The 57,671-nt window shown below is 32.4% G+C and carries 55 protein-coding genes (2 of these 55 cut by a window edge); 30 read left to right on the top strand and 25 right to left on the bottom strand.

Features of this window, described 5'->3' with window-relative positions:
* Positions 1 to 312, top strand: partial view of an N-acetylglucosamine kinase gene (locus OS188_RS08745; protein WP_267148452.1) — the final stretch only. Its footprint begins 561 nt before the window's first position; 312 of the gene's 873 nt are visible here — the last part of the coding sequence; its start codon lies off the left edge, out of view; the stop codon is at positions 310 to 312.
* Positions 303 to 668 (top strand): methylglyoxal synthase, encoded by a 366-nt coding sequence (locus OS188_RS08750; protein WP_267148453.1) that lies wholly within the window; start codon positions 303 to 305, stop codon positions 666 to 668. Before OS188_RS08745 ends, OS188_RS08750 begins: the two co-directional genes overlap by 10 nt.
* Here the strand turns inward: OS188_RS08750 and OS188_RS08755 are convergent, their stop codons facing one another.
* A complete protein-coding gene (locus tag OS188_RS08755) occupies positions 669 to 1,709 on the bottom strand; it encodes a GMP reductase (protein ID WP_267148560.1) in 1,041 nt (346 codons plus the stop codon).
* Positions 1,710 to 1,904: 195 nt separating this feature from the next.
* On the opposite strand from OS188_RS08755, the gene OS188_RS08760 reads away from it, so the two are divergent.
* Both OS188_RS08760 and OS188_RS08765 read left to right on the top strand, forming a co-directional pair.
* A complete protein-coding gene (locus tag OS188_RS08760; RefSeq protein WP_267148454.1) occupies positions 1,905 to 4,280 on the top strand; it encodes a S9 family peptidase in 2,376 nt (791 codons plus the stop codon).
* A 14-nt stretch (positions 4,281 to 4,294) separates the two neighbouring features.
* Complete coding sequence (locus OS188_RS08765) at positions 4,295 to 4,843, top strand: class I SAM-dependent methyltransferase (RefSeq protein ID WP_267148455.1); 549 nt, start codon at positions 4,295 to 4,297, stop codon at positions 4,841 to 4,843.
* Positions 4,844 to 4,845: 2 nt separating this feature from the next.
* On the opposite strand, the gene OS188_RS08770 is transcribed toward OS188_RS08765, so the two are convergent.
* Positions 4,846 to 5,226: a Rid family detoxifying hydrolase gene (locus OS188_RS08770; RefSeq protein ID WP_267148456.1), complete on the bottom strand. Its 381-nt coding sequence runs from the start codon at positions 5,224 to 5,226 to the stop codon at positions 4,846 to 4,848.
* 46 nt (positions 5,227 to 5,272) lie between these two features.
* Positions 5,273 to 8,026, bottom strand: a complete 2,754-nt coding sequence (locus OS188_RS08775; RefSeq protein WP_267148457.1) for a putative LPS assembly protein LptD — start codon at positions 8,024 to 8,026, stop codon at positions 5,273 to 5,275.
* A gap of 197 nt (positions 8,027 to 8,223) precedes the next feature.
* Between OS188_RS08775 and OS188_RS08780 the strand changes: the two genes are divergently transcribed.
* The 6 genes from OS188_RS08780 to OS188_RS08805 all read left to right on the top strand — a co-directional run bounded on the left by OS188_RS08780 (position 8,224) and on the right by OS188_RS08805 (position 13,586).
* A complete protein-coding gene (locus OS188_RS08780) occupies positions 8,224 to 9,342 on the top strand; it encodes an N-acetylmuramoyl-L-alanine amidase family protein (protein WP_267148458.1) in 1,119 nt (372 codons plus the stop codon).
* A 55-nt stretch (positions 9,343 to 9,397) separates the two neighbouring features.
* Positions 9,398 to 10,345, top strand: a complete 948-nt coding sequence (locus tag OS188_RS08785) for an MlaD family protein (protein WP_267148459.1) — start codon at positions 9,398 to 9,400, stop codon at positions 10,343 to 10,345.
* Between the two features lie 16 nt (positions 10,346 to 10,361).
* The gene (locus tag OS188_RS08790) at positions 10,362 to 11,669 is read left to right on the top strand and encodes a 4Fe-4S dicluster domain-containing protein (RefSeq protein ID WP_267148460.1); all 1,308 of its coding nucleotides are present in this window, start codon (positions 10,362 to 10,364) and stop codon (positions 11,667 to 11,669) included.
* 139 nt (positions 11,670 to 11,808) lie between these two features.
* Positions 11,809 to 12,249, top strand: a complete 441-nt coding sequence (locus OS188_RS08795; protein ID WP_267148461.1) for an LNS2 domain-containing protein — start codon at positions 11,809 to 11,811, stop codon at positions 12,247 to 12,249.
* A gap of 60 nt (positions 12,250 to 12,309) precedes the next feature.
* Positions 12,310 to 13,101 carry a (Fe-S)-binding protein gene (locus OS188_RS08800; RefSeq protein WP_267148462.1) on the top strand — a complete coding sequence of 264 codons (792 nt, stop codon included), beginning with the start codon at positions 12,310 to 12,312 and terminating at the stop codon, positions 13,099 to 13,101.
* A complete protein-coding gene (locus tag OS188_RS08805; protein ID WP_267148463.1) occupies positions 13,101 to 13,586 on the top strand; it encodes an ABC transporter ATPase in 486 nt (161 codons plus the stop codon). Before OS188_RS08800 ends, OS188_RS08805 begins: the two co-directional genes overlap by 1 nt.
* A 59-nt stretch (positions 13,587 to 13,645) precedes the next feature.
* Here the strand turns inward: OS188_RS08805 and OS188_RS08810 are convergent, their stop codons facing one another.
* Positions 13,646 to 14,050, bottom strand: coding sequence for a helix-turn-helix domain-containing protein (locus tag OS188_RS08810; RefSeq protein WP_267148464.1), 405 nt, complete (start codon positions 14,048 to 14,050; stop codon positions 13,646 to 13,648).
* A 300-nt stretch (positions 14,051 to 14,350) separates the two neighbouring features.
* Here OS188_RS08810 and OS188_RS08815 point away from each other — a divergent pair, with 300 nt between their 5' ends.
* The 3 genes from OS188_RS08815 to OS188_RS08825 all read left to right on the top strand — a co-directional run bounded on the left by OS188_RS08815 (position 14,351) and on the right by OS188_RS08825 (position 16,883).
* Positions 14,351 to 15,511, top strand: coding sequence for a M14 family zinc carboxypeptidase (locus OS188_RS08815; protein ID WP_267148465.1), 1,161 nt, complete (start codon positions 14,351 to 14,353; stop codon positions 15,509 to 15,511).
* A gap of 71 nt (positions 15,512 to 15,582) precedes the next feature.
* Complete coding sequence (locus tag OS188_RS08820) at positions 15,583 to 16,062, top strand: Lrp/AsnC family transcriptional regulator (protein WP_267148466.1); 480 nt, start codon at positions 15,583 to 15,585, stop codon at positions 16,060 to 16,062.
* Positions 16,063 to 16,205: 143 nt separating this feature from the next.
* A complete protein-coding gene (locus tag OS188_RS08825; protein ID WP_267148467.1) occupies positions 16,206 to 16,883 on the top strand; it encodes a DUF2461 domain-containing protein in 678 nt (225 codons plus the stop codon).
* 142 nt (positions 16,884 to 17,025) lie between these two features.
* Here OS188_RS08825 and OS188_RS08830 read toward each other — a convergent pair whose 3' ends face one another.
* Positions 17,026 to 17,427: a glyoxalase gene (locus tag OS188_RS08830; protein WP_267148468.1), complete on the bottom strand. Its 402-nt coding sequence runs from the start codon at positions 17,425 to 17,427 to the stop codon at positions 17,026 to 17,028.
* A 188-nt stretch (positions 17,428 to 17,615) separates the two neighbouring features.
* On the opposite strand from OS188_RS08830, the gene OS188_RS08835 reads away from it, so the two are divergent.
* Complete coding sequence (locus tag OS188_RS08835; RefSeq protein ID WP_267148469.1) at positions 17,616 to 18,002, top strand: acyl-CoA thioesterase; 387 nt, start codon at positions 17,616 to 17,618, stop codon at positions 18,000 to 18,002.
* Positions 18,003 to 18,004: 2 nt separating this feature from the next.
* Here the strand turns inward: OS188_RS08835 and OS188_RS08840 are convergent, their stop codons facing one another.
* Both OS188_RS08840 and OS188_RS08845 read right to left on the bottom strand, forming a co-directional pair.
* Positions 18,005 to 19,243 carry a mechanosensitive ion channel family protein gene (locus OS188_RS08840; protein ID WP_267148470.1) on the bottom strand — a complete coding sequence of 413 codons (1,239 nt, stop codon included), beginning with the start codon at positions 19,241 to 19,243 and terminating at the stop codon, positions 18,005 to 18,007.
* The gene (locus OS188_RS08845; RefSeq protein ID WP_267148471.1) at positions 19,243 to 19,533 is read right to left on the bottom strand and encodes a DUF3817 domain-containing protein; all 291 of its coding nucleotides are present in this window, start codon (positions 19,531 to 19,533) and stop codon (positions 19,243 to 19,245) included. Before OS188_RS08845 ends, OS188_RS08840 begins: the two co-directional genes overlap by 1 nt.
* A gap of 291 nt (positions 19,534 to 19,824) precedes the next feature.
* Here OS188_RS08845 and OS188_RS08850 point away from each other — a divergent pair, with 291 nt between their 5' ends.
* Both OS188_RS08850 and OS188_RS08855 read left to right on the top strand, forming a co-directional pair.
* Positions 19,825 to 21,105, top strand: a complete 1,281-nt coding sequence (locus OS188_RS08850) for a T9SS type A sorting domain-containing protein (protein WP_267148472.1) — start codon at positions 19,825 to 19,827, stop codon at positions 21,103 to 21,105.
* A 275-nt stretch (positions 21,106 to 21,380) separates the two neighbouring features.
* The gene (locus tag OS188_RS08855; RefSeq protein ID WP_267148473.1) at positions 21,381 to 21,839 is read left to right on the top strand and encodes a cold-shock protein; all 459 of its coding nucleotides are present in this window, start codon (positions 21,381 to 21,383) and stop codon (positions 21,837 to 21,839) included.
* A gap of 87 nt (positions 21,840 to 21,926) precedes the next feature.
* Here OS188_RS08855 and OS188_RS08860 read toward each other — a convergent pair whose 3' ends face one another.
* Positions 21,927 to 22,721, bottom strand: coding sequence for a TerC family protein (locus tag OS188_RS08860; RefSeq protein ID WP_267148474.1), 795 nt, complete (start codon positions 22,719 to 22,721; stop codon positions 21,927 to 21,929).
* A gap of 1 nt (position 22,722) precedes the next feature.
* Positions 22,723 to 23,094 carry a DNA topoisomerase IV gene (locus OS188_RS08865; RefSeq protein WP_267148475.1) on the bottom strand — a complete coding sequence of 124 codons (372 nt, stop codon included), beginning with the start codon at positions 23,092 to 23,094 and terminating at the stop codon, positions 22,723 to 22,725.
* Between the two features lie 244 nt (positions 23,095 to 23,338).
* Here OS188_RS08865 and OS188_RS08870 point away from each other — a divergent pair, with 244 nt between their 5' ends.
* Genes OS188_RS08870 through OS188_RS08880 form a run of 3 tightly spaced genes read left to right on the top strand, consistent with a single transcriptional unit; the run spans position 23,339 to position 28,887 of the window.
* Positions 23,339 to 26,254, top strand: a complete 2,916-nt coding sequence (locus tag OS188_RS08870) for a serine hydrolase domain-containing protein (RefSeq protein WP_267148476.1) — start codon at positions 23,339 to 23,341, stop codon at positions 26,252 to 26,254.
* 38 nt (positions 26,255 to 26,292) lie between these two features.
* A complete protein-coding gene (bshA, locus tag OS188_RS08875; protein ID WP_267148477.1) occupies positions 26,293 to 27,432 on the top strand; it encodes an N-acetyl-alpha-D-glucosaminyl L-malate synthase BshA in 1,140 nt (379 codons plus the stop codon).
* 51 nt (positions 27,433 to 27,483) lie between these two features.
* Entirely contained in the window at positions 27,484 to 28,887 is a 1,404-nt protein-coding gene (locus OS188_RS08880) for a Gfo/Idh/MocA family protein (RefSeq protein WP_267148478.1), read from the top strand.
* Here OS188_RS08880 and OS188_RS08885 read toward each other — a convergent pair.
* The 3 genes from OS188_RS08885 to OS188_RS08895 form a co-directional block, all read right to left on the bottom strand.
* Complete coding sequence (locus OS188_RS08885; protein WP_267148479.1) at positions 28,882 to 29,961, bottom strand: phosphotransferase enzyme family protein; 1,080 nt, start codon at positions 29,959 to 29,961, stop codon at positions 28,882 to 28,884. The genes OS188_RS08880 and OS188_RS08885 overlap by 6 nt on opposite strands.
* A 3-nt stretch (positions 29,962 to 29,964) precedes the next feature.
* Positions 29,965 to 30,804: a sugar phosphate nucleotidyltransferase gene (locus tag OS188_RS08890; RefSeq protein ID WP_267148480.1), complete on the bottom strand. Its 840-nt coding sequence runs from the start codon at positions 30,802 to 30,804 to the stop codon at positions 29,965 to 29,967.
* 66 nt (positions 30,805 to 30,870) lie between these two features.
* Positions 30,871 to 31,362: a hypothetical protein gene (locus tag OS188_RS08895; protein WP_267148481.1), complete on the bottom strand. Its 492-nt coding sequence runs from the start codon at positions 31,360 to 31,362 to the stop codon at positions 30,871 to 30,873.
* Between the two features lie 73 nt (positions 31,363 to 31,435).
* Here OS188_RS08895 and OS188_RS08900 point away from each other — a divergent pair, with 73 nt between their 5' ends.
* The 4 genes from OS188_RS08900 to OS188_RS08915 all read left to right on the top strand — a co-directional run bounded on the left by OS188_RS08900 (position 31,436) and on the right by OS188_RS08915 (position 37,906).
* On the top strand, positions 31,436 to 34,393 hold the full coding sequence (locus tag OS188_RS08900) for an FAD-binding and (Fe-S)-binding domain-containing protein (protein ID WP_267148482.1): 2,958 nt from the start codon (positions 31,436 to 31,438) through the stop codon (positions 34,391 to 34,393).
* A 71-nt stretch (positions 34,394 to 34,464) separates the two neighbouring features.
* A complete protein-coding gene (gene aroC / locus OS188_RS08905) occupies positions 34,465 to 35,526 on the top strand; it encodes a chorismate synthase (RefSeq protein WP_267148483.1) in 1,062 nt (353 codons plus the stop codon).
* Positions 35,527 to 35,584: 58 nt separating this feature from the next.
* On the top strand, positions 35,585 to 37,030 hold the full coding sequence (locus OS188_RS08910) for a dicarboxylate/amino acid:cation symporter (protein WP_267148484.1): 1,446 nt from the start codon (positions 35,585 to 35,587) through the stop codon (positions 37,028 to 37,030).
* Between the two features lie 39 nt (positions 37,031 to 37,069).
* Complete coding sequence (locus tag OS188_RS08915) at positions 37,070 to 37,906, top strand: sulfurtransferase (RefSeq protein WP_267148485.1); 837 nt, start codon at positions 37,070 to 37,072, stop codon at positions 37,904 to 37,906.
* 356 nt (positions 37,907 to 38,262) lie between these two features.
* Here the strand turns inward: OS188_RS08915 and OS188_RS08920 are convergent, their stop codons facing one another.
* From OS188_RS08920 to OS188_RS08940, 5 genes are all read right to left on the bottom strand, one after another.
* Positions 38,263 to 39,174, bottom strand: coding sequence for an EamA family transporter (locus OS188_RS08920; protein ID WP_267148486.1), 912 nt, complete (start codon positions 39,172 to 39,174; stop codon positions 38,263 to 38,265).
* A gap of 185 nt (positions 39,175 to 39,359) precedes the next feature.
* A complete protein-coding gene (locus OS188_RS08925) occupies positions 39,360 to 40,034 on the bottom strand; it encodes a hypothetical protein (protein WP_267148487.1) in 675 nt (224 codons plus the stop codon).
* A 44-nt stretch (positions 40,035 to 40,078) separates the two neighbouring features.
* Positions 40,079 to 40,789: a DUF3575 domain-containing protein gene (locus tag OS188_RS08930; RefSeq protein WP_267148488.1), complete on the bottom strand. Its 711-nt coding sequence runs from the start codon at positions 40,787 to 40,789 to the stop codon at positions 40,079 to 40,081.
* Between the two features lie 74 nt (positions 40,790 to 40,863).
* A complete protein-coding gene (locus OS188_RS08935; RefSeq protein WP_267148489.1) occupies positions 40,864 to 41,280 on the bottom strand; it encodes a thiol-disulfide oxidoreductase DCC family protein in 417 nt (138 codons plus the stop codon).
* Between the two features lies 1 nt (position 41,281).
* The gene (locus OS188_RS08940; protein WP_267148490.1) at positions 41,282 to 43,453 is read right to left on the bottom strand and encodes an endonuclease MutS2; all 2,172 of its coding nucleotides are present in this window, start codon (positions 43,451 to 43,453) and stop codon (positions 41,282 to 41,284) included.
* 144 nt (positions 43,454 to 43,597) lie between these two features.
* Between OS188_RS08940 and OS188_RS08945 the strand changes: the two genes are divergently transcribed.
* Entirely contained in the window at positions 43,598 to 44,560 is a 963-nt protein-coding gene (locus OS188_RS08945; RefSeq protein WP_267148491.1) for an alpha/beta fold hydrolase, read from the top strand.
* A 44-nt stretch (positions 44,561 to 44,604) separates the two neighbouring features.
* Positions 44,605 to 45,102, top strand: a complete 498-nt coding sequence (locus tag OS188_RS08950; protein WP_267148492.1) for a hypothetical protein — start codon at positions 44,605 to 44,607, stop codon at positions 45,100 to 45,102.
* A gap of 17 nt (positions 45,103 to 45,119) precedes the next feature.
* Here OS188_RS08950 and OS188_RS08955 read toward each other — a convergent pair whose 3' ends face one another.
* Positions 45,120 to 46,613, bottom strand: coding sequence for a YfcC family protein (locus tag OS188_RS08955; RefSeq protein ID WP_267148493.1), 1,494 nt, complete (start codon positions 46,611 to 46,613; stop codon positions 45,120 to 45,122).
* Between the two features lie 72 nt (positions 46,614 to 46,685).
* On the opposite strand from OS188_RS08955, the gene OS188_RS08960 reads away from it, so the two are divergent.
* Complete coding sequence (locus OS188_RS08960) at positions 46,686 to 47,351, top strand: uracil-DNA glycosylase (RefSeq protein ID WP_267148561.1); 666 nt, start codon at positions 46,686 to 46,688, stop codon at positions 47,349 to 47,351.
* A gap of 298 nt (positions 47,352 to 47,649) precedes the next feature.
* Here the strand turns inward: OS188_RS08960 and OS188_RS08965 are convergent, their stop codons facing one another.
* The 5 genes from OS188_RS08965 to OS188_RS08985 form a co-directional block, all read right to left on the bottom strand.
* Positions 47,650 to 48,504 (bottom strand): substrate-binding domain-containing protein, encoded by an 855-nt coding sequence (locus tag OS188_RS08965; protein ID WP_267148494.1) that lies wholly within the window; start codon positions 48,502 to 48,504, stop codon positions 47,650 to 47,652.
* A 45-nt stretch (positions 48,505 to 48,549) separates the two neighbouring features.
* The gene (locus tag OS188_RS08970; protein WP_267148495.1) at positions 48,550 to 49,416 is read right to left on the bottom strand and encodes a nucleoside phosphorylase; all 867 of its coding nucleotides are present in this window, start codon (positions 49,414 to 49,416) and stop codon (positions 48,550 to 48,552) included.
* The gene (locus OS188_RS08975) at positions 49,406 to 50,347 is read right to left on the bottom strand and encodes a DUF1835 domain-containing protein (RefSeq protein ID WP_267148496.1); all 942 of its coding nucleotides are present in this window, start codon (positions 50,345 to 50,347) and stop codon (positions 49,406 to 49,408) included. Before OS188_RS08975 ends, OS188_RS08970 begins: the two co-directional genes overlap by 11 nt.
* The gene (locus OS188_RS08980; protein WP_267148497.1) at positions 50,347 to 50,679 is read right to left on the bottom strand and encodes a translation initiation factor; all 333 of its coding nucleotides are present in this window, start codon (positions 50,677 to 50,679) and stop codon (positions 50,347 to 50,349) included. Before OS188_RS08980 ends, OS188_RS08975 begins: the two co-directional genes overlap by 1 nt.
* A 73-nt stretch (positions 50,680 to 50,752) precedes the next feature.
* Complete coding sequence (locus tag OS188_RS08985) at positions 50,753 to 51,703, bottom strand: isopenicillin N synthase family dioxygenase (RefSeq protein WP_267148498.1); 951 nt, start codon at positions 51,701 to 51,703, stop codon at positions 50,753 to 50,755.
* A 134-nt stretch (positions 51,704 to 51,837) separates the two neighbouring features.
* Here OS188_RS08985 and OS188_RS08990 point away from each other — a divergent pair, with 134 nt between their 5' ends.
* Entirely contained in the window at positions 51,838 to 53,835 is a 1,998-nt protein-coding gene (locus tag OS188_RS08990) for an alpha-ketoacid dehydrogenase subunit alpha/beta (RefSeq protein WP_267148562.1), read from the top strand.
* 45 nt (positions 53,836 to 53,880) lie between these two features.
* On the opposite strand, the gene OS188_RS08995 is transcribed toward OS188_RS08990, so the two are convergent.
* Positions 53,881 to 55,194 (bottom strand): dipeptidase, encoded by a 1,314-nt coding sequence (locus tag OS188_RS08995; RefSeq protein WP_267148499.1) that lies wholly within the window; start codon positions 55,192 to 55,194, stop codon positions 53,881 to 53,883.
* Positions 55,195 to 55,290: 96 nt separating this feature from the next.
* On the opposite strand from OS188_RS08995, the gene OS188_RS09000 reads away from it, so the two are divergent.
* Positions 55,291 to 55,713, top strand: a complete 423-nt coding sequence (locus OS188_RS09000; RefSeq protein WP_267148500.1) for a 3D domain-containing protein — start codon at positions 55,291 to 55,293, stop codon at positions 55,711 to 55,713.
* 268 nt (positions 55,714 to 55,981) lie between these two features.
* Complete coding sequence (locus OS188_RS09005; RefSeq protein ID WP_267148501.1) at positions 55,982 to 56,671, top strand: hypothetical protein; 690 nt, start codon at positions 55,982 to 55,984, stop codon at positions 56,669 to 56,671.
* Here the strand turns inward: OS188_RS09005 and OS188_RS09010 are convergent.
* Positions 56,661 to 57,239: a pseudouridine synthase gene (locus OS188_RS09010; protein WP_267148563.1), complete on the bottom strand. Its 579-nt coding sequence runs from the start codon at positions 57,237 to 57,239 to the stop codon at positions 56,661 to 56,663. The two genes, OS188_RS09005 and OS188_RS09010, sit on opposite strands and share 11 nt — an antisense overlap.
* 153 nt (positions 57,240 to 57,392) lie before the next feature.
* Here OS188_RS09010 and OS188_RS09015 point away from each other — a divergent pair, with 153 nt between their 5' ends.
* Positions 57,393 to 57,671: the 5' portion of a DEAD/DEAH box helicase gene (locus tag OS188_RS09015; protein WP_267148502.1), read on the top strand. 1,281 nt of this gene lie beyond the right edge of the window; only the first 279 of its 1,560 coding nucleotides appear in the window; the start codon lies at positions 57,393 to 57,395; the stop codon falls past the right edge of the window.

The following is a 57,671-nucleotide window of genomic DNA, read 5'->3' on the forward strand; positions in this document are numbered from 1 at the left end:
CTTTACAAACAAGCTAATCCCAACGCTTATCTGGCCACTTTTGCTGAATTCATATTTACACACAAAGACTCCGATTATATAAAAAACCTCATTATTGAAGGTCTTCGTTTGTTTTCTAAAAATATGATTTTACAGTATTCTGAAGAAATTAAAACAATTCCTGTTCACTTTGTAGGTTCCATTGCTCATTTTTCAAAAGAAGAAGTTTTAGAAGTCGCAGAAGAGTTTCATTTTAAAGTTGGAAATATTATTAGACGTCCTATTGAAGGACTCGTTAAATATCATATAAATCATTTAGATTCATGGAAATAGCAATTATTGCACACGATGGTAAAAAAGCCGAGATGGTTCAGTTTTTAAATGAACATAAAGAAACATTTCTTCAAAAAAACATTTCTTTAGTTTCTACAGGAACTACTGGTAAAAAAGTTAAGAAAGCCGGTTTTCAAGTGTTAAGATTACTTTCTGGACCTTTGGGTGGCGATGCGCAAATAGCAGCTCGCGTAGCCGAAGGAAAATGTAATATGGTTTTATTTTTTAGAGATCCTTTAGAAAAGCACCCTCACGAACCAGATGTTCTTATGCTCATGCGTTTATGCGATGTACACGACGTGCCACTAGCTACAAATCCCGCTACTGCAGAGTTGTTAATGAAAGGGTTATTGTAACTATTCCGTATAAACTCTATTTTCCTGTTCTGCCACACGAATAAAAGTAGTCCTTTTAGTCAGCTCTTTTAAACGTAGCGCACCTACATAGGTACATGTACTTCGTAAACCGCCTAGAATATCCTGAAGTGTTCCTTCAACCTCACCTTTATATGGAACTTCCACTGTTTTCCCTTCGCTGGCACGGTATTCTGCTACGCCACCCACATATTTATCCATAGCAGTGGTAGAACTCATCCCATAAAATTGTTTATATGTTTTTCCGTCACGCTCTTTGGTTTCTCCACCACTTTCGTCATGTCCTGAAAACATCCCACCAAGCATGACAAAATCGGCACCAGCTCCAAAAGCCTTTGCTACATCGCCAGGAGTAGAGCAGCCTCCATCGCTAATTATCTGTCCGCCTAACCCATGAGCAGCATCGGCACATTCAATAATAGCAGATAATTGCGGATATCCAACACCTGTTTTAACACGAGTCGTACAAACAGAACCAGGACCTATGCCAACCTTTACAATATCAGCACCAGATAATAGAAGTTCTTCAACCATTTCGCCAGTTACCACATTTCCAGCAATAATGGTTTTGTCTGGATACTGTTTTCTTGTTCGTCTTACAAAATCCACAAAATGTTCGGAGTAGCCATTAGCAACATCTATACAAATAAATTTTAATTGAGAATCTAATTTAAATATACCAGCCAATTTGCTTAGATCTTCTTTTCCTGTTCCCGTACTAACAGCAATATATTCTCCAATATTTTTAGGCGCCTTTTTTAGGAACTTTTCCCATTCAGCAAGCGAATAATGTTTATGTATAGCAGTAAATAATTTATTTTTGGCTAAAGCCAATGCCATTTCAAAAGTGCCCACAGTATCCATATTAGCAGCCATTATAGGAATGCCATTCCAGCTGTTTTCACTGTTTAAGAACTTAAAATTTCGCTCTAAACTAACTTGAGACCGACTCTTGAGTGTGGAGCGTTTTGGTCTAATCATTACATCTTTAAAACCTAATTTGATGTCTTGTTCTATACGCATTTTAAAAGAATATTGGGTTACAATCAAAAGTACGAGTTCTTTTAGTTATCTTAAAGTCAAATTCATCTTTTAATCTTTGTTCTTATTAACAATTGTTTATAGGTATATTGGAACGAATAAGCTATTCCGGTTTTGAATTTTTGTCCTAGAAAGCCTAACTTCGTACGTTTATTACTTCTATTGAATCTATTTATTATGAAATTGAAAACAACTCTCTTATTTTCAAGTATTTACTTGATGTGTTTTTTCGTAACAGCTCAAGAAATCAACCTTTCAGAATTACACATAAAAGATATTATGCAAGGTGAAGACTTTGTTGGTCATTTACCTTCTAATGTTAGTTGGTCGAATAATAGCGATACCATTTATTTTAAGTGGAATCCAGAAAATGCGTTAAGTGATTCTCTTTATGGGTATGATCTAAAAAATGATAAAATTTCTAAAATTGATTTTGAAACGGAGTTTGCTTTACCAGCTTCAAATGCGGTTTTTAATAGAGACAAAACTAAAAAAATATACAGCAAGAATGGCGATGTTTTTATAGTAGATGTTGTTACAAATACCATAACTCAAATAACGAATACAACGGCTTATGAAAGATCTGTTCATTTTACAGATTCTTATCAGCAAGTAGCTTATGTAAAAAATAAAAACTTATTTACATGGGATATAGAAACAGGAACCACCACACAGGTCACCAGCTTTTTAAAGAAAGAGAAAAAGGAGAAATCTAATAGTGAAAAAGATGACTGGCTTAACCAGGATCAACTAGAACTTTTTGATGTTTTAAGAGAGCGTAAAGAAAAATTGGATACGCGTGATAGCCTAATGAAGCGATTCAATTCCAAGAAACCTTTAGAAATTTATTTGGGCGATAAATCGATTTTAAATCAAAGAATGAGTTCAGATGGAAATTTTGTAACCTATCTAACTGCAAAACGTCCAAAAAACAAGAAAACTATCATGCCACATTATGTGACAGAATCTGGGTATACCGAAAATGAAAACACACGTTCTAAAGTAGGTGATGAGCAGCCGGAATATACCTTGTATATCTACAACCTTATTGATAAGAAAGTCTATCCTGTTGTTTTAGATAATTTAGAAGGCTTAGATTATATACCAGAATACACCAAAGAGTATCCAGATAAAGTTTATAAAAACGACAATCGGATTGGATATATTTCAGGACCTACTTGGAGTCCGGATGGCTCATATGGTGTTTTAGATATTATTGCAAACGATTATAAAGACCGTTGGCTGGTATTATTAAATCCAGAAAATGGAACTGTAGAAAACTTAGACCATCAGCATAATGAAGCTTGGATTGCTGGTCCTGGAATTGGTGGTTATGGAGGTGGAGACTTAGGATGGATGCCAGATAATAAAAGCATTTGGTTTCAGTCTGAAAAAACAGGTTATTCGCATATATATGCCATGGATGTCACTTCAAAAAAAGTAAAAACACTTACAAAAGGAAGTTTTGAAATTTATAACCCTCAAATTTCTAAAGATGAAAAACGCTGGTATTTTACGGCTAATATGAATCATCCTGGAGATAGACAGTTTTATAGTATGCCTATAAAAGGAGGGAAGTTTACAGCTTTGACTAATAGGATAGGAAATAATAACGTAACACTTTCTCCAGATGAAAAACAGATGGCTATTTTGTATTCCTATTCAAATAAGCCTACGGAATTATATATAAAAGAAAATCCATTGTTTACTTCAACAGAAAGTACGCCAAAACAAATCACCCATTCTACAACCAAGACTTTTGAGAGTTATGCATGGAAAGATCCAGAAATAATCACTTTTAAAGCCGATGATGGCGCTGAAGTTTTTGCCAGATTATATCAGCCAAAAACAGAGGTAAAAAATAAAGCAGCCGTTATTTTTGTTCATGGTGCAGGTTATTTACAAAACGCTCATAAATGGTGGAGTTCTTATTATAGAGAATATATGTTTCACAATTTTTTAGTAGATAATGGCTATACGGTTTTAGATATAGATTATCGTGGAAGCGCTGGTTATGGCGGAGAATGGAGAACAGGAATTTACAGGCATATGGGAGGAAAAGATTTGTCTGATCAAGTAGATGGAGCCAAGCATTTAATAAGTAAATACGGTATCGATACAGATAAAGTTGGTATTTATGGTGGTTCTTATGGAGGATTTATAACACTTATGGCCATGTTTAATGAAGCTGAAACATTTCAGGCTGGTGCTGCTATTCGTTCGGTGGGAGATTGGGCTGCCTATAATCATGGCTATACAGCAAGAATTTTAAATACACCAGTAACTGATAGTTTAGCTTACAGAAGAAGTTCGCCTATATATTTTGCCGATGGTTTAGAAGGCGATTTACTGATTTTACACGGTATGATAGACGATAATGTGCATTTTCAAGACATGGTTCGTTTATCCCAACGTTTAATTGAATTGGGAAAAGAAAATTGGGAAATGGCCATCTATCCAATCGAAAGACATGGTTTTGTAGAGCCAAGTAGTTGGACAGATGAATATAAAAGAATATACAAGTTGTTCCAGGAAAGTTTATTAGGTAAATAATTGTAGCTAACTAAATGAAGGCCTTAGATAGATTTTTACAAAACGAACGCATAAAGAAAGCTAAAAAGTTTATTAGAACAAACGATGCTGTTTTAGATATTGGAAGTGTAGATGGTGTGATGTTCGAGAAATGGAAAAAGGATATTTCTTATAGTTATGGCATTGATCCTATTTTAGAAAAGGAAATTAAAACGGAGACTTGTACACTTTTACCTGGGAAATTCCCTGAAGATCTTCCTGAAAATTTGAGTTTTGATATTATTACTATGCTTGCCGTTTTAGAACATATTCCAAAGGAAGTTCAAGCAGGAATGGCTGAAAATTTCTATAATATATTAAAAACTAAAGGCCGGGTGATTATAACAGTACCTTCTCCTCAAGTAGATTTTATTCTGGAAATCTTGTTGAAATTAAGATTAATTGATGGTATGAGCCTAGAAGAACATTATGGTTTTAAACCTAGCGACACAGAAAAAATCTTTGCTAAAGGCTTTAAACTTATAAAGAAAAAGAAGTTTCAATTAGGACTGAATAATCTTTATGTTTTTGAAAAAATAGATTAAACCTATTTAGAAGCCATCATACTAATTTCCACATTTACAAATTTAGGTAAGTTAGCAACTTCAACAGTTTCACGTGCTGGTGCAGTTTCTTCATTAAAATAAGTAGCATAAACCTCGTTTATTTTAGAGAAGTTATGCATATCGCTAACAAAAATAGAAGCTTTAAAAACATTTTCAAAAGTCATGTCGGCAGCTTTTAATACGGCTTTTAGGTTTTCCATGACCTGGTTTGTTTCAGATTTAATATCTTCCAAAACCAATTCCATAGTTTCTGGATTTAAAGCTATTTGTCCAGAGGTATATAAAATATCGTTTACTAATACAGCTTGATTATATGGTCCAATTGGAGCAGGAGCGTGGGGAGTATTAATTATTTTTTTCATAATAAATGGTTTTTATTAGCAAATGGAAATGATGAAATTAAGGTATTTATAGTTGCTTATCTTGTTGTCTTCGTTTGTCGTATTTAATATCCTTAAGCAGGTTAGATTTAATTCCTATAAAGAAATTCCATTGAGAGTTATTTCCAAAAGGAATCCAATTTAGGCTCATTCGCCAACTTAATAAATCTCTTTCAAATCTCAAAGAAGTATAGGTGAAGCCTTTATTTTTAAAGTCGTATCCGGAAGATGCACCAACTTTCCAGCGTGGTGATAATTCTACATCTCCAGAAAACATTAAGGAATGCGAAGAAATATCATCTTCACGTCTCGCATTTGCATAGTTAACTGCATAGGCAAAGCGTATACTCCATGGAATAACACTAGTATATAAGTCGCTTGGTGTATTTTCCTCTTCATCGTCGTCCTCTTCATAAAAACTCTGATTTGCAAAATCTTGAGAACGTCCAAATAAATCGTCAGCACGACCACCACTTCTAATATTTTCAGCATAGCTTTCTTCAGTTTCGCCACCGGTAAATGTGGTGTTAGAAATAGAATAATTCATAGTAACATTGGCGCTAGTTAATCTGAATAAACTTCCTCCATTATCAATATTCCAACGGTCAATCATATTATTGTTGTTGTCTAAAGCGTAAGGATTTAAAACTGCTCCAAAATTAACAGACATTTTCCCTTTTAATAATTGAGTGCTTCCAGAAATGGTAACATTATTCCAGTTTAAAGAATCTGCAGCAATATCATAACCTGTATTAATATTTAGGTTGTCTAATAGTTTTATTTTTCTAGGTTCGGTTGCCGTAGAATCTTTATCGCGAACCTTCATTTCAATATTATTTCCTAAAGCAAATCCAACCATATTAGAGTGTCTGTTGTTTGGAGAACCAAAAACAGATTTCTCAAATTTAGAATATTCAACTTGCTCTTTAGTTAAACCATCTGCACTTACCACTTCGTAAGTGTCGTAATATTGGTCGAAAGACGGGTTGATACTATAACTTATAGATGGTCTCATTACGTGTCTAAGAGCTTTAATCTTCTTGTCTTCACCTTCTTTTTCAAAATTAAACATTCCGTAAAGAGTGGTTCCTAAGTTAGCATTAAAATCATAGGTTCTATAAGATGCAAATCCGTTGTTTTCCTCTGTAACTACGTCGTTTATTGATTCATCATAGTATTTATCTACCGTTTTAAAAGTCCATGTTTCATTGTAGTTAGTAGTTGCACTTAAACTCAAATGTTTTAAAATTTTGAAATTGGTAGTAAGCGGAATACTTTGATTAATTCCGTTTTGTGCTTGGTCCCACATTTCTTTCTTAAAAAATAAGGAGTCGGTAGTTTGAATTCTATTTTCAGCTCTTACGTTATATTGAAAGTTAATGTTTTGGAGAATCCCTTTTTTAGACCCTGTTTTTGGTTCAAAAGGGTAAATTCTGCTCACACTTGCTTGAAGTGTCGGTAACGTCATATTAATAGACTCTGTATTCGTGTTTTGAGAATGTGTTGCAGCCACACTCATATTTACCTGTGGTTGTCCTTGAAAAGTTTTAGAATAGGACACGGAAGATTGCATTGTGTTATTTAACTGACTTGGTGCATTAACCTGATTTATGGATTCCTTATAATATTTACTACTTCCTAAGTTAACAGAAGCTGTAAACCTTGAGCTAGGACTGGATTTGGTATCCTGACTATGGGTCCAACGTATGTTATAGATATTTTGTTTTGAGTAATCTGGAAAACCACGTTCACTTTCAATAAGGTTCTCGTACCTAAAACCTATATCTCCATAAAACTTATAACGCAAGGCATAATCACTTTCAAAACGTAAACCATAGCTACCATTTGTGTAGTAATCTCCTAAAACGGCTAAGTCTATATAATCGCTAATAGCAAAATAGTATCCTCCATTTTGTAAAAAGTACCCGCGACTGCTTTGCTCTCCAAAACTAGGGATTAACACACCTGAGGTTTGTTTTTTAGTTAGAGGAAAAAATCCAAAGGGTAAACCAATAGGAGTGGGGACATCTGCAATTACCATATTAGTAAGGCCCACAACAATTTTTTTCCCTGGTACTAACTTTATTTTATTGGCTTGAAAATAATATTCCGGATTTTCTATGTCTTTGGAAGTTGTAAATCGGCCTTTATATAAAAATATAACAGAATCGTTTTCCTTTTTGGTAATAGGCGCATAAATCTGCATCCCTTGTTGTTCAGTCTTCGATTTGAAAATTAAGGCTTTTTCGGTTTTAAAGTTAAATCTAATTGAATCCGGTTCTACTAGATTATCGCCTTGTTTAAACGATGGACGCTGGGTGTAAACTCCAGCCGAATCTTTTATTCGCCCAGCATATACCTCATTCTTACTGTAATCTATAACAATTATTCCTGCCTTTAATTCCATGTCTTGAAAATAGACTTCAGCTTCGTTATACAAATAGAGCTTTTGCTCTTTACTATTAAAAGATGTGTAGTCTTTAGCTTTGTATGTAACTGTAGATGCTAATAGTTCTGGTTTAGGCTTAATAGAATCGTTTAGGGTAGAATCTTGTTCAATAGTTGAAACCTCTATTTTTTCTAACGAATTGATTTCAACGTTAATAGTATCCTTGGTTTTTTCAGACGAGATATTCTTCCCAGGTTTTGGAATATCTTGAGCGAAGCCAAAAGTGTTGATAAACACTGTAAAACTTAAGGCAAAAAGTATGTAAAAGTTGTTTGTATGCAACGCTTTTAAATGTATTTTTGTAAAAGTATGGCTCGGTTTTTGAATTGCCAAAATTACATATATTTTTTGTGATTAGTTTAATATTCACAAAAATTCGAAAATTAAATTATACTTAATAATAGAGAGTAATAAACTTGCTCTTTAGTTGTTATTATTTATATGAAGTACCCATGGTTAGTCCTTAATCACTTATAAAAATATTATATGGTTATTTTATATAATAAATAAAAAACAATACAGATCATTACATGAAAACCAAAACAATTATACGTTTCTTATTTGTCTTAGGATTTTTATTCCACATTAGTGGTAATACTTTGTTTGCTCAGGCTAACTCTAACAAGTTTGTTGTAGTGCTAGATGCGGGTCACGGTGGAAAAGATCCAGGAAAACCTTCTAAAGATGGTTTTACGGAAAAGGAAATTGCTTTAAAAATTGCATTGGCGGTAGGAAAGGAATTAGAAAAAAATCCTAATATAAAAGTGATTTATACACGAACAAAAGATGTTTTTGTGGATTTATTTAAAAGAGGAAAAATAGCCAACGAGGCAAAAGCCGATTTATTTGTATCCATCCATTGCAACGCCCATCATACTCAAGCTTATGGTTCTGAAACCTACGTATTAGGTATAAATAGAAATGATACTAATTTTAATGTAGCAAAAGCGGAGAACGAAGTTATTTATCTAGAGGATGATTATGAGAAAAACTATGAAGGATTCGATCCAAACTCCCCAGGGTCTTTTATAGGATTAACACTTATGCAAGAAGAATATTTAGATCAAAGTATTCTATTGGCTAGTTTAATTCAAGATAAATTCACAAATTCTCTAAAACGCAAGAACAGAGGAGTTAAGCAAGCAGGATTTATAGTGTTGCATCAAACTATTATGCCTAGTGTTTTAGTAGAAACCGGATTTATTACTAACAAGCATGAAGGAGCTTATCTAAACTCAGGGAAAGGGCAAAAAGAAATGTCGGGAGCCATCAAAGACGCTATCGAAGATTATAAAAAAGCTATATATCAAAATATCGATGATTTTGTTTATCAAGAAACAATAATGGAAGCTTTAGATAATCCAGAACCACCAGAAATTTATAAAAACATTGTGTTTAAAGTACAAATTGCTGCTAGTTCTCGAGAAATTGAATTAAAACCATTTAATTTTAAAGGTTTAGAAGATGTAACCAGAAATAAGATAAACGGTCTTTATAAATATTATTACGGTTATACTTCCGATTATACAAAAATAAAGGATTTTCAAAAATATGCGCAATCTAAAGGGTACACTTCAAGTTTTCTTGTTGCTTTTAAAGACGGTAAAGCTATTCCTTTAGATGAAGCACTAAAATCAACTCCAAATTAGAGCCATTCTTTATAAATTTATTTCTAATTTTGTTAGGTAACTAAATACACATAATTTGAAACTATCAAGAGAAGTTAAAACTGCTATTTTAGTCATATCGGGAATCTTATTCCTTATTTTTGGCTTTAATTATCTTAAAGGCACAAATTTACTAGATTCTTCCGATGCATTTTATACAGAATTTGATTATAATGGTTTAACAACGGCATCGCCGGTAACCATTAAAGGTAATAATGTTGGGAAAATCAATGAAATAACCTACGTAATGGAAACTGGGAAAACACGTGTTTCTTTTTCCGTTGACAAGGATTTAAAATTCTCAAAAAATAGTAAAATGAGACTTTATCCTATGGGGTTATTAGATGGTAATGCCCTTGCTATTATTCCCGCTAAAGATGAAGATTATGCAGAAAGTGGAGATGTACTTATCTCTGAAGTAGAACCAGGACTTATTAAAGACCTTTCCGATAATTTTTCAGGAATTAGTGAAGGTTTAGACAGTACTCTAAAAACAGCAGACACTTTATTATTAAGCATAAACAGTTTGGTAGAAGACGATTCTGAAGAAGGTTTAAAAAGCGCTATCAAAGAAATGAATTTAACTTTAACTTCATTTAAAAATCTCTCAGGCTCTTTTAATAACCTAATAACTAAAAATCAAGATAGTTTAACTCAAGTTATTAGTAACTTTAACTCTGTAAGTAAAAACCTTGCTACGCTTTCTGAAGATTTAAAAGATGTTGAGATTTCTAAAACTGTTGCAAGCCTAGATCAAACTTTAACTAATGTCAATGCACTCCTAGCAGACTTAGAAAAAGGAGAAGGTTCAATGGGGAAACTACTTAAAGACGAAAAACTATACCATAATTTAGAAGTAGCATCAGGACAGTTAAGCGAATTACTTCAAGATTTTAAATTAAATCCAAAACGCTATATTCACGTGTCCGTTTTTGGAGGCAAAAATAAAGACGATTACGAGAAACCAGAAGACGAAAGACAATAATAAAACCAACTAACCAATGAATTATATTCCAAACATTTTATTTGCTTTATTGCTTATTGCAGGTCTTGGTTATTTTGCCAGGAATGTTAAAAAACTAGTTAGAAACATTAAGCTTGGACAAGATGTAGATGTAAGCGATAATAAATCGCAACGCAGGAAAAACATGGCCATGATTGCTTTGGGGCAAAGCAAAATGGTTAAAAGACCCATTGCTGGTTTTCTTCATGTTATAGTATATGTTGGATTTATAATAATTAATATAGAATTACTAGAAATTGTTATCGATGGTTTAACAGGTTCGTGGAGAGTTTTTTCTTATTACCAGGAACTTTATGGTATTCTAATTGGAACATTTGAGGTACTGGCTCTTCTGGTACTTCTATCTGTAACTATTTTCTGGATTAGAAGAAATGTTATTAAAATTAAGCGTTTCTGGAACAGCGAAATGGCGGGTTGGCCAAAAAATGACGGGAATTATATTCTTTATTTCGAAATGGTTTTGATGGCCCTTTTCTTGGTTATGAATGCTACAGATATTCATTTTCAATTAATGAACTCTGGAAATGTGGTATCTCAGTTTATAGCACCATGGTTTAGTGGTTTACCTGAAACAACCATTCATATTATAGAAAGATCAGCTTGGTGGTTGCATATTATTGGAATTCTAATTTTCCTTAATTACTTATATTTCTCTAAGCATTTACATATACTTTTAGCGTTTCCAAATACCTATTACGGTAAGGTAAAGCCTAAAGGGCAATTAAATAATTTAGAATCTGTTACCAACGAAGTTAAAATGATGATGGATCCAAATGTAGATCCCTTTGCTGCATCACCGGAAGGAGCAGAAGACGAAATGCCTGCAAAATTTGGTGCTAGTGATGTGCAAGATTTATCATGGGTACAATTATTAAATGCCTATACATGTACAGAATGTGGGCGTTGTACAAGTGAATGTCCAGCCAACTTAACAGGTAAGAAATTGTCTCCTAGAAAAATTATGATGGATACCAGAGACAGATTAGAGGAAGTTGGAAAAAATATCGATGCTAATAAAGGTGAATTTAAAGATGATGGAAAACAACTTTTAGGCGACTATATTACTGCCGAAGAACTTTGGGCTTGTACCACATGTAATGCTTGTGTGGAAGCGTGTCCTGTAAGTATTGATCCATTATCCATTATTATAGAAATGAGACGCTATTTGGTTATGGAACAAAGTGCTGCTCCAGTAGAACTTAATAATATGATGACAAATATTGAAAACAATGGTGCTCCTTGGCCGTATAACCAAATGGATAGATTAAACTGGAAAGACGAGTAATATATCCCTGTGCAAACAGGAATTATATAAAAATATAGAAGTAATTTTTTCTATAAACGATTATTTAAGAATTTTTTACGAAGTAAAAATTTAAATTAGTTGAATTAAAGTGATCCCTGCTTTCGCAGGAAGTAAGAATATGAAAAGAGAAGACGCAGACAAATTATTACACGAAAAAGTTGAAGCAGGAGAAAAGGTTAGTCCTATTTTGCCAGATAATGTTAAAAACTACCTGGTCGATATAGACGGAACTATCTGTGATGATATTCCAAATGAAGAGCCAGAACGTATGTTAACTGCAGAGGTTTATCCGGACGCCTTAGCTACTTGCAATAAATGGTATGACGAAGGACATTTAATTTGTTTTTTTACCTCCAGATTAGAAGAACACAGAGCCAATACCGAAACATGGTTAAATAAACATGGGTTTAAATACCATAGTTTATTAATGGGTAAACCTAGAGGAGGAAATTACCATTGGATAGATAATCATTTAGTGAAAGCTACGAGATATAAAGGGAAATTTACAGATTTAGTAGATAAAAAGGCCACGATTCAAGTTTTTGACGATGGTGAATAATGAGTATTATAATTTCAGTGAAAACAGGATTTTAATCTCATAATTAAAGCAATTAATAAAATGAGCGAACAATTAAAAGTGCCAACTATGGCGCAATGTATGGCAGAAGGTAGACAACCAGAAATTTTATTTTGGGTTGGTGCTGCTGGAAGTTACGACGATAGAGCAAAAAAAATAACAAGAGCTTTTGTAAAGATTCTTAATAAAGCAAATGTAGATTTTGCTGTTTTAGGAACTGAAGAGAGTTCAACAGGTGATGTGGCAAAACGAGCTGGAAATGAGTTTTTGTTTCAGATGCAGGCAATGACAAATATTGAAGTGTTAAATGCCTACGAAGTAAAGCGTATTGTTACGGCTTGTCCCCATTCATATAACACCTTAAAGAATGAATACCCGGAACTTGGTGGGAACTATCAAGTGCAACACCATACACAGTTTATTAACGAACTTATAAGTTCGGGGAAATTAAATATTGGAAAAGTTTCAGAACTAAGTGGCAAACGTATCACTTTTCACGATCCGTGTTATTTAGGACGTGCGAATGATGTCTACGAAGCGCCTAGAGAATTACTAAAAACTCTAGGGGTAGAATTGGTAGAAATGAAACGTAGTCGAAACTCTGCACTTTGCTGTGGTGCCGGAGGCGCACAAATGTTTAAAGAACCAGAAAAAGGAGATAAAGATATTAATGTATTGAGAACCGAAGACGCTTTAGAAACCAAGCCTAATATTATTGCAACAGGTTGTCCGTATTGCAACACAATGATGACAGATGGCGTAAAAGCAAAAGATAAAGAAGACAGTATTCAAGTTTTAGATATTGCAGAATTAATAGCAAACTCCCAAGAATAATGATAGTAGATTTTAATACCTTACCAGAAGAGTCTAAAGTATGGATTTATCAATGTAACCGATCTTTCACAGATGAAGAAGTAAAAGAGATCGAATCTAAACTGGATGTGTTTTTAAACAATTGGACAGCTCATGGAAGCGATTTAAAGGCAGGCTACAAGATTGTTTACAAACGCTTTATTGTAATTGGGTTAGATCAGCAAGTAGGGGCGGCCACTGGATGTTCCATTGATGCTTCTGTACATTTTATTCAAGACTTAGAAAAGGAGTATAAAGTTGATCTTTTAGATAAAATGAATGTGTCTTATAAACAAGGCGAATTTATAGCTTATAAAACCTTAAGCGATTTTAAGAAGATGGCTAAAGATAAAGCGGTATCTAAAAACACCATAGTCTTTAATAATTTGGTTGTAAACATTGCAGAATTTAATGAAAATTGGGAAGTTCCTGCAAGCGATAGTTGGCACAGCCGATTTTTAAAATAAATTTTTCTGAAATAACGCAATTATACAAAGCTTGAATTTTTATTCAAGCTTTTTTATTTTCATAATTCTTCAAAACTTTTAAAGCTACCATCCGTATAAAATATGACAATTCGTTCAATAGTTTTTTCTGAAGTATTATCTGTAGTTTGTTTTACTTGAGAAATAATTTGAGGAGAATGTTCTCCTTTTAGAGCTTTCGTTTCTGTAATAGAAATTTCTTCAGGTTGCGACTTTTCTCTTTTCGGAAATTGACCTTTACCATTTAGCAACCAATATAATTCTACTTCTGGATAAGCAGAGAGGACCTTCATAACAAAATCCAAACTAGGCTTATTTCTTCCCGATAAAATATGTGAGATACTAGAACGCTGCACCCCAATTTTCTCGGCGAAGGAGGAGGCGTTTTCATTGTAGAAATCTATTACTTTCTGGAGCCGTATAGCAAATTCTTCGTTGTTTATCATTGTAAACAAATAGGTTTGATTTTATTTTCACAAATGTAACAATATTATTAATACGAAGGGTATATTGCCCTATATTTTTATATAATCAATTTAATAAAAACTTTAAGTTGGATACCATAATTAGCTGATAAGCAATAAAGTAAATTAACACTTATAATTTTGTTAATATTATACCTGTTAGAGGGTTACAAAGACAATAAATAGTAAACACAGTGGTTAATATTGTAAACATAAATTGTATATTTTTTTGTTTACAAATGTAAATTGTTATTTGTTTACATTTGTATCAAAGATTTTTCAATGACAATTGACTATTTAAAAGACTGTTATAATTCTTATAAGGAAGAGCGACTTAAAAACCGATATATTAATAACGATCATATCCTTCCATTACTTGATAACTTAAAAGGCTATTTTAAAATAGATGAGATTGGGCGTTCTGTTTTAAATGCTCCTATTTTCTCTATTCAAATTGGTTCTGGTTTAAAAAAAGTATTAATATGGTCTCAAATGCATGGTAACGAAAGCACAACTACTAAAGCTATTTTTGATGCTTGTCAGGTTTTTGCTTTAGGCAGTCATGAAAATATTCAGAACATACTTAAAGAATGTACCATCCTTATAGTTCCTATTTTAAATCCGGATGGAGCTAAGTTTTATACCAGACTAAATGCTAACTATGTCGATTTAAATAGAGACGCAAAACATCTTTCGCAAGCAGAAAGCAAGGTTCTACGTGACTTATTTAACAGTTTTAAGCCTGATTTTTGTTTTAATCTACACGGACAAAGAACCATATTTGGCGCTGGGAACACGAGTAATCCTGCTAGCCTATCTTTCTTGTCTCCAGCTCAAGATTTGGCCTGTACTGTTACAGAAACGCGTAAAAAAGCTATGGAAGTAATAGTTGCTATTAATAACTTATTGCAAGAACAAATCCCTAATCAGGTTGGTGTATACGATGATGCTTATAATGATAATTGCGTAGGAGATACTTTCCAGGCTTTAAATTGTCCCACTATTTTGTTTGAAGCTGGGCATTTTAAAAACGACTATAATCGCGAAATTACCAGGTTCTATATGTTCCAGGCTATTATGTATGGTTTGTATTATATATCTAATAATAAGGTGTTAGGGTCTAAGTATGAGTCTTATTTTGATATTCCGGAGAATAATAAGAATCATTTTGACATTATAATAAGGAAAGCTAAAATTTGGAAAAACAATATCTCTGAAGTTTTGGATATAGCTATTCAATTTAAAGAGGTTTTAAAAAATGAAAAAATTGAATTTATACCAATAATCGAAAGAATGGGTGATATGAGTTTGTTTTTTGGACATAGAGAGGTTTTAGCCAATAGCAGTGAGGTTTATGTGGGTAATCAGAAAAATTTAGTAGAAGGCCTTGAAATAGAGGAGGTTTTTATAAATAATGCTAAATATTTAATAAAATTAACATAATCTTAAATTAAGATATAGAATAATCATGAATATTGTATTAATTTTGCTTTTTATTAAAAATAAAATTGAAAATGGCAAAAATTAAGTTAGATGAAATTGATCATCAAATTCTAGATATGTTGATTGAAAATACGAGAGTCCCTTTTACGGACATTGCTAAAAAATTATCCATATCTGCAGGGACTATTCATGTAAGGGTTAAGAAAATGGAAGATGCTGGAATTATTAAAGGCTCTTCGTTGACTTTAGATTATAAAAAATTAGGATATTCTTTTATTGCCTATGTAGGTGTGTTTCTGCAAAAGACTTCTCAGACTAAGTTCGTTTTAGAACGTATTAACGAAATACCATTTATAACAGTGGCTCATATTACCACTGGTAAATTCAATATTTTTTGTAAGGTGAGAGCTAAAGATACGGAGCATGCTAAGGATATTATTTTTATGCTAGACGATATTGAAGGAGTTTATAGAACAGAAACTATGATTTCTCTAGAAGAAAGCTTAAACGATAAAAAGCGATTAATGCATTCTATTTTTAGCGATTTATAAATAAAAATCAACAATAAGCTTTAAAAGACCATTTATTAAGATGGTCTTTTTTATTGTCTGTACTTTATTAAACTAATAAACCAAAGTATGTTTTAGCTTATTCTTAAGGCCTTTTTTGTACTTTTAGTGAAAAATATCATAGCATGAACCCAAGTATCTCAGAAGAACTCCTTAAATTTTTAACAAAACTCGAAAAAAATAATAATCGAGATTGGTTTAATAGCAATAAAGACGAATTTAAGAAAATTGAAAAGGACACAAAAGTGTTTTATAATGCTACTTTAGATGCTTTGAGAACTCATGATGATATTGAAAAGCTAAAGGTTTTTAGAATTTATCGCGATGTGCGTTTTTCTAAAAACAAATTACCGTATAAAACGCATTTTGGAGGATCTTTTAAAAGAACAAAACCCAATTTAAGAGGTGGTTATTATGTACATCTTGCTCCAAACAATAAATCCTTTATTGCTACTGGTTTCTGGGAGCCAAATAAAGAAGATTTGTTACGAATTAGAAAAGAATTTGAAATGGACGATTCAGAAATGCGAGAGATTATCTCTAATAAGAAGTTTAGAGACATCTGGGGAGAATTGGAGGGAGATGAGTTAAAAACTGCGCCTCGAGGCTTTGATAAAGAGCATCCTGCAATAGACTTAATACGAAAAAAACAATATATTTTCACTAAAAAATATAGTGATAAGGAGGTGTTGAGCGCAAACTTTTACGAAGACGTAAATGCTTCCTTTAGAGCTATTAGACCATATTTTGATTATATGAGCGATGTGCTTACTACCAACTTAAATGGTGAGGTAATTATATAATATTACTTATAATAAAGTAAAATTCTTAAGCTCTTGTCTAACTTTTAATTTCTCTGCACCTTATTATTATACATTGAAATTATAATCACTGTTGATTATTCTTCTCTTTTAGTAAAATTTCACAACTGGTTCTTAGTTTAGTTTAAGCAAGAACAGGATGAAAAGCTTGAATATTGCTAATTAGTCTTTCTTTTACTAAGTGCATCATTCGTTTGTTTAATGCAGAAGAATTAGTAATATAAAACTTGTATTCTTCTAGGGTAAATTGACCAATAATCATACCTTTTAGAGAGTTTCTAAATTTAGTATCTCTTTGAATGGCGTTTTCAATATAATCCAGTTGTTTTTGAATGGTTAAGGTGTAAAACACGTTTTTATGTTTAGAGACATAGTTTTTAAATACTTCTACTAATAAGTCGTTTTGTAAAAGTAAAATTGGTCTTAAAGTGGCGTTCTGAAAACGCTCGTCGTCACTCATGGAGCTGGAAAAAAGGGTGGAAGTGATTGTGGGACGACATTCGATTAGGTCTGTAGATCTGTTCATTTTATTAAGTTTTCTTAAATTTAAGTATAAAGATGCTCGATTTATGGAGTGTCTATAATCAATATTAACAGGGTTATTAACAAATAAGAAAAAGACATATTATAATAGAGCGAAATAATAAGGTTTTAAAGCGTTTTAACCTTTTAAGAATTATCTTTGGAATAAATAATTTAAAACGATAGAAATATATGAGATTTCATACAAGAAAATGGGTAAAACCAGAAGATTTAAACCCTAATGGAACTTTATTTGGAGGTCGGTTATTGGCTTGGATAGACGAAGAAGCAGCGTTATACACTAATATTCAATTAGAAAATCCAAAAATTGTTACTAAGTACATTTCCGAAATTAATTTCACAAGTTCTGCTAAGCAAGGAGATATTATAGAATTAGGGATGACCGTGGTAAAGTTTGGAAAAACATCAATTACTCTAAATTGCGAAGCGCGTAATAAAATGACTAGACAAACTATTTTAACGGTTGAGAACATTGTAATGGTAAACCTAGACGAAGAAGGCAATCCCGCTCCTCATGGAAAAACGCAAATAGAATTTGTTAAAGATCGAATAAAATAGAATTAGTCTTCTTTATTTAAAGATAGTTCATAGACTTCCAAGTCAAAATATTTGACAGAAGCTAAAATATGATCGAAAATATCTCCTAAAATGTATTCGTAGTTTTTCCAACGTTGGTCGCTACTAAAAGCATATACTTCCATAGGAATTCCTTGTGGAGTAGGTTCTAATTGACGTACCATTAAGGTCATATCTTTATTTATGGCCGAATGATTCTCAATATAGGTTTGAAGGTATTTTCTAAATACACCAAAATTGGTTAGATTTCTTCCGTTAATTAAAACAGACTTATCAATATTTTTCTTGTCGTTATACGTGTTAATTTCTTTAGAACGATTTTTTAAGTATTCCGAAACTAATTGGATTTGTTCAAAACGCTCAATATCTTCGTTGGTAAGGAAGTTTATTGTAGATGTTTTAATAATAACGGAGCGTTTTATGCGTCGTCCTCCAGAATCCTTCATGCCTCGCCAGTTTTTAAACGAATCTGAAATTAAAGCATAGGTAGGAATAGTGGTTATTGTTTTATCCCAATTTTGGACTTTTACAGTAGCTAAGCTAATTTCGATAACATCTCCATCTGCACCGTATTTGTCGAAAGTTATCCAGTCTCCAATTCTAACCATATCGTTAATAGAAACTTGAATACTAGCTACAAATCCTAAAATAGTATCTTTAAAAATAAGTAAAATAACTGCAGAAGCGGCTCCTAAGGTAGTTGCAAAATTTATAAAGGAGATTCCTGTAATAATAGCAATTATAGAAAAAATCCCGAGCATCCATGCAAAAATCATAAAGACCTGCATATAGCTGTCTATTGGCTTATCTTTATATCGGGGTAAAGACTTAAGATGATCTTTAACCGAGCTCAATAAACTTCTTATTATTTGAAGCGTCAGAATAACAGCAATAAGTTTTAAAGTCTTTTCTATTATGTTTTCTGCGTATTCAAAATCAGCAAAAACTTGAGGAACAAACTCAATGAGAATAGCAAGTGGTACAATATGAGCAATATTTCTTGGAAGCTTATTGGTTATAAGAATATCATCAAAATTTGTTCTTGTACGTTTGGCAAAACCTTCAGAAAACTTCCATAAAATACGTTTACTAATATAGTCTACAATATAAACAACAAGAATTAGGGCCAAGAGAAGCGCAAGCATATTTAAATACTTGGCTGTTGTTTCAGGAAATTGAAGTTTTATAAGGTAATCGTAAAAATAAGATTTCCAATTATCCATTATGAAACACGTTTTAAATATGTTTTATCTACATAAAATGTTCCGAAAGGAATAACAGAAGCAGCCAAAACAAAGAGTAATGTTTTTGTATTCCATTTAAGTTTAGAACCTACTATAAAAGCTAAAATAATATAAGCCACAAATAATAATCCGTGTGGCATTCCAAGTAGTTTTACATATTGAGGGTCGTCTCCAAAGTATTTAATTGGTACGGCTAGAAACAATAATAGAATATAAGAAACTCCTTCTAAAAGTGCTACAATTCGAAATGTATTTAATAACGAAAACATATATCTGGTTTTAATGGGCAAAAATACAACTCAAGTTACAATAATCAGCCATATTTAGAATGATTTTAACGTCTGTGTTTTTTAGAATAATATAGTCTTAATGTTAAAAAACAGTAAGTTATCGGAAAAATTTAAATCATATCGATAAAATGGTAGTGCTTTTTAATATTATAATACCTTTATTTTATTGTAAGTAAGCAAACTAACCAATAAGAAAAAACAAAACGAATGCAACCTACTACTTTTAGCATATCGCGAATTTTGATACTGTGCCTTTTAGTTTCAATATATTTGAACCCAAAACAAAGCATATCTCAAACTACTGCAATTGCCGATTCTAATTTCGAGCAAGTTTTAGTTGACTTAAATATTGATACAAATGGTGTAAATGGTAATATTCTAGATAGCGATGCTAGTGCTGTGTATTATTTAAATTTAAGCGAGAACTATATTCAAGACCTCACAGGAATAGAAGCATTCGTTGACTTAAAAACATTAGATTGTTCCGCAAACAATTTAACGGAATTAGATTTAAGTCAAAATAAAAAACTTTTAGAATTAAATGCTAACGATAATCAAATTTCAAATATTGATCTTTCGTTAAACGGAAAACTTAAAGTAGCTTTAATTAACTCTAATTACTTAAATGAGATTGACGTTTCTAATAATTTTGATTTAGAAGAGCTAGGGGTGAGTTTAAATAGTTTGACCGAACTTGTTGTAACTAATAATTTAAGTTTAAAACATTTAAGTTGTTACTCCAATAACCTTAATAATTTAGACCTAAGCAATAATAGTCAGTTGATATCACTTCATGTTGGTGATAATAACTTCAGTGCTTTAGATGTGTCTCAAAATGAGATGCTACACACCTTTACATGTAACGAGAATAGCTTATCTGAACTTTCCATAGAAAACAATGTCCAATTGAGTTATTTGGATTGTAGAAATAATAATATTAGTAATATTGATATTAACGATAATACAGGTCTACAGAGACTTTTTGTAAGTAACAACAATTTAAATGAGGTTGACTTGTCTAATGCTCCAAATTTAAAAATGTTTTATGCTATAAATAACAACCTTACAACTTTAGATATCTCATCTAACTCTATCTTAAGATGGGTAAAGTGTGATCAAAACAACCTGTCTTCAGTAGACTTTAGAAATGGGAATAATATTAATATTTCTGAATTTAGAATGACACAAAATTCTGGTCTTAGCTGTATTTTTGTTGATGATGCTGATGCTTCGTTTTTAGCTAGTTGGATTGTAGACGACACAAGCGCATTTGTAGAATACGAATATGAGTGTGAAGCCTTATCTATTAAAGATAACAGTTTAACAGATATTAACATGTATCCTAATCCTGCTTTAGGTAGTGTTAATTTTGAAGTAAATACAGAGAGCGCTAAATTAGAACTTTATGCCATTAGTGGACAACTAGTCCATGCTCAAACTTTAAATTATGGCGTTAATAAAATTGCTCTAACTAATTTTAGCTCAGGTTTGTATATGGCTAAAATTTCTTCCAATCAGACTTTAGAGACTAAAAAGTTACTGATAAAGTAAATAAATGTCATTTTATTTACTCAATATGTGGCGGTAAACGGTTTTTTAAGACGATAAACAAGTAGATTTAGTTGTTTTTTGAGATAGCTTCAAGTAAATCGAAATGAAAACCTTATATTTGTTGTCGTTTAAAGAAGGTTGCATCCCGAATAATAAATTCATGTAATATCTTTAGGTAGTCTTAAGGATTTATATGATTCTTTGTAATAAATCAATCGTTTAGTATTCCAGCATCTTCTTTAGCAACTAAAATAAAATTAATTTTAAATTAACGAATGGCAAAATCGCAGCAAACATTTAATAAAAGTGAAAAAGAAAAAAAACGTTTAAAGAAGCGTGAAGATAAACGTAAAAAAATGGAAGCTCGTAAGCTTGAAAAAGAAGCGGGTGGCAATGAAGGGATTCAATTTGCTTATGTAGATTACAATGGAAATTTAACAGATACACCACCAGATCCATCTTTAAAAGTTAAGGTAGATGCTGAAAGTATTGAAGTTAGTATTCCTAAACGTGATGATAGCGAAATAGAAGAAGTGGATCCAGTGAGAAAAGGTAAAGTATCGTTTTTTGATAACTCCAAAGGTTTTGGTTTTATAATAGATTCAGAAGATCAAGAAAAATACTTTTGTCATGTAAGTGGGTTAATCGACGAAATTCAAGAAAACGACAAAGTTTCTTTTGAACTAGAAAAAGGTATGAAAGGTTTAAATGCAGTTAAAGTAACTATTATTTAAGCTACAATTGTTTTATAGAAATATAAAAGACTGTCTAATTAGGCAGTCTTTTTTTTGCTACAATCGTAAGAATGGTATAAGTTAAAACTATTTTGCTTTCTTTCTTTTTTGAATTCTAAAATTCAAAAACTCTACAAATAATGAAAATGCTATTGCAAAATATAAGTAGCCTTTCGGGATGGCTCCAACCGTTTGATCAAATAATGAGGTGTTAGACAAATGGGCAGCCTCTGTTATAAGCATAAAGCCAATAAGTATTAAAAAAGCCAGGCCTAATATCTGCATACTTGGGTGTTGGTCTATAAATTCCCTAATGGGATTAGCAAAAATTATCATAATAAGAATAGAAATTACCACCGCAATAATCATTAGTACTAAAGCATAGTTATGATTTGGATGAAGCCCATTTGTCATTCCTACAGCCGTTAAAATTGAATCTATAGAAAAAATAAAATCAATTATTACTATTTGAGTAATGGCTTGAGATAAAGATGTAATCTTTTTCCCTTTTACTTCCTCTTCATCATGAGAAGGTGTTTCTACCTTTTCTCTAATCTCAGAGGTGCTTTTATAAATTAAAAACAACCCTCCAACAAATAAAATAATGGCTTGCCCACTAATATCAATATGAAGCCACTCTGTCTCTATAATATAAAACGGTTTTTTTAATCCTATTAAGAAGGAAACAAAGAACAATAAGATAATTCTTTGCACCATAGCTAATATCAAGCCAATATTAGTTGCCTTAGCTCGTTGATGTTCGGGTAATTTATTGGCTGCAATAGAAATAAAGACTATATTATCTATTCCTAGAATAATTTCTAGAAATGTTAAGGTTAACAAGGCCATAATGGCATCGCCAGATAATAAAAAGTCTATCATACTATTTTACTTTGGTAGCAATTCCTTTTTGTTTATTTTTTTCGCCTACATAAGAATACTCAAAGGTGTAAGTAGAATCTGTAGTTACTAATATTTTTAAGTGAATATCTTTGTGTTCTGCCATGTTTTTTGGGTTAATGGTTTTAAAAATAACTTCACAGTCATTAATCCAGCGTACATGAGTAGAATCTACTTTATTGTTATAAGTTTCAATTTGAAGATCTTTGGTTCTTACAAATTCCGATTTAAAAACTTCACCATCAATGGTAATTTCACTAAAAAAAGTGCCGGTTTGAAAGTCTAAACAATTGCGTTCTACCTGGTAGCAACTTGTAAGCATAATCATAAAAATAATAGCAGAAAAGTATTTCATAAGATGTTCTAGGGTAAAAGAAAATTTAAAAAATAATAATTATTCAAAAATACTAAAAAGCAACTCATAAAACTATAAGAGGATCTTCATTTTTAAATTTCAAAATAAAAAAATAATCTTTGCGTTAGTACAGTTAAAACTATCTTTATAAATCTATCTTAAAGTCTTTTAATCTTCCTATTAAAAGTGCTATTTTGCAGCGTTTTTACATTTAATTAGTAATTACTTAAAATGACATTTCTTTATGCATAAAATATTTTGTTTGCTAACTAGTTTTCTAGTCTTTACAAGCCTTTTTGCTCAAACTTCAAATCCGTTATTAGCTACAGATGTTGAAGCACAGCAGAAGTGGGTAGATAGTTTGTATAACAATATGACTTTAGAGGAGAAAGTGGGACAACTGTTTATGGTTCAGGCTTTTTCTAATCAAGGTTTGGCGCATGAAAATATTATTAGCCAGTTAATTACTAAACATCATATAGGAGGAATTATATTTTCTAAAGGAGATCCGGTTAATCAAGCTAGAATTAATAATATTTTCCAAGAAGCGTCAAAAGTTCCTTTGTTAATTGGAATGGATGCAGAATGGGGACTAAGCATGAGATTGGATTCAACTTACGCATTTCCTTGGAATATGACACTGGGTGCCATAGAAGATAATGAGCTTATTGAACAAGTAGGAAAACAATTAGGAGAACATTGTAAACGTTTGGGAGTTCATTTTAATTTTGCGCCTGTTGTTGATATCAATACCAATCCAATAAACCCAATTATTGGAAATAGATCTTTTGGAGAAGATAGAGATAATGTTACCGAAAAGTCCTTAGCCTTAATGAAAGGAATGCAAAAAGCTGGAGTTTTAGCTAATGCCAAGCATTTTCCTGGACATGGAGATACAGATTCCGATTCGCATAAAACTTTGCCTAGCATTAATTTTGATGCCAAACGTATTGACTCTGTAGAGTTTTATCCATACAGAAAACTCATTCAGGAAGGCTTGTCTAGTGTTATGGTAGCTCATTTAAGCGTGCCTGCATTAGAGCCACGTGTGGGATACCCGTCTTCTTTGTCGTACCCAATAGTTACAGAAACTTTAAGACATAAACTTCAGTTTGAAGGGCTTATTTATACAGATGCTTTAAATATGAAAGGTGCTGCAAATTTTGGAAATAACGGCGATGTTGATTTAGCAGCTTTTATGGCAGGAAACGATGTGTTACTTATTCCAGAAGATGTGTCTCTAGGAATTAGCAAGATTGTAGAGGCTTACCGTGAGGGTTTAATTACTGAAGGTAGATTAGCGTATTCGGTTAAAAAAATATTACAAGCAAAATATAAAGTCGGTTTAAATAATTATAAACCTATTGAAACAACCCATTTAGTTGAAGATTTAAATAGAATACAAGATGAGACTTTGTCTGAAGTTCTATTTGAGAATGCCATTACGGTTATTAAAAACAAGGAAGAATTACTTCCTATAAGAAAATTGGAGAATAAAAAAATAGCTTATGTTAAAATGGGCGATGATGATGGCTCTACTTTTTTTAAAGAACTTCAAAAATATGCTAAAGTTCATGAGGTTTCAGACGATAATTTAGACGGATTAATAAATAAACTTTCTGGGTATAATACTGTCATTGTTGGGTTTCACCGTTCTAATGATAATCCGTGGAAAGACCATAAGTTTAGCGATAAAGAGTTGGTATGGTTATATGAAATTGCTAGGAATAATAATGTGATTTTAGATATTTTTGTTAAACCATATGCTTTATTAAACTTATCTACCGTAGAGAATTTTGAGAGTATTGTAGTTAGTTATCAAAATAGTGAAGTAGCACAACAAAAATCAGCACAACTTATTTTTGGTGCTATTCCAGCCAAAGGAACGCTACCAGTTTCTGTTGGAAATGGCTTTCATGTAGGAGATGGAATTAATTATGCTAGTTTATCGCGATTAAATTACGGATTGCCTGAGCGTGTAGGAATGAGTTCAGAAAAACTTAAAAAACTAGACTCTGTAGCGCAGTATGCTATAGATAAAAAAATGACCCCGGGAATTCAATTACTGGTTGCTAGAAAAGGAAAAGTTGTTTATAACAAAAACTTTGGAACGCATACTTATGATAAAAAATCAGAACCAGTAGCTTTTGATGATATTTATGATGTTGCATCATTGACAAAAATCTTAGCAACCTTACCGTTATTAATGGAACTTGAAGATAAAGGAGAAATTAATTTAGATTCTAAATTGTCCGATTTACTTCCAGAATACGCTAATTCTAATAAGAAAAACATCACCTTAAAAAAGATGTTATCTCATTATGCTAGACTAAAACCGTGGATACCTTTTTATTATGCCACCTTAGACTCTACAAAGCATCCAGATCCTAAATATTACAGAAAGGAACCAAGTAAAAAGTTTTCGGTAAAAGTAGCTAACAATCTTTATATGAGAAAAGATTATCAAGACTCCATTCAGAAAATAATAATGGATACAGATCTTTTAAATAGAGAGCGTTACAGATATAGCGATTTGCCTTATTATATTTTAAAGAAATATATTGAGACTTATTACGACCAAACCCTAGATGTGCTTGTTCAAGATCATTTTTATGAATCTTTAGGAGCAAATTATACCACTTATAACCCGTATGTTAAGTTTAGTGGAAAAAAAATCGTTCCAACAGAAGTTGACGATTATTATAGATATCAAGAAGTGCATGGCTATGTGCACGACATGGGAGCAGCGATGCAAGATGGGGTAGGTGGCCATGCCGGTGTTTTTAGTAATGCTAACGATGTTGCCAAAATAATGCAGTTGTTTTTGCAAAAAGGATTTTATGGGGGAAAACGTTATTTTAAACCAGAAACTGTAGATGAATATAATACCTGTTATTTCTGCGATGAAGATAATAGACGTGGTATTGGTTTCGATAAACCGCAACTAGGTGATGTTGGACCAACTTGTGGATGCGTGTCTATGGCTAGTTTTGGACATTCGGGCTTTACAGGAACTTATGCTTGGGCAGATCCTGATGAAGAAATTGTATATGTGTTTTTAGCAAATAGAACCTATCCAAAAGCAGATTCAAATTTGTTGCTAAAAGCAAATATTAGAACAGATATTCAACGCTTAATTTATGAAGCAATTATAGATTGAGTCAGTACTTATAATTATATACACTTAATAATGTAAATATGAAAATTGGAATTGTATGTTATCCAACTTTTGGCGGTAGTGGCGTAGTAGCAACAGAACTAGGAATTGAGCTTTCAAAAAGAGGTCACGAGGTTCATTTTATTACTTATAAGCAACCAGTAAGATTAGATCTTCTGGGAAGTCATGTGCATTTTCACGAAGTAACAGTTCCAGAATATCCGTTATTTCATTACCAACCATACGAATTAGCTCTTTCTAGCAAATTAGTAGATATGGTTAAGCTTCATAAAATAGAGGTTCTTCATGTTCATTATGCTATTCCTCATGCTTATGCTGCATATATGGCCAAAAAAATGCTACAGGAAGAAGGAATATATTTGCCTATTGTAACAACGCTTCACGGCACGGATATTACCTTGGTTGGATCACATCCATTTTATAAAACAGCCGTTACTTTTAGTATCAACCAATCTGATGCGGTAACCTCTGTTTCAGAAAGTTTAAAGCGAGATACTTTAAGGTTATTCGATATTAAAAACGATATTCATGTGGTGACAAACTTTATAGATATTGCTAAACACACACCAAATTTTATCGATTGTCAACGTGATTTACTAGCAAGTAAAGATGAAAAAATTATTACTCATATAAGTAATTTCCGAGAAGTAAAGCGTATTCCAGATGTTATTAAAGTATTTTATAATATTCAGAAGGAAATTCCTGCTAAATTAATGATGGTTGGTGAAGGACCGGAAAAGGAACCAGCAGAGCAATTATGTGCTAAATTGGGTATTGAAGATAAGGTTGTTTTCTTTGGAAATAGTAATGAAATAGACCGTATTTTATGTTATTCAGACTTGTTTATCCTTCCGTCTGAAACGGAAAGTTTTGGTCTAGCTGCTTTAGAAGCTATGGCGTCTGGAGTTCCTGTAATTTCAAGTAATTCAGGAGGTATTCCAGAAGTAAATATCGAAGGTGTGTCGGGGTATTTAAGCAAGGTTGGAGATATAGACGACATGAGTAAAAATGCGCTTCGTATTCTAAAAGATGAAACGACTTTGGCAAAATTTAAGGAAGCAGCTAAAAAACAAGCCTGTAATTTCGATATCTATCAAATTGTACCCCAATACGAAGCTATTTACGAAGCAACCCTTGCAAAATGTAAACCCTTAATATAACTTTCATAAATATATTTTATACCTTTCTGTTCTAAAATAATTCTATCCAAAATGAACAGAAAATCCTTTTTAAATTTAACGGCACGAGCTGGTCTTTTCTTAGGTCTAGCGCCCAGCGTGCTTGCAGGAAATAGTAACGAGAAAGTAGAGAAAGAACTAGTTAACGAACTTTTAAAACAGAAAAAAGCTAAAGGAAATGCTGTAGGTCTTACTGCAGATCCAATTTCAAAAGTCCGTGTAGGTATGATTGGAATGGGGAACAGAGGAGGCGTCCTTATTCAAATGTTCGATTATCTCATAAAAAATAATCATGCAGAAATAGTAGCACTTTCAGACTTAAAACAAGATAAGGTTGAAAAACATAACGATTATCTTAAAACCATTCAAAACAAACCAGCCGATTTATACTATGGAAATGAAAACGAATGGAAAAAATTAGCAGAAAGAGACGATATTGATTTAATCCTAATTGCAACCCCATGGAATACGCACACAGAAATGTCTGTTTATGGTATGGAGCAAGGGAAACACGTGGCTTGCGAGCAACCAATGGCTATGACTTTAGGAGATTGCTGGAAGTTGATTGAAGTAGCAGAACGTACAGAAAAACACTGTATGTACATGGAAAATTGCTGTTATAACGGCGAAGAGCTTTGGGTATTAAATATGATAGATCAAGGTGTTTTTGGTGATGTTAATCATGCTGAAGGGGCTTATATTCACGACTTACGTAAACATATGATGGACGACAAATACTACGAAAATCAATGGCGTATAAAACATCATGAAACAAAAAACGGAAATTTTTATACAGGTCATGGGTTAGGACCAACAAGTTTTTATATGGATATCGGGCGTGGAGATAACTACGATTTTATTACATCGATGAGTTCTCGTGATGATAGTATGAAAGCTGGAGCTGAAATTGAAAATTTCCCGGTAAAGAATTTTGCTTGTGGAGATATGAATACCACCTTAATTAAAACAAAATTAGGGAAAACTATCATGCTTCAATTCGATACACATACCGGAAGACCTTATTCTAGACTTAATAATGTATTTGGAACCAAAGCAGCTCACGAAGGTTATCCATCTAGGTTGTATGTTGGTCACGAAGAACTCCAATGGGGACATAATTGGCTTACTGATCAGGAATATAAAGATTATAGAGAACGATATGATCATCCCTTATGGAATAAACTAAAAACGCAAATAGATTCCAATGCTGTGGGACATGGAGGAATGGATTTTGTGATGATTTATAGGTTAATCCGTTGTTTAAACGAAGGTTTGCCTTTAGATATCAATTTATACGATAGTGTTCTTTGGAGTGCCATGACGCCTTTGTCTGAGATATCTGTTGCTAATGGGAGTGCCAGAACTGAAGTTCCAGATTTTACAGGAGGAACATGGGAAACGCCAAGAAAAAATGAAATTTTACGAGATTTTCTATAAATTAAAACTAGAATAAGTAATACGTTTTATCTCATCATAATTCTGAATGGCACTTTTTAAAAGTGCCATTTGGTTTTTAGCTCGAACCAAATTGTGTTCTTTAAAAGCAGTTTTATAATACACATCATTATTTAAATAATCTGTTAAAAACCTTAAACCCATAATAAAAATGATGGTTTTTACACCTAATGGTAAATAACGTTTTTCTTCTGAAGTTAAAATATTAGAAGTTTCTAAGGCAAAGCCTTTACAAAATGCTTCATAAAACTTTAAATTGATTGTAGTTCCTTCTAAATCTTCAGAATCTTCAACAGTATTGGAGCAGATGGAACGAATCGAATCTCCAAAATCAAAATGCACAATTCCAGGCATAACCGTATCTAAATCAATAACGGCCAACCCATTATCTTCTTTGTCAAAAAGAATATTTGATAATTTAGCATCGTTATGGGTAACTCTTATTGGAAAATTGTCTTTCTCTTTTAATTCTGAAAGAAGAAACATCTCCTTTTGTTGTTCCAACGCAAAACTTATAAGTTCTTGAGCTTTTGCTTTTCTGGATGCTTTTGCTTGCTTTAAAGCTTCTTCAAATTGAAAAAACCGGAAAGGAACCGAGTGAAACTTAGGAAGTGTTTCTATAATTCCTTCAGTATTTAAAGCTTCCGTATGTGCTATAAAATTCCCAAATAATTTTGATGCTTCAAAAACCTGCTTTTCATTATGTGCTCTATCAATGGTTTTAGATTTAGGAATATATTCCATTAATGTCCAACAACCGTTATGAGCTTCAACAAAAAAAGCATCATTTTCCGTTTTAATAAACCCAGCAATTTGATACTTGTTATTAGACTTTTGATAGGATGTTTTTAAATGATTACTAACAATCACCTTATTTAAAATAATATCATTTAAATTATTAAAAACCTGGTCATTAATCTTTTGAAGTACATAGTTTAAACCATTACTACAATAAACTAAGTAGGTGTCGTTAATATGTCCTGAAGCCAAAACTTCAATCTTTACAACAGTCTGTTTTACCTGAAATTGATTAAAAATATTTTTAAGAATCTCCATTAATTACCATAGTTTTGTTGGATAAACATCTTCAGAAATAAGATCTAAAAGTTGTTTTTTTACCGTAGGTTCATCTTCCCTATAAGTAACTCCAAACCAGTTGGTGTTAGTTTCAAGCATTTTATAAGTTGTTATGTTTTCTTTAATCGTATAGTCAACCACCTGAGGAATGTAGAACTCCGCCGTTTCAGAATCTTTATTTTCTAATAGGAAATGTTCAAACAACTGTGTAGTTACTTGGAAAATTTCCGGTGTAAATCCCCAAAAATTCATGGAAACTATTGTATTTAAAGGCATTAACACATTGTCTTTGCTAATGTCTGTACGTTCAATGATACTGATAAGTTCTTGCTTTTCATTTAAAATACATTCTCCTCTGGAGACCGTTCCAAAATCTGATAAGGTGTTTTTTAGTTGGTAACCAACAAAGTAATTCTGCTGCCTTGCATTCATATATAGAGCATCAAACATAAGCTTGAAAGCTTCTCGCCCATAAAAATCGTCAGCATTAATTAGAGCAAAGGGGTTGTTTATCGTGTTTTTTAAAGATAGTAAGGCATGGCCAGTTCCCCATGGTTTCTTTCGTTTTGGTAGATCTTTTGTGTCTTGTATTACAAAGTCTATTTGAATATGTTTAGGTAATTTTTTTGAGTATCGTTCTTCAAAAACATCTAAAATCTCATTTCTCACAATAAAAACTAAGTGATTGAAGCCTACCTGAATTGCATCGTATACAGAAAAATCTAAAATAGCATACTCGTGTACAACAGTATGTGTTTGTTTTAAACCTCCAAATCTGGAACCCATTCCAGCCGCCATAATGGCTATCGATTTTTGTGTCATTCTACAAAATTAGACAAAAAAAACACCTTAAAAAAAGGTGTTTTGTATAATGTTTTAGAAAGCTATTTAGAATTGATATCTAACCCCTAAACCTAGGTCGAAATCAAGATCGTTATTATCGTATGCGCTTCCTCCAAAACCTAGTTCAGGTCTTACGTCAAGCGATAGAAGCAGAGGAAAATCAAAACTATATTCAATACCAACTGTGCCAGTTAAAATAACAAATCCATCGCTATGTTTGTGACCGTAGTAATCTTTATAGCGGTTCGAAGCAAAGCCAATTCCAGGCCCGGTGTACCAATTAAAACCACCGTCTATATTCCAAAGCCATTGGTATAAACCAATTAATTTAACACCATCGTAATTTTTTCCATCACTCCAGCCAAAATTAAATTCCAGTCTATTATTTTCCATAATGGCACGCTGGTAAGAAATAGAGGCTCCAAAGCCATCGCTGTCACCAAGCCTAAGGCCTATGGCATTTTTAGAGATTTCTTGCCCTTGCATAACTGATGTAAAAGCCACAAAGGCTACTGCAATTAATATTACTTTTTTCATAATTTATTATATGTGTATTAAATTCAAATTAACCACTTTGTTTCGTAATAAGTCATAAACTAATCTTAAATTTATGGCTATCATTTTAAACTGTAAATTTTTGGAATTATTGCAAGCTAATACGTTTTTTAAAGATTTAAAAAGTAAGCTAGATGGCGACTTACACTACGATAACTTAATAAAAGCTATCTATGCTACTGATGCTTCGGTATATAGAAAAACACCTCAAGCTGTTTCTTACCCAAAATCGATAAATGATATTAAGCATCTTATCGAATTCTCTAAAAAAAACAAAACCTCATTAATTCCTAGAACGGCTGGTACATCTTTGGCTGGTCAGTGTGTTGGAAATGGTATTGTGGTTGATGTTTCCAAACATTTTACAAAGATATTACATCTTGATAAGAAAGCAAAGACAATAACGGTGGAACCTGGAGTGATTAGAGACGAACTTAATAACTATTTAAAGCCTTATGGTTTGTTTTTTGGGCCAAATACTTCTACTTCAAATCGTTGTATGATAGGGGGAATGGTTGGAAACAATTCATCCGGAACAACGTCCATCCAATATGGCGTAACTAGAGATAAAGTGTTGGAGCTGAAAACTGTTTTAAGCGATGCCACTGAAGTTGTTTTTGGTGAAATGTCTAAACTTGAATTTCATAATAAAATGAAGTTAAACACCTTAGAAGGGTCTGTTTACAAAGCTTTGTATGAAGAATTATCTTTAGAAACTGTTCAAAATGAAATTCTAGAACAATTCCCAAAACCAGAAATTCATAGAAGAAATACAGGTTATGCTATTGACGAATTGATAAAAACAGATGTGTTTTCGGATAGCTCTGAAAAATTTAATATGTGCAAATTGCTTTCAGGAAGTGAAGGTACATTGGCGTTTACAACGGAGATAACCCTGCAGTTAGATGTGCTGCCTCCTAAAGAGTGTCTAATGGTGACTCCGCATTTTAATTCTATACAAGATTGCTTAAGTGCTGTTGAAACAGTGATGCAACACGATTTACACACCTGTGAAATGATGGATAAAACCATTCTGGATCTAACAAAACATAATAAAACACAGCAAGAAAACAGGCAGTTTATTGAAGGCGATCCACAGGCTATTTTAATGTGTGAAATTAAGGGTGATACTTTAAGCGATGTTCAACAAAAAGCTGAAAATCTGATTAATGCTATTGAAGGTCTGAATTTAAGTTTTTCGAATCCTATTCTTAAAACCGATGATATTGATAAGGCAATCGAATTGCGAAAAGCAGGCTTAGGTTTGTTGGGAAACATGATTGGCGACAAAAAAACAGCGGCCTGTATAGAAGATACGGCTGTTGCCTTGCCAGATTTGGCAAGCTATATCAGCGAGTTTACTAAGTTAATGACAAAATATAATCAGGAAGCTGTCTATTATGCACACGCTGGAGCTGGCGAATTGCATCTGCGCCCCATTCTAAATTTAAAGAAAAAGGAGGATGTGGTTCTATTTCGAAAAATCACCACAGAGGTTGCTCATTTGGTTAAGAAATACAAAGGTTCTATGAGTGGAGAACATGGCGACGGTATTGTTAGAGCGGAATTTATCCCATTAATGATTGGTGAATCAAACTATCAGATTTTAAAACGAATTAAAGCAGCCTTCGATCCTGATAATATATTTAATCCAGGAAAGATTGTGAATGCTTTTCCAATGGATGAAAGTTTGCGCTATGTGCCAAATAGAGAAGAGCCGAAGATTGAAACCTTTCTAGATTTTTCAGATTCTTTAGGAATTTTACGTGAAGCTGAAAAATGCAATGGATCTGGCGATTGTAGAAAACTTCCAGAATTTGGAGGTGCTATGTGTCCAAGTTATCGCGCTACTAGAAACGAAAAAGACACAACCAGAGCGAGAGCTAATGCCTTGAGAGAGTTTTTAACCAACTCAGAAAAAGAAAATAAGTTTAATCATAAAGAACTAAAAGAAGTTTTCGATCTGTGTTTAAGCTGTAAAGCTTGTGCTAGCGAATGTCCGAGTAGTGTGGATGTCGCCTCTCTAAAAGCTGAGTTTCTATACCAATACCAACAAGAAAATGGTGTCTCTTTAAGAACAAAATTGTTTGCCTATAACAACCATTTAAACGAGTTGGGAAGTAGGTTTTCAGGTTTTACAAATTTTATGTTTTCAAATGGTTTTACATCGTCAATTTTAAAGAAATCTTTTGGAATTGCTTCAAAACGAAGCTTGCCTTTAATTTCAACTAAAAGTTTAATTAAACATTATAAAAACACTATAAATAAAGAAGATAGATTAAAATATATAAAAACAGTATATTTATTTAATGATGAATTTACTAATCATTTAGATACGCAAATAGGGATAGATGCTTTAGTGCTTTTAAAAGCCTTAAATTACAAAGTTATCATTCTAAACCATATGGAATCCGGACGTTCATTTTTATCTAAAGGCTTATTAAAACAAGCTAAAAAGGTAGCTAATAAAAATATAGAAATATTTAAAGATAGAATTACGGCAAATACGCCCTTGATAGGAATTGAACCTTCAGCAATTTTATCTTTTAAAGACGAATATTTAAAACTAGCAGAGGATAAAACTTCAGCTAAAAGTATAGCAAAACACTGTTTTCTAATTGAGGAGTTTCTTCAACAGGAAATAGTACTGGGAAACATTAGGGCTGAACAATTTACAAAAGAAGCTCAAATAATTAAGTTTCATGGACATTGTCATCAAAAAGCATTGAGTAATCAAAAAACAAGTTTTGATGTTTTAAATTTACCTGAAAATTATAAAGTCACAATTATTCCTAGCGGTTGCTGTGGCATGGCTGGAAGTTTCGGTTATGAAAAGGAACATTATGATGTAAGTATGAAAATTGGTGAACAGACCTTGTTTCCTGCTATTCGAAAAGCCTCTTTAGAAACCATTATTTCGGCAAATGGAACTAGCTGTAGGCATCAAATTAAAGATGGGACCCAAGTAGAAGCCAAACATCCAATAACAATCCTTAAAGAAGCACTCTTATAATTTTTGTTTCTGTAATATAAAATTTATTTTAGCATACTTGATTCACTAAACTAACATCTAGATTCTATTAAATGGCAGGAAATACCTTCGGTAAATTATTTAAGTTAACCACTTTTGGCGAATCTCACGGAACAGCTATTGGAGGTGTTATAGATGGTTGTCCATCAGGATTAACTTTAGACATAGAAGCTATCCAAACGGATTTAAACAGAAGAAAACCAGGGCAATCCGAAATTGTTACACAACGTAAAGAACCAGATGAAGTAGAATTTCTATCGGGTATTTTTGAGGGAGTCACCACAGGAACTCCAATTGGTTTTATAATTAAAAACACGAATCAAAAGTCTAAAGATTATTCACATATAAAAGATGTATACCGTCCAAGTCATGCAGATTATACCTATGAAAAAAAGTATGGTGTTCGCGACTATAGGGGAGGAGGGCGTAGTTCTGCCAGAGAAACAGCTTGTAGAGTGGTGGCTGGAGCTATTGCAAAACAGTTTTTAAAAGACGTTAAAATAAATGCTTATACCTCTTCTGTAGGTGAGATTTTTCTAGAAAAACCGTATCAAGATTTAGATTTTTCTAAAACGGAATCCAATGCTGTTCGTTGTCCAGATGCAGAAACAGCAGGCAAAATGATTTCAAAAATAAAAGAAATCAGAAAACAAGGAGATACTATAGGTGGTACGGTTACCTGTGTGTTACAGAATGTTCCCTTGGGATTGGGCGAACCTGTTTTCGATAAACTACATGCCGAATTAGGTAAAGCCATGCTTTCCATCAATGCTGTAAAGGGCTTTGAATATGGCAGTGGGTTTTGTGGAGCAAAAATGAAGGGAAGTGAGCATAACGATTTATTCAATGAGGACGGCTCAACAAAAACTAACCTATCTGGAGGTATTCAAGGTGGAATTAGTAATGGCATGGACATTTATTTTAGGGTGGCCTTTAAACCTGTAGCAACCATTATTCAAAAACAAGAAGCCTTAGATAACTCTGGGAATATTGTTGAAATGCAAGGTAAAGGGCGACACGATCCATGTGTGGTTCCAAGAGCCATTCCTATTGTTGAAGCTATGGCTGCTTTAGTTTTAGCCGATTTTTATTTATTGAATAAAGTTTATAAATAACAAGATATAACGTCTCTCTTTTTAAAAAGTAGAAAACGTATTAAGAATAAAAGAGTTTATGAAAAAACTAGCATTACACTGGAAAATTATAATTGGAATGGTTCTCGGTATTATTTGGGCTTTACTATCAAGCTCAATGGGTTGGAGTGCTTTTACTATAGATTGGATTGATCCATTTGGAACCATATTTATTAATTTACTGAAGCTTATTGCTGTTCCGTTAGTTTTATTTTCCATAATTAGTGGAGTTGCTAATATTGGCGACCCATCGAGTCTTGGTAGAATGGGGGGTAAAACTCTAGGAATTTATTTATTAACGACTATTATGGCCATTTCTTTGGGCTTAGTATTGGTAAATGTTATAAAACCTGGAAAACTAATAGATGATCAAAGTAGAATAGATAATAGAATTAGTTATGAAATCTGGGCAGATTCTCAAGGTTATGAAATTAAAGATGGGATAAACTATTTGCAAGATCCTGAGTTTTTTGAACGTGCTCAAGAGATTTCAAACCTATCTAAAAGTGAATTAAAAGAAGCAGCTGTTGAAGATAAACTAGAAACAGTTAAAAAGCGTAAAGAAACAACGCCGTTACAACCTTTAGTAGATATAGTACCTAGTAATTTCTTTCATTCTTTATCAAACAACGGTTTGATGCTACAAATTATATTTTTTGCCATCTTCTTTGGCGTCTGTTTATTGTTTATTCCTTCAGATAAATCAAAACCTGTCTTGGCTTTTGTTGATGGTGTAAATGAAGTGTTTTTAAAAATGGTCGATATTGTAATGCAAGCTGCGCCATTTTTTGTGTTTGCACTTTTAGCTGGAGTAGTAAGTAAAATGGCAGGGGATGATATAGGTAAAGTAGTCGAAATATTTAAAGGTTTAAGTTGGTATTCTTTAACCGTATTAGTAGGACTATTATTAATGATATTTGTAATTTATCCTATTATTTTAAAAGCTTTTGTTAAGAAAATTCCATATAAAGGTTTTTTTAAGGCTATGAGTCCAGCGCAAACCTTGGCTTTTTCAACCTCAAGTAGTGCAGCAACGCTTCCTGTAACCATGGAATGTGTTGAACAAAATTTAGGAGTGAATAAAAAAATAAGCAGTTTTGTTTTACCAATTGGAGCTACGGTTAATATGGACGGAACAAGTATGTATCAAGCAGTTGCTGTTATTTTTCTGGCACAATTACATATGATAGACTTAACCATTGCACAACAAATAACGGTTGTATTAACAGCAACTTTAGCCTCTATAGGTTCTGCAGCTGTTCCTAGTGCAGGCTTGGTAATGCTAATAATTGTATTGGATTCTGTAGGCTTAAATCCAGCCTGGATTGCTATTATTTTTCCTGTAGATAGAATATTAGATATGTTTAGAACGGTTGTAAACGTAACAGGAGACGCAACAGTTTGTTCTATTATTGCAGATGGTGAAAATATGTTAGATTATAAAGGCCATAAAAATCCAACAGAAACTTTCGATTTAGATTCATAATTTTATTTAGAAAGACAGAAACTGCAAAATATAGTACAGATGAAACCTGAACTAAAAATCTCAAGCCCATTAGTGTCCGTAGACTGGCTTCAAAAATATTTGAGGCATCCAGACTTAATTGTGCTTGATGCAAGCATTCCTAAAGTTGTAGGGAATGATACGCACTCTAACAAAGTCCAGATTCCTTCTTCTAGGTTTTTCGATTTAAAAAATAAGTTCAGCGAAATTAATGCTCCATTTCCAACTACGTTTCCTTCTGAAAACCAATTTACAGAAGAAGCTAGAAATTTAGGAATTAATAAAAATAGCCTTATTGTTGTCTATGACGAGAAAGGTATTTATTCCAGTCCCAGAGCATGGTGGCTGTTTAAGGCTTTTGGTTTTGATAATGTAGCTGTTTTAAATGGCGGATTACCTGCTTGGGAAAAATCAGGTTATCCAACCGAAAAGAAGCAGAATTCTATGGTTGAGAAAGGTAATTTTGAAGCACAACTACAATCAAAATATATGAAGTTTTTTGATGACGTTAAAAAAGAGTCGAAAGACCATAATCATCTAATAATCGATGCGCGATCTGAAGATAGGTTTAAATCTAAAGTAGCTGAACCAAGAGAGGGGTTGCGAAGTGGTACTATACCGAGCTCAATAAACCTTCCTTTTGAATGCTTAATAGATGACGATGGGTTATTGAAATCTGAGATAGAACTGAAACAACTTTTTCAATCGATAACAGAAAAAAATAAAGCCATAACTTTTAGTTGTGGGTCTGGAATTACTGCTTGTGTTTTAGCTTTGGGTGCTGAAATTTCTGGATACCAAAATATATCGGTTTACGATGGCTCCTGGACAGAGTGGGGCAGTTTGTCTACTTTATAAATCACCTCAAAAAACATCATGTACTCACTTGATTTTAGGTGTGTTACATTAGAATTCTATGTTTTAATTTATTTAGCTCATTAACATTGGCTATTTCTAACATCTCTTTAAATATATTATCTATTTGTCATGTATTTGATAGATAATATTTACTTTTTAATTTGTTAAAACAATTATTTTCATCATTTCATCGATTTTTTTATTCGCTCTTTAAAATCTTAATTATGTTTATACCAACAAAATAAATGTGCTATTTATTAAGTAGAAAAAGTTTAAATTTTTATTTTTGGTTAGTTGTTAAGTCAAAAGAAGGTCTTGAGTGTAATTCAAGACCTTTTTTTAGTTTAAAAATATTGTTATTGAATGTGAGCTGCTCGACGTCTGTGTATTCGATGTCTTAATGCTGGGATATTAAAGATAATAATGGAAATTATAATTAGAACATAACTTAGAGCTTTCATTAAGCCTATTGTTTCATTAAAATAAAAAACAGCTAAAAAGAAGTTGATAATAGGGTTTAAATATATAAAAACTCCAACAACCGAAGATGGCAAACCTTTAAGTGCAAAAATATTTAAGTACATAGGAATAATAGTAAATACAACAGCTATTAAGGCAATCATTCCGTAGAAGAATGATGTTTTTACAGTATTGAATTCATAAGTCATAAAAAATGGAAATAGTAAAATAACAGCAAAGGTTATTTGTGCCGTTAGTACGATAAATCGATCCATTTCTTGGTTTTTGCGTTGTAAAATAAGATAGATTGCGTAGCTAAGAGCTATTATCATACTGTAGAACAAATCCATAAAATTTCCTAAAGAAAGTAATATGCAACCTAGAAAACTCAATGCAACGGAAAACCATTGGAGTTTAAATAGCTTTTCTTTTAGAATTATATAGGCCAAAACCATGGTTAAAATGGGGCAAATTAAGTAGGCTAAAGAGGTTGCACTTACACTTATATTGTTCATAACATAAATATAAATGTACCAATTCAAGGCTAAAAAAAAGCCACTTAACATGTTAACGCCTATAATTCTATATCTAGTATTTTTAGAAAAAGACAAAAATAATTCTTTGTTCTTCTTTAGCATTTTAGGTCTTAGAAATAAAGAAATAACCAACATGATAGATGCTGATAAAATGGATCTATAGCTCAAAATATCGAATGCTGTAAAGTCGTCGAGGGACTTTAATACCACACTAAAAAAGCCCCATATAGTAAAGGCTGTGATAACTGCTATATAATGTTTTGTAGCATTCATTTTAACAATTTATAAATAAGCTGCAAATGTATCTTATTAATAATTTTTAGAACTGTTAAAATGTGTTATTATTTTCGCAATTATTTTCAAAAAAATAAAAGATAAAACTTAGTTACTTTTCAGTTTAAACCAAAAAAAGCCTTGAACAAGATTCAAGACTTTTAAATATTAAATGCAAAAGCATATTACTTTTTGGCTAAGCTTTCAGCAACTTTTTTACTGTATTCTTGTGCGTTTTTAGTAACGTCTTGCGGATCTTCTATTTGAGATGTTACAACAGCAATTAACTGTCTTTCTTCAGGTTGTTCTAAATCGTAAACTACTGTTTCTACAATAAAAGTTTTAATTGTAGATGTTGTATAAGTACTTGGCACATAACTTCCGTAGGTTGAATAAGACATTGGGTTAGCATAATAGCCATAAAAACCACCATAATATGCAGGATAAAAGTTAGGGTAATAACTAGCGCCGGCATAATAACCACCATCTTCTGTAGTTCGGGTAGATTCTCTCATGTCTTTAACAACAGAAACTACAATTCCATCATAACCTTCATTTTCTAAAAAGGCTTTAAAGTTTTCTAATTTTTCTTCTGTAAGTTTTTCATCTGGAAGCATATTTGGAAATTTTCTAAAGCTTTCTGTAGCTTGTAATCCATTAGCTCGCATTTGGTTTGACATTTCTTGCTCGAAGGCAATTCTAGCTTGTTTATTCTGAGTTCTTGCAATAACTAGTATGTTGTTATCTTTTATAGTGCTGGCAGTTTCAGAATGCCAAGAATCTACAACTTTAATACTGGAGCAACTTGAGATTACAACTAGTAATGTAAGTGCGAAAATTAATTTAAACGTTTTTTTCATAGTAATTTGATAATTATAAATAATTTATTAAAAATAAGTGGTTATTAAAATGTGTAGCCTATAGCAATCCCATATCTAAATGAAAATGCAGAAAACTTTGATCTGTTGTTTACTTCTGAAAATCTAAAATCGGAATTTATAAAATCCAGAATACTGTATTCTTCCAGAGCATCGTTAAAATCGTCATAGAATTCTTCTGGTAGATCTTTTTTATTGATAAACTCAAAATTATAATTTCCCGTTCCCGGACCGGCAATCATAAAATCAATATTCAGATGTTTGGTTATTGGGAGTTTGTAACCCACCATAAAACCGACAGAAGATATATTTAATTTCATGTCAAATTCTAAATCATATGGCGTATTATCTCGAGCTATATAAATTCCATTTAATTCAGATTTGTAATTTGAATACTTTAGGTATAACCCCATATAAAAACCATTCAAATAGTTTCCATTGGAAGTGTTTTTTAAATAATATCTTATTTCAGGTGCAATTTGAAATCCAGAATAAAAAACCTCATCGGTTTTAATTCTTTCTCTATCTATGCCCGATAGCTTTATCAAGCCTTCTTTTCCTTTATAACCCACGCCTAGAGTTCCTGTAAAGTTATTCCAAATATATCGTTCGTAAGATAGCTGATACACCCCGTTTAATACTTGTAAGACTTCAAAAGAAATCTCATTTTTAACAAGACTATTCTCTGGAGTATGATCTGTTTCCTGACTATAAGCCATTGACGATATAAATACCATCGATAATACTAGTATTGAACGGAGGTCTTTCATGCGACTTCAAATGTATTATAAATTTACAAATAAATTTTGCTCTATTTTAAAAATTTATTTTTTAATTTTTGAGTAGGAATCATGCATTCATTTTGTTTACCATACCATTTGTAGCGATTTTTCGCAATATAATTATACACCCAATTTCTTATAAATACTGGGACTATTAAGAAGATACTTAAAATATTGATTGGAAAGCCTAATTTGCCAGCTATTTTTAAGGCTGCTGTCGATTTAAAATATAGTTTTTGATTACTTGTATATAAAATAATAGAATCTGTTTTAGCAGTGTCTATATTGTAATGCCTTAATATTTCTTTTCCTGTTTCACCTTGTAAAGGAGCAAACATAAAGACGTTTTTTTTATCATGCTTTATTACAAATTGAACACTGGAGTTACAGAGATTGCAAACGCCATCAAATAGAATTAGTTGTTTATTTTTTTCTAGTTCAATCATGTTATTTTTTTGAGGCTTCAACAAGTTCTAGTTGATCTAAACTTATATTAGTAGTAAAGATACCATAATTTACAATGGCCTTATTTTTTTCAATACTATCAATGCTCCCAACGGCACGACCGTCTTCAATACGTACACGATCGCCAATTTTTAAAGTTGGTTTTGGAGTAGGAGGTTGTAAAGCAGCTTTTTTCTTAGCCTCTTTTTTCTTTTTCCTAATTACTTCTACCTTTTTCTCGGCTTCTTGCTTTACTTGTTTTTCTTTGTTTTTAACAGCTTTTTTCTGTTTCTGAGAGACTTTTTTACGTTTAGAATTTTCAACTTGAACGACTTTAAAAAGCTCGTTTAAAAGATCGCCTTTTCTCTTGTTTTCGAAATATTTTTCTGAAAGATCATTTAGCTTTTGACCTAGGTAGATAAGTCGCTGATTACTGTCGTACAATTCCTGATAACTTTCAAGTTTTTTCTGAATTTTACTGTTAATCTCTTCTAGCTTGTCTGCTTCCGTTTGTTTTTTGCGTTCATTAATCTTAAGAGATTGTTCGGTTTTCTCTAATTTTGAGCGTTCTTTTTGCAGTTTTGCAATAGTTCTGTCAAAACGAACCTTTCCCTTTTCTATCTTCTTTTTAGCTCTGTTAATCAAGCTGTAAGGGATTCCATTTTTTTGTGCAACTTCAAAAGTGAACGAACTCCCAGCTTGCCCTAAAGCTAACTTATAAATAGGCTCTAAAGTTTTTTCATCAAACATCATATTAGCATTTTGCATATATGGCAGTTCGTTGGCTAGAATTTTAAGGTTGGAGTAGTGGGTTGTAATAATTCCATAAGCTTCTCTATGGTAAAACTCTTCTAGAAATGTTTCGGCTAAAGCTCCACCTAATTCTGGGTCACTTCCTGTACCAAATTCATCAATAAGAAATAGCGTGTTTTTATTACACTTTTTTAAAAAATAGTTCATTTGTTTTAAACGGTAACTATAAGTGCTTAAGTGGTTTTCTATAGATTGATTATCTCCAATATCCGTAATAATTCTATCAAATATAAAAACCTTACTTCGCTCATGTACCGGAAGTAAAAGACCACTTTGCAACATAACTTGCAATAATCCAACTGTTTTTAAGGTAATACTTTTTCCTCCGGCATTGGGTCCAGAAATTACTATAATTCTATTTTCACTATTTAACTCTATGCTTTGAGCAAATGTTTTCTCTTTCTTTTTAAGATTGCTTAAATATAATAAGGGATGATAAGCATCTCTTAAAAACAACTCTCTTTCCTCATTAATTTCTGGTAAAACAGCATTTAAGGATTTGGCGTATTTTGCTTTGGCAGAAATGACGTCTATTTCGGTTAAAAAATCCTGATATTGTTTTAATAAAGGTAAAAACGGACGAATAAAATTGGTCAAAGATTTTAAAATTCTAACAACTTCTTCACCTTCTTCGTATTCTAAATTATTTAATTCTCTAGTATGTTGTAAGGTTGTTTCGGGCTCAATATAAACTATGCTTCCCGTTTTACTCCCTCCCATAATGGAGCCTTTTACCTTACGTCTGTACATTGCTTTTACAGCTAACACACGTTTATTGTCTACTACAGACTCTCTAATATCGTCTAAATATTCTAATTGATGATAATTATTTAAGGCAGAAGCAAAACTTTGGTTTATTTTACCTTTTAATTTGTTTATCTCTTGTCTTAATTCTGAAAGAAGCGGAGAAGCTGAGTCTTTTACATCTCCAAATCTGTCTATAATAGTGTCTATTTCTTCAATTAATACTTTAGTCACCTCAATATTTGATGCAAAGACATATAATTCAGGATAATATTCCTGAAACTTTTTTAAGAATACTATTATTTCATTTGAAGTAAGTGAAATAGCTACAATTTTCTTTAAACTATGAGCTTCTAAATAGGTGTTTTCTATTTTTAAAAGCTTTAGTTCTTTAGCAATAGTCTCAAAGCCGTGGTTTGGAATGCGATTATCGTTATAAAATGAAGCTAAAAATTCATTGGTTAGAGTTAAAGAGTTTAAAACAGACTCCTTAGTTTTGAGAGGTTGTATTTGTAGTGTATGGTCATGACCTAATGCTGTAATGCACAGTTCGCTTACCTGTTGTAAAACAGTGGAAAACTCTAAGTCTTGAAGGGTTTTTTTATGAATGTGTATCATGGCATTTTACTTCGGGAAATATACTCTTTTATATATGTTTCTAGTAGGATGCTAAATTAATCATTCTGTTTTAAACAAATAAGCAACCTACTACTTTTGATGAATTAAATATTAATTAAATTTGAAAGCATAAAACCAAAATCCATGACTATAAAAAAAATCTGTTATGTCTTATTTATAACTTTCTTTATATTTAGTTGTAAAAATAAATATGAAAAATTTACTGAAAAACCGGATTATATTGTAAACCCTTCAGCAGAGAGGAAAGCTTATTTTGAAGCCTACGACGCTACTTTAAAAGTATGGGATGTTCCATTTAAAGAATTATACATTCCTACTACTTTTGGAACAGCTCATGTAGTAGTTAGTGGACCCGATTCCGGTGAGCCATTGGTTTTATTTCATGGAATGAATTCTAGTTCTACTATGTGGTATCCTAATATTAAAGCTCTTAATGCAGATTATCAGGTTTTTGCCATCGATTTTATTTTGGAACCGGGAAAATCATTTAAGACAAAAGAAATAGAAAGTACAGAGCAAATTGCAGCGTGGTACCAAGAAGTTATTTCTAAGCTTGAATTAAAATCCTATCACCTGGCAGGTGCTTCTAGAGGAGGTTGGTTGGCTGTTAATTTAGCTTTGCAAAACCAGGATAAAATAAAAAGTATGATTTTATTAAGTCCTGCTCAAACCTTTATATGGATTCGCCCAAGTGCAGATTTACTAAAAAATATAATTTATGCCTTTTCCTCAAAAGATAAGCAAATTCAGAAAAGCCTAGAGTCTATGTCTAATGATGTTAGTAATATTAATAAAAAATATATTGAACAATATGCCATTGGTAGAGAGTTAGATAGTACCAATAAGTTTGTTGTAGATATGATGCCTTTCTCTAAAGTAGACTTCCAATCTTTAAAAATGCCAGTTTTAGTAATGATTGGTGATAATGATGTTATTAATAATACGAAGTCTTTAAAAATAGCAGAAAAGTATATTGCAAATAACCAGACAGAAGAAATTAGTAATGCGGGTCATTTTTTATCTGTGGACCAGGCAGAAGTGGTAAACAATAAAATACTTGAATTTCTAAATAATATTAAGAAATAAGATCCTTCTGCGTTGGTGTATTATTAAATAAGCAAAGATAAGAAATGAAAATATTCCCTTCAGAAAAAATAGAGTTGTCTACTAAATTATCTAATCAAGAGGTTAGAAGTATTCTAAGAACTTACATTCGACCTAAAAAAATATTTAAATTTGGATTCAAAGCAGATAAAGAAAACAAACTTTTTGAAGGTTACTTTGAACAAGATAGATTTAAAATACAAAGAATAATAAGAGGGAGGAACTCATTTATTCCGCAAATAGAAGGACAAATTCAGCCACATACGGGAGGAACTAAACTAATCGCTTATTTAAAAATTCAGACCTTTGTGATTGTTTTTATGACTTTTTGGTTAGGTGGCGTTTCGTTATCGTTTATAACCATACTGGTTGGAGTAATTATGGAAGATACACCCCTTTTTGTAATAATATTTCCCTTAGTAATGCTTGTTTTTGGACTCGGATTAATTCAATATGGATTTAAACGAGAGCGAAAGAACTCAATAAACGATTTAAAACAAATTCTTGAAATTCCAATAGAGTAATACCTGGACAATTTTACTTACATATATACCTGAATAGTTAAAACAGTCATTGTTAGAATAGTTAAAAGAATTACTAACGGAGTAACAAACTTTAACCATTTGTCGTAGCCTACTTTTACAATAGCCAAGGAAGCTAATATTAATCCTGTTGGATTTATAAAAGCAAATAATCCCATTCCGTATTGATAGCAATTAACAATAATCTCTCTTCCAAATCCAACAGTATCTGCAAGGGGAGACATAATAGGCATGGTTAATACTGCCATTCCAGAAGAACTTGGAATAAAAAAGGACAATCCGCCATAAATAAATAGCATGACGTTAGCAAAAACGCCTTTATTCATACCTTCCGTAATATTACTGGAATGAAATAAAAGCGTATCGCTTATAAACCCATCTTCCATTAATACCGAAACACCCCTGGCAATACCAATAATAATAGCAACTCCTAATAAATCTCCAGCACCTTTTACAAAGGTTTCAACAAACTTTGCTTCCTGAATTTTCGCTATAAACCCAATAAGTATAGCACCGACAAAGAATACAGTTGTCATTTCTAGAAACCACCATTCTAATTGAGATACCCCAAAAATCATAACTACAAAACACATAGCAAACACGAATAAAATAAGACGTAAACGTGTTGATAGGACTACAGTAGCATTTGCAGAGGTTCCAAAAAGAGCTTCAATTTGTTCTTTTTGACTAAATATGATAGATTTAGAAGGTTCTTTTTTTACTTTATTCGCATAAATTAAGATATAAACAATACAAATAAGAGTTCCTAAGAACAACATTATTATACGCCCTGTTAAGCCTGTGGTCCAATTAATTCCTGCCGCATCAGATGCAATAATAACACTAAATGGGTTAACTGTAGAACACATAGTTCCAATAGAGGAGCCAATGTAAATAGCAGCTAAAGGCACTATAGCATCGTATTTGGCAGCTAAAAACATAGGGATTAAAATAGGGTAGAAGGCAATGGTTTCTTCTGCTAAACCAAAGGTTGTTCCTCCTAAAGCAACCAAAGAGGTAACTAAAATAATAAGAACATATTCATGACCTTTCAACGCCTTAGCTAACCAGGCAATACCTGCATCGAATGCTCCGGTCAAATTCATAATTCCAATAAGACCACCTATAATTAAAACAAGAAATATAATATCGGCAGCTTCAATAATTCCTTTTACTGGCGACTTAAAAAAAGCTAATACTCCTTGAGGCCTTGGTTCAACTTCTTGGTATGTGTCTGGAATGGAAATGGGTTTCCAAATATCACCATTAGTAAATTTCTCTAAAGGAATTTTTATATGTAATTCTTCTAAGGTTTCCTGGCTGGCTTCTAGAGTTTTAGTGCTTTCTAAATTGCTTCTTGTAAAGGTGTTATTCTCTTTATTATATGATAAGGAGTCGTATTTCCCTGCTGGAACAATCCATGTTAAAAGCGCCACAGCAGCAGCAATAATTAATAAGATAGTTTGTGCTGTTGGAAATTTAATATTTTTCAAATGTCTAATATTTTAAATTGAATACAGATAGTATTATTTTAGCGTCAACTTAGAAAAATGCGAAGATATAAAATGACCGCTAATATTGATAAAACTTGGTTGGCTTTTTTAGCAAAAGAATTTAATGCATCTTACTTTAAAAATTTAGAAAATTTTCTAGATAAGGAATATAGTCATTATACCTGCTATCCACCTAAAACAGACATATTTAATGCTTTTAATTATTGCAGTTTAGATAAACTGAAGGTAGTTATTATTGGACAAGATCCCTATCATGGTGCTGGGCAAGCAAATGGCTTGTGTTTTTCTGTTCAAAATGGAATAGCACATCCTCCTTCATTAAGAAATATATTTAAAGAATTGGAAAAAGATATGGGATTAGCTTATCCTAAAAGTGGCGATTTAACAAAATGGGCCCAACAAGGTGTGTTTTTATTAAATGCTACCTTAACGGTAAGAGAAGGGGAAGCTGGAAGTCATCAAAATCAAGGATGGGAAAAGTTTACAGATACTGTTATCAAACAGATTAGTGATGAAAAAGAGCATGTGGTTTTTTTACTATGGGGTGGATTTGCTAAAAAGAAAGCCAAATTAATCGATAAGAAAAAGCATGTAGTGTTGGAATCTGGACATCCATCTCCGTTAAGTGCAAATAGAGGATATTGGTTTGGAAATAGACATTTTAGTAAAACTAACTCCCTGTTGGAGCAAGTTGGGCTGAAGCAGATTCTTTGGTAGTTTCTGTATGAATAACTCTAGTTGATTTTTTTTCTACTTTCTCAACAGTGCCAATAGTTGTTTTATTACAGCTAAAAAATAGAAGTATAAAGTTTATGACAACCAACGAGGAAATTACAATAGCAATAGTAGAAAGCATAGACAACTTGTTTTTATTAATCCAAATTAGTCCAAATTTAAGGGTTTAGTTGTTAAAAATTAAATTTTTATTAACATTTTATTTAGAACTATCATTTTAAGGTGGTGAAAACTAGGTTGTTTCCTAATGTTTTAGGATATATTTATGTTAAATATCAAGTTAGATAGTAGCTATTAAATCTTTATAATTTAATGGTTTGGTTATAATATTTGTCTCCAATAACTGTTTTTGAATATTAGAGACGGTTTCTTTATTTAAAAGAGATTGAGACCATTCTGTTAAAGAAAGCCATTCTTGAACGTCTTCAACTTTCTGATTATACCTTTTAGCAATTATTTTATCAATGTCAGGAATGTCTTTAAATCCAATAGTTATATTATTAATAATTTCTAAAATAACTTTTACTTCGTCTCTATATAATTCCAAGGATTCATTTCTAGCGGCAATTACAAAGCAAGGCCAGGGTGTTGGGCAGTTACCAATATGTCTAAAAACACCTTGGTCTACCAAGGGTTTAGTCATAAATTTTTCCCACATAAAATAGTCGGCTTTCCCATTTGTTAAGCCTTTTACCGCACCTTCAAGATCTTTAATAACTTCAAACTGTAAATCCTTTTCTAAATCCCAGTTATTATTTTTAGCTTGTATATATGCCATTAAATGAGATCCAGAGCCAAAACGACTAATAGCGGCTTTGGATCCTTTTAATTGATCAATGGTTTTATAGTTTGAATTTTCAGCAACATGAATTCCCCAAATTAATGGCGTTTCTACAAAGGTTTGAATAATTCTACTTGGATTACCTTCGGTTATATCTTTAATTATTCCTTCGGTTAAAATAACAGCAAGATCGATATCTCCCTTCCTAAGAGCTTTAGTCATTGCTCCAGTACCACTTGGGTAGTCATCCCATCTTAAATTAATACCTGCTTTCTTAAAAAGTCCTTGTTTTAAAGCTAGGTACCAAGCTAAATTGAAATGTTCGGGTACACCACCAATATGAATTGTTTTCATTAAAAATAGTTTGATTTTTACTCTTCAAAAAGGAAGATAAAATATTTATACTAATTTGTTTAAAGTATAAGTTATTAATCTTTCCACTACTGCTTTTGGGTCTTTGCTAAACTGTCCGGTTGCTCTATTAGCGATAATGGCGTTTAACGAAAGTGCATGATGGCCTAATAATTTGGACAAGCCATAAATAGCTGAAGTTTCCATTTCTAAATTTGTAATTTTTAGACCTTCATAATTAAAGCTATCCATTTTTTCATTGAGTTTTGGGTCTTGTAATGGCAATCTTAGAGAACGTCCCTGAGCTCCGTAAAAACCACCTGCAGTTGCTGTTAAACCTTTGTAAATTTGATCGCTATCAAACCTTTCCTCCAGGGTCTTACTGTTAGTTATAGCTATTGGTCGAGCTTTATTAGCACTCCAGTTAGTATGCTTAATAAAGGCGTTTTCTATATCAGGATTTACAATATCGGCAATTTTATAAAAATGTAACATGCCATTAATATCTAATCCGTGAGAGCTCATTACAAAAGCATCTACTGGTACTTCTTTTTGTAAAGAACCGGATGTGCCCACTCTTACAAAATTTAATACGGCATGCGTATCTTTTGGTTTTCTGGTTTCAAAATCAATATTGGCTAATGCATCCAATTCATTTAAAACAATATCTATATTGTCTGGCCCAATTCCTGTAGATATAACCGTTAAACGTTTTCCTTTATATAGTCCGGTTTGGGTTTTAAATTCTCGTTTTTGTGTTGAAAACTCAATGCTATCAAAATGTTTGGTTATTTTTTCTACACGATCTTGATCTCCAACAAGAATAATGTTGTGAGCTATATGTTCCGGTTTTAAATTTAAATGATATACACTACCATCTGGATTTAAAATTAATTCTGAATCTTTAATTGACATTTAATGGTGTTTTAATTAATTTGTTTGTTTTGATGCAGTAGGAAAAATCTAAACGATTAACACCTCCATATTGAATGACGTTGTTAATTTCTCTTGAAAAATTATAACTTCCCATGATAGCTTCAAAACCTTTTCTGTTTAAAGTAATCTTATCTGGCTCTTCTGTATAGAAGATTTGTAATAAATTGATAAGTCTTTGTATTTGTAAATCTGAAAACCCATAATAACCTTGGTAATTTAATACATAGCCTATTAGTTGGTTTTTAGATTTTATATTTTTTTCTTTAATTAGGGTTAAAATATTCATTTCTAAAACGCTTAATCCTGTTTTTAAATTAGGAAAACGTTTTAAATGTGCTTTTAAACAATTGCTTAAATATTTAAAAGACGACTTTTGAGTTATATAAGGTTTAAGTAAATTATGATCTTGACCACAGTAGGTTTGCCATATGGAAATAGCAAGTTCCTTATCCGAGTCTGTTAATTTTATTTTATTCTTATAATGTTGCAATAATTGCTCTGCCGTTAATTCAGATAAAGCCTTTAAATCTGTTTCTCCTTTAACTCTGCCACTACATACTAAATAGAGTGGAAGATTGATTTGTTTTTCATGAAGTAGCTTTATTACAGCTAACATATTAATATGACAAAATAAATCGTATTCAAACCAAAGCACGATTTTTGAATAGCTTTCTGTTTCATTCAAGATGGCTATCTCTTCTCTAATCTCATTTTCGTTTATTTCTATTTGATAAAAACCATTTAAAAAAGCCTTTCTAGTTTCTAAAAACTCTTCGGTATTAACATTTGCAATGGTTGGACCTTCGCATAACATTTCTTGCCAAGTCAGGAAATCCCCAGCAATATCAAGTTCTTTTAAAAACTTTGTTAGAATATTTCCATTTGTTATATGTAAGATTTGGTCACTCATTATCCGCCTACGCGTTTCACTTGAAAGCCTTTGTCTTTTAAGATTTCCATTATTTTATCTCTAAAGTGACCTTGAATAATAATTTTATCATCTTTAAAACTTCCTCCAACACTTAAGGTTGTTTTAATTTCTTTGGCTAAGGCTTTAAAATCTTCGGTTGCTCCAGTATAGCCGTCTATAATAGTAATGGGTTTTCCTTTTCGTTTTTCGTATTTACAAAGTATCGGGTCGTCTTGGATCCATAAACCTTTTGCTTCATCTTTATTTTTGTCGGAAGAAGGTTCTGGTATATGTTCTGGAAAGAGGTTTTTTAATTGGTCTTGTAAATCCATAGTTCTAATTTGTAATCTTAATAAGCAGGTTAGTTCGTTACAGAAAGTAATACTTGAGTCTGTAGCTAAAAACTTATTTCTTAATTAATCCAAGTTCTATTAGGCGTTCATTTAAAAATTCTCCGGCAGTAATGTCTTCAAATTGTTTTGGATGGTCTTTATCTATACAGCTTTCTAAAACATCCAATTTCATATCGCTAATAGGATGCATAAAGAATGGAATAGAATAACGTGACGTTCCCCAGAGCTCTCTTGGCGGGTTAATAACTCGATGGATAGTAGACTTTAGTTTATTGTTGGTATGTCGGGAAAGCATGTCTCCCACATTAATCATTAATTCATCTGGCTGTGCAATGGCATCTAACCATTCTCCGTCATGATTTTGTACTTGCAAACCACGGCCCTGAGCACCCATTAATAAGGTAATAAGATTGATGTCTCCATGAGCAGCTGCACGAACTGCATTTTTAGGTTCTTCTAAAATTGGAGGATAATGAATAGGTCTTAGAATACTATTTCCATTATGAATATAATTGTCGAAATAAGTTTCTTTTAAGTTTAAATGTAAAGCTAAAGCACGTAGCACATACATTGCTGTTTTTTCTAGCATTCTGTATGTTTCTTTTCCTGTTCTATTGAATTCAGGAAGTTCTTTAACCTCAACGTTTTTAGGGTATTCTGCTTCTAATTTTGGGTTGTCTTCAACAAATTGTCCAAAATGCCAAAACTCTTTTAAATCGCCTTCTTTTTTGCCTTTTGCACTTTCTTTTCTAAAGGAGATATAACCTCTTTGTCCACCAATACCTTCAATTTCATATTTTTGTTTAGTTTCAAGTGGCAGAGAAAAGAATTTTTTTATTTCACTATATAAGTTGTCTATTAACTCGTCGTCTAAAAAATGACCTTTTAAGGCAACAAAACCTATTTCTTCGTAAGCCTTTCCAATTTCATCAACAAATTTTTGTTTTCTTACTGGATCTCCCGATGTAAAATCGTTTAAGTTAACGCTAGGTATAATATTCATAAGTATTCAATTTAAATGAGTGTATTACAAATGTACGAAAACAATATAAAGTTTTACTCACTAAATATTTTAAGATTAACAATTGGAATACGCAATTTATAGTATATTTGAAAAACCTTTTTTTTATGAGTACCATGGTGTCTAAACCTACAGCTATACAATACAGTAAAGCAAATCTAGATTCTACAGACTTGTTAGAATTATATAAAAACATGTTGAAGCCTCGCCTAATAGAAGAGAAAATGCTCATTCTATTGCGTCAGGGAAAAGTTTCCAAATGGTTTTCTGGCATTGGGCAGGAAGCTATTTCAGTGGGAGTAACTATGTCTTTGCAAAATGACGAGTATATTTTACCTATGCACCGAAACTTAGGTGTTTTCACTACTAGAGAAATTCCCTTATACCGATTATTTAGTCAGTGGCAGGGAAAAGCCAATGGCTTTACAAAAGGACGTGACAGATCTTTTCATTTTGGAACCCAAGAATTTAAAATAGTCGGGATGATCTCGCATTTAGGACCTCAGTTAGGGGTTGCAGATGGGATTGCTTTAGCTAGTAAGCTGCAGAACAAAAACCAGGTAACAGCGGTATTTACTGGAGAAGGAGGTACTAGCGAAGGAGATTTTCATGAAGCATTAAATGTGGCTTCCGTATGGCAACTACCTGTGCTTTTTTGTGTAGAGAACAATGGTTATGGCTTATCGACACCAACTAACGAGCAATATAACTGTAAGGATATTGCAGATCGAGCTTTAGGTTACGGAATGGAATCTCATATTATTGATGGAAATAACATAATTGAAGTATATACCAAAGTAAGAGATTTAGCTGAAAGCATCAGACAGAATCCTCGTCCTGTATTGGTTGAATTTAAAACCTTTAGAATGCGTGGGCATGAAGAGGCTAGTGGTACCAAATATGTTCCACAAGACTTATTAGATGCCTGGGCTAAAAAAGATCCACTTGAAAACTTTCAAAACTTTCTTAAAGAAGAAGGGATTTTAACCGAAGAGCAAGAGGCTTCGTTTAGAGAAGATATTATGCAAGAAATTAATGAGAATCTTCAAAAAGCAAACGATGAAGAAGCTATTGTTTCTAATGAAAGTGATGAGTTAAATGATGTTTACAAAAAATTTGATTATCAGGAGGTTGTAAAAAATTCAGAAACAAAAGAGGTTCGTTTAATTGACGCTATTTCTGAGGGTTTAAAACAATCTATGAAGCAACATGACAACCTTGTTATTATGGGGCAGGACGTTGCTGAATACGGTGGCGTTTTTAAAATTACTGAAGGTTTTGTAGAGCAATTTGGAAAAGACAGAGTACGAAATACGCCAATTTGCGAATCTGCTATAGTAGAAACGGGAATGGGCTTATCTATTGCTGGAATGAAATCTGTAGTTGAAATGCAATTTGCAGATTTTGTGACTTCAGGCTTTAATCCTGTGGTTAATTATTTAGCAAAATCTCATTACAGATGGAATCAACAAGCAGATGTTGTAGTTAGAATGCCTTGTGGTGCTGGAGTTGCAGCTGGACCTTTCCATTCGCAAACAAATGAAGCCTGGTTTACAAAAACTCCAGGTTTAAAGGTGGTATATCCTGCCTTTCCTGCAGATGCCAAAGGTTTATTGGCAACAGCAATAAACGATCCTAATCCGGTGTTGTTTTTTGAACACAAAGCATTATATAGAAGTATTAGACAAGAAGTCCCAACAGATTACTTTACACTTCCTTTTGGAAAAGCATCGCTTTTAAGAGAAGGAAACGATGTCACTATTATCTCTTATGGAGCTGGAGTACATTGGGCTTTAGAAACTTTAGATAAGAACCCGGATATTCAAGCTGATTTATTAGATTTAAGAACTTTACAGCCTTTAGATAAAGAAGCTATTTATGCTTCGGTAAAGAAAACAGGGAGAGCCATTATTTTACAAGAAGATTCTTTGTTTGGTGGAATAGCATCAGATATATCATCTATGATTATGGAAAACTGTTTTGAAGATTTAGATGCACCAGTTAAGCGTGTAGCTAGTATGGAAACACCTATTCCGTTTATAAATCAATTAGAGGATCAATATTTAGCCAAAGGAAAGTTTGAAACTAGCTTAAAAGATTTACTAGCTTATTAAATAAGTTATATATAAACAAAAAAGAGAGCCAAATGGCTCTCTTTTTTATTTCTGAGATTCAGCATAAGCTTGGACTTCATCCAAAACTCGTAGTAGATTTCCACTCCAAATCATGCTAATTTGTTCTTCTGTATATCCACGTTTAACTAATTCTAGGGTTACATTAAAAGTTTCAGAGGCATCATCCCATCCTTCAATACCACCACCGCCATCAAAATCGCTACTAATACCTACATGCTCCAGTCCAATTTTTTCAACTATATAGTCAATGTGATCTACTAAATCTGATACATTTGCATTAGGAGGGAAGCCTTCAATTTTATTTGCCTTAGCATTGGCAATGTTTATTACTTTTTTATAATACCCGAAGAAAGCTTCTCTTTCTAATGGGGCTAAGGCCATAACTTCATTTATAGAAGCATACCAATTAAGATCTAATGAGTCTGCAACTTCTTTTTGAATGGTATAAATCTCTTTATTTCTTTCATCCATTTTGGTTTTATTTACAAACTCATCTAAAGCGACCACTTGTACAACTCCACCATTTTCTTTTAACCATTGTAGCTGCTCGTCATCCAAATTTCTACTTACATCACTTAAAGCTCTTGCTGAAGAATGTGAAGCTATTATAGGAGTTTTGCTCAATGCAATCATTTGTTTCATGGCTTCTTTGGATGGGTGAGAGACGTCCACCATAATTCCTAAACGATTCATTTCGGCAATAACCTGTTCTCCTAGGTCGCTTAATCCATTGTTTAACCAGATGTTATCTTCTTCTCCGGTATGACTATCGCTTAACTGATTATGGCCATTATGAGCCAAGGACATATAACGTGCGCCAAGATTATAAAACTCTTCCACACGATTTATGTCTAATCCTATAGGATATCCGTTTTCAACGCCAATCATGGCTACTTTTTTTCCAGACGCGTGAATTCGCCTAACATCATCAGAGGTTAAAGCTAATTCTATTTGCTCCGGTGCAAATTTATCTACTAAGTTATGAATAGCATCAAAATGATCCATGGCACTTTGATAAGCTTTTTTATAACCTGCATCCGTTAAGGTGTCTTGAGCCGTATAAACAATAAACCATGCCACATCCAAACCTCCCGCCTTCATTTTAGGTAAGGTTACTTGAGCGTTTACATCTTGCGAATAATTAATAGAATCTGTAAAGTTTTTTAGGTTAAAATCGTCGTGAGTATCAAGGGTAATTACCCGTTCGTGAATGCCTTTAGCACGTTCTATTAAAGAGATGGTATCGTTCGTCATATTTGATTCTGTAGTTTTTTTTGTTTCATTTTTGCAAGACATGCAAATTAGAAAAACAGCAAAAAATAAAAGTTGAAATTTCATGGTTTATAGGTTTTAGTGTGTTGTGAAGTTACAAAAAGTAAGACAGAATTTAGTTCTCTTTAAAAATTGTATATTTAATCAAGCATTAAAAAAAAAATGATTTTAAAGTTATTTCTATCCATATCGCTATTTTTTTGGAGTTTTACCTGTACTCATGTGGAGACAGATCCATATACTTGGAAACCGTTAAAGGTTACAGCAACAGCTTACAACTCCTTAGCCTATCAAACAGATAATAACCCGCAAATTACTGCTTTTGGTGACAGCTTAAAACCTGGAAAAAAGTATATTGCAGTTTCTAGAGACTTGGAAGCTTTGGGTTTATCGCATAATACGCCTGTTACAATTGAAGGTCTTAAAGGGATTTACTTAGTTAAAGATAAAATGAATTCTCGCTGGGTAAATAAAATAGATATTTATATGGGCAAAGATGTGAAAGCCGCCAGAGAATGGGGAAGAAAAAAAGTTCATATTATGTATAGAGTTCTAAAAGAACAAGAAGATGAGTCTCAGTACTAAGAATTCCTATTTAATATAGTTTAAAGCATTTCTATAAAAACTATTTTTACTAGTCTAGACCTAATATGTTATTAGATTTAATCTAAAACAATTAAATAACAGAAGGTTATAAGTGCAGTAAAATTGTTTTCTATATTAGAAATAAGAATAAATCATTAAAGTTTTTATAAAATCATTGCATATTACTTTTTAAGGTACGATTTTTGAACTTATAACGTTTTAAATTTAATAATTTAATAGCATTATTTCTAAATTTATAAACTGGACCATGAAATATCTTTGTTTCATTTTTTGTTTGATTTCTTTGTCTGCATTTTCTCAGATAGATTCCAGTCAGGAATCTACCAGTATTCCTGCAGTTGAAAGCGATAAAGGAACTGAAGGAGAATCTTTATTTGAGTCAAAGCCTATTGAAAATAGGGGATTAGGAAGTTCGAATTCCGATAGAATTAATGGGCTGTCTGTTCCTAAACAAAACGAGTTGTCTAATCCTAACGAGCAAGGGTTTTCTATGTTTGGTGGAGAAAAATTTGGTAATCCTGCCGAGTTATACACCAAGCAATTAGATAGACATAACCAAAATACCATGGAAGAATCTGGTTCTAACAGACAATATGGAAGTACAACCAATCAGTATCTGGGTGATTTCAAAACAGGGGTTTCTAGAGTAAATATTGTTTATAGAGACCATCAATACCCAGATGGCGATCGCGTTCGGATTTTTGTAAATGATGATGTGGTTATATCAAACGTGACATTACAATCTTCGTTTAGTGGTTTTCAATTAGATTTAGTTGAAGGTTTTAATAAAATTGACTTTTTGGCGCTTAATCAAGGATCTTCTGGCCCTAATACAGCAGAGCTTCAAGTTATGGATGACGATGGAAATGTCATTGCTTCTGGGGCTTGGAATTTAGCCACTGGAGTAAAAGCCACGCTTATAGTTATTAAAGAATAGTTGCTATATCTTCAACTTCTCCCGGTTGCATTTGTTCTAAGTGAAAATCACCAATCCGTATACGCACCAATCTTAAGGTAGGAAAACCTATGGCTGAAGTCATTTTTCGCACTTGTCTAAATTTCCCTTCGGTTAAGGTAATTGAGAGCCAGCTTGTGGGACCATGTTTTTTATCTCTAACAAAACGTTCAGGAACTTTTGGAGGCGTATTAAAATAAAGAGCATCAGTAGCTTTTGTCAGATAAGGTTTTCCATCGACTGAAATTTCAACACCTTGTTTTAGTTTTTTTATAGCTTCTGCTGTAATTAGACCATCAACCATGACATAATATTCCTTTTCAACTTGTGAGCTTCTAATATGTTCACTCATTTTTCCATCAGTTGTTAGTAGCAGTAAACCTTCAGATTTTTCATCTAATCTGCCAATTGCCATAATACGTTCTGGAAACTTATAAAGTGTGCCTAAAAGTTTTTTATTTCGTCTTTTAGATTGATTATTAACAAATTGACTCAAATAACCATAAGGTTTATAGAGTTTAAAATGCTGATGTTTTTTAGAATTAGGCATATTATAATAAAAAAGTGAGTCTGTATTAAAATAGAGAAGTTGACCATTCTTAATTCCCATGAACTGCAAATGTTAAAAATTCTTAAGAATTTTATTCCGTTTTAAGGCTAAAATACCCTAAAAAGACCTTATTTTTGCACATTGACAAATTTTATGAGCAAGACAGTTACATCTTTAGAATTAGAAGACAGACGCGTAGGGAAGGACCTTTATAGTTATCAAAAAGGTGCTATTGATAAGATTTTTAAATGCTTTGAAGAGGCGCCCGAAGACTACCATTTATTATATCAATTGCCAACAGGTGGAGGAAAAACAGTTATTTTTTCTGAAATTGTAAGACAATATTTAAAACATCACAAGAAAAAAGTGCTGGTTATGACTCACAGAATTGAGTTATGCCGACAAACATCTACCATGTTAGAAGAGTTTGGG

This window comes from Xanthomarina sp. F1114 (assembly GCF_026410255.1).
In the GTDB taxonomy this organism is placed as follows: Bacteria; Bacteroidota; Bacteroidia; order Flavobacteriales; family Flavobacteriaceae; genus Xanthomarina.

What these genes read in the sequence shown, in the direction of transcription:
- OS188_RS08750 (WP_267148453.1), top strand. Translation starts at nt 303, where the DNA reads ATGGAAATAGCAATTATTGCACACGATGGTAAAAAAGCCGAGATGGTT.
- OS188_RS08755 (WP_267148560.1), bottom strand. Translation starts at nt 1,709, where the DNA reads ATGCGTATAGAACAAGACATCAAATTAGGTTTTAAAGATGTAATGATT.
- OS188_RS08760 (WP_267148454.1), top strand. Translation starts at nt 1,905, where the DNA reads ATGAAATTGAAAACAACTCTCTTATTTTCAAGTATTTACTTGATGTGT.
- OS188_RS08765 (WP_267148455.1), top strand. Translation starts at nt 4,295, where the DNA reads ATGAAGGCCTTAGATAGATTTTTACAAAACGAACGCATAAAGAAAGCT.
- OS188_RS08770 (WP_267148456.1), bottom strand. Translation starts at nt 5,226, where the DNA reads ATGAAAAAAATAATTAATACTCCCCACGCTCCTGCTCCAATTGGACCA.
- OS188_RS08780 (WP_267148458.1), top strand. Translation starts at nt 8,224, where the DNA reads ATGAAAACCAAAACAATTATACGTTTCTTATTTGTCTTAGGATTTTTA.
- OS188_RS08790 (WP_267148460.1), top strand. Translation starts at nt 10,362, where the DNA reads ATGAATTATATTCCAAACATTTTATTTGCTTTATTGCTTATTGCAGGT.
- OS188_RS08795 (WP_267148461.1), top strand. Translation starts at nt 11,809, where the DNA reads ATGAAAAGAGAAGACGCAGACAAATTATTACACGAAAAAGTTGAAGCA.
- OS188_RS08800 (WP_267148462.1), top strand. Translation starts at nt 12,310, where the DNA reads ATGAGCGAACAATTAAAAGTGCCAACTATGGCGCAATGTATGGCAGAA.
- OS188_RS08805 (WP_267148463.1), top strand. Translation starts at nt 13,101, where the DNA reads ATGATAGTAGATTTTAATACCTTACCAGAAGAGTCTAAAGTATGGATT.
- OS188_RS08810 (WP_267148464.1), bottom strand. Translation starts at nt 14,050, where the DNA reads ATGATAAACAACGAAGAATTTGCTATACGGCTCCAGAAAGTAATAGAT.
- OS188_RS08815 (WP_267148465.1), top strand. Translation starts at nt 14,351, where the DNA reads ATGACAATTGACTATTTAAAAGACTGTTATAATTCTTATAAGGAAGAG.
- OS188_RS08820 (WP_267148466.1), top strand. Translation starts at nt 15,583, where the DNA reads ATGGCAAAAATTAAGTTAGATGAAATTGATCATCAAATTCTAGATATG.
- OS188_RS08825 (WP_267148467.1), top strand. Translation starts at nt 16,206, where the DNA reads ATGAACCCAAGTATCTCAGAAGAACTCCTTAAATTTTTAACAAAACTC.
- OS188_RS08830 (WP_267148468.1), bottom strand. Translation starts at nt 17,427, where the DNA reads ATGAACAGATCTACAGACCTAATCGAATGTCGTCCCACAATCACTTCC.
- OS188_RS08835 (WP_267148469.1), top strand. Translation starts at nt 17,616, where the DNA reads ATGAGATTTCATACAAGAAAATGGGTAAAACCAGAAGATTTAAACCCT.
- OS188_RS08840 (WP_267148470.1), bottom strand. Translation starts at nt 19,243, where the DNA reads ATGGATAATTGGAAATCTTATTTTTACGATTACCTTATAAAACTTCAA.
- OS188_RS08845 (WP_267148471.1), bottom strand. Translation starts at nt 19,533, where the DNA reads ATGTTTTCGTTATTAAATACATTTCGAATTGTAGCACTTTTAGAAGGA.
- OS188_RS08855 (WP_267148473.1), top strand. Translation starts at nt 21,381, where the DNA reads ATGGCAAAATCGCAGCAAACATTTAATAAAAGTGAAAAAGAAAAAAAA.
- OS188_RS08860 (WP_267148474.1), bottom strand. Translation starts at nt 22,721, where the DNA reads ATGATAGACTTTTTATTATCTGGCGATGCCATTATGGCCTTGTTAACC.
- OS188_RS08865 (WP_267148475.1), bottom strand. Translation starts at nt 23,094, where the DNA reads ATGAAATACTTTTCTGCTATTATTTTTATGATTATGCTTACAAGTTGC.
- OS188_RS08870 (WP_267148476.1), top strand. Translation starts at nt 23,339, where the DNA reads ATGCATAAAATATTTTGTTTGCTAACTAGTTTTCTAGTCTTTACAAGC.
- bshA (WP_267148477.1), top strand. Translation starts at nt 26,293, where the DNA reads ATGAAAATTGGAATTGTATGTTATCCAACTTTTGGCGGTAGTGGCGTA.
- OS188_RS08880 (WP_267148478.1), top strand. Translation starts at nt 27,484, where the DNA reads ATGAACAGAAAATCCTTTTTAAATTTAACGGCACGAGCTGGTCTTTTC.
- OS188_RS08885 (WP_267148479.1), bottom strand. Translation starts at nt 29,961, where the DNA reads ATGGAGATTCTTAAAAATATTTTTAATCAATTTCAGGTAAAACAGACT.
- OS188_RS08890 (WP_267148480.1), bottom strand. Translation starts at nt 30,804, where the DNA reads ATGACACAAAAATCGATAGCCATTATGGCGGCTGGAATGGGTTCCAGA.
- OS188_RS08895 (WP_267148481.1), bottom strand. Translation starts at nt 31,362, where the DNA reads ATGAAAAAAGTAATATTAATTGCAGTAGCCTTTGTGGCTTTTACATCA.
- OS188_RS08900 (WP_267148482.1), top strand. Translation starts at nt 31,436, where the DNA reads ATGGCTATCATTTTAAACTGTAAATTTTTGGAATTATTGCAAGCTAAT.
- aroC (WP_267148483.1), top strand. Translation starts at nt 34,465, where the DNA reads ATGGCAGGAAATACCTTCGGTAAATTATTTAAGTTAACCACTTTTGGC.
- OS188_RS08910 (WP_267148484.1), top strand. Translation starts at nt 35,585, where the DNA reads ATGAAAAAACTAGCATTACACTGGAAAATTATAATTGGAATGGTTCTC.
- OS188_RS08915 (WP_267148485.1), top strand. Translation starts at nt 37,070, where the DNA reads ATGAAACCTGAACTAAAAATCTCAAGCCCATTAGTGTCCGTAGACTGG.
- OS188_RS08920 (WP_267148486.1), bottom strand. Translation starts at nt 39,174, where the DNA reads ATGAATGCTACAAAACATTATATAGCAGTTATCACAGCCTTTACTATA.
- OS188_RS08925 (WP_267148487.1), bottom strand. Translation starts at nt 40,034, where the DNA reads ATGAAAAAAACGTTTAAATTAATTTTCGCACTTACATTACTAGTTGTA.
- OS188_RS08930 (WP_267148488.1), bottom strand. Translation starts at nt 40,789, where the DNA reads ATGGTATTTATATCGTCAATGGCTTATAGTCAGGAAACAGATCATACT.
- OS188_RS08935 (WP_267148489.1), bottom strand. Translation starts at nt 41,280, where the DNA reads ATGATTGAACTAGAAAAAAATAAACAACTAATTCTATTTGATGGCGTT.
- OS188_RS08940 (WP_267148490.1), bottom strand. Translation starts at nt 43,453, where the DNA reads ATGATACACATTCATAAAAAAACCCTTCAAGACTTAGAGTTTTCCACT.
- OS188_RS08945 (WP_267148491.1), top strand. Translation starts at nt 43,598, where the DNA reads ATGACTATAAAAAAAATCTGTTATGTCTTATTTATAACTTTCTTTATA.
- OS188_RS08950 (WP_267148492.1), top strand. Translation starts at nt 44,605, where the DNA reads ATGAAAATATTCCCTTCAGAAAAAATAGAGTTGTCTACTAAATTATCT.
- OS188_RS08960 (WP_267148561.1), top strand. Translation starts at nt 46,686, where the DNA reads ATGACCGCTAATATTGATAAAACTTGGTTGGCTTTTTTAGCAAAAGAA.
- OS188_RS08965 (WP_267148494.1), bottom strand. Translation starts at nt 48,504, where the DNA reads ATGAAAACAATTCATATTGGTGGTGTACCCGAACATTTCAATTTAGCT.
- OS188_RS08970 (WP_267148495.1), bottom strand. Translation starts at nt 49,416, where the DNA reads ATGTCAATTAAAGATTCAGAATTAATTTTAAATCCAGATGGTAGTGTA.
- OS188_RS08975 (WP_267148496.1), bottom strand. Translation starts at nt 50,347, where the DNA reads ATGAGTGACCAAATCTTACATATAACAAATGGAAATATTCTAACAAAG.
- OS188_RS08980 (WP_267148497.1), bottom strand. Translation starts at nt 50,679, where the DNA reads ATGGATTTACAAGACCAATTAAAAAACCTCTTTCCAGAACATATACCA.
- OS188_RS08985 (WP_267148498.1), bottom strand. Translation starts at nt 51,703, where the DNA reads ATGAATATTATACCTAGCGTTAACTTAAACGATTTTACATCGGGAGAT.
- OS188_RS08990 (WP_267148562.1), top strand. Translation starts at nt 51,838, where the DNA reads ATGGTGTCTAAACCTACAGCTATACAATACAGTAAAGCAAATCTAGAT.
- OS188_RS08995 (WP_267148499.1), bottom strand. Translation starts at nt 55,194, where the DNA reads ATGAAATTTCAACTTTTATTTTTTGCTGTTTTTCTAATTTGCATGTCT.
- OS188_RS09000 (WP_267148500.1), top strand. Translation starts at nt 55,291, where the DNA reads ATGATTTTAAAGTTATTTCTATCCATATCGCTATTTTTTTGGAGTTTT.
- OS188_RS09005 (WP_267148501.1), top strand. Translation starts at nt 55,982, where the DNA reads ATGAAATATCTTTGTTTCATTTTTTGTTTGATTTCTTTGTCTGCATTT.
- OS188_RS09010 (WP_267148563.1), bottom strand. Translation starts at nt 57,239, where the DNA reads ATGCCTAATTCTAAAAAACATCAGCATTTTAAACTCTATAAACCTTAT.